This window comes from Bacillus taeanensis (assembly GCF_003318295.1).
Taxonomy (GTDB): Bacteria; Bacillota; Bacilli; order Bacillales; family UBA6769; genus Maribacillus; species Maribacillus taeanensis.
Genome location: NZ_QOCW01000001.1, coordinates 346,030 through 403,700, shown reverse-complemented (window position 1 = coordinate 403,700; position 57,671 = coordinate 346,030). Strand labels below are relative to the sequence as shown.

The following is a 57,671-nucleotide window of genomic DNA, read 5'->3' as shown; positions in this document are numbered from 1 at the left end:
GTTCCTTTAAAGAAGAAATACGAGACAGCAGAAGCAATAATGACACCTGTAATCGCTCCCCAGCCTTCTAGGGCTTTCCCGATATCTCCTCCGGTAATAGCGGCAAAGAAAAAGACTGTTTCAATCCCTTCACGCAATACGACGAGAAAAGAATGAATCACCATTCCAATAATATTACCAGTTGAAATAAACTGATTCATTTTTCCTTCCATATTACCTTTCATATCTTTGCTATGTTTGGCCATCCAAAATACCATTTGGGTTAAAAGGATAGATGAAACAAGCATAATACCTATTTTTAAATAGATTTCACTTCCCATTGCCGCAAAACCTGTAAATACAATTTGAAAGAGCATGGCTGCTCCAACACTCGCAAGAACCGCAAGCCCTGCACCTAACCATACATACTTTGTATATTTAGAATTTTTTGTTCGCTTTAAATAGGTTGTGATAATCCCTACAATAAGCAATGCTTCTAATACTTCACGAAATGTAATTAACAACGCTTGTATTTCCATCCTCAATCCCCTTTCTTAACGAAGGCCTTTTACTTAAATGTTTCTATCTGTTTTTCCGCTTTACATACATGACAACTGCTGCAATTGCCCCTAACAGCAAGACAAGCGGAATCCAATTTTTTAAGTTAGAAAAATCGGTCCATGTTTCATTTTTATAGGTTTCTGATGCTTCAAAATCCTCTTCTGTAAAATGGCCAACTTCTACACTTTTCATATTAAAGAGATCTTTTAATGTTGTTAATATAAGATCTTTGTTTTCCATAAAACCATTATAATTTGATTCTTTTTCTCCTACACCAAACAATCCAGGATTCCCTAGTGATTCAAGCGCTGTTTCAAAGGCATCATTTATTTTTTGGTTAGCATCTGAACTTTTCTCTTCTACAACAGGGGATAAAGCTTTATATGTAGCAAAGGCTTTTGCTAAAAGTTTTTTACTTGTATCATATTCTTCAAAGTTTTTATCAATGTTTTCTAAACGGCGTGAAATGTTCAGAACTAAAATCTTTTCCATATCACGAATAACCGCTTCTTTATCTTCATTTTCTAAATGAGTAATTACCGCTTTGGCAGGTTCTGTACCCATATGCATATCAAGTTCTTCTTTAATCGTATCAAAAATGGCTCCAGCATCTTTATAATTTGGTGGTGTTTCATTTAATTTTATAAGCATTTCTTTGTAAACTTCAGCTGCTTCCTCTTCATTTGGATCTCCATAAGAGTAAGCATAAACTTGCTCTTGTAAACATGTAACACTAATCACTAGTGTAATAATAGCTAGGATGAACTTTCTCATTTGCCTGCCTCCTTATTGATAATGATAATGATTATCAAATTGATTGTCAATAAAAGATGAACAACTAATCTGCTGTTCATCTCAAATTGTCATAATTTTTTAAGAAGATTTTCGTTCATCGTTTCTTTTTTCTACTAAATGAGCAGCTGGATCAATTTCCACTTTCTCAATACGGCGTGTCATTTCTCTCATAATAGCTGGAAAGACTGATGTTAAATATGCTTTAAATTTAATAAACGATTGACCTTTTGTACGAACGTGATATTCAATCGGAATTTCTTTTACTCGAAAGCCTTTACGAACTAAATTTAATGTGAGCACTTGGGCATAGTTATAATCATGAATAATGTCAGCATGCTGCATTGCTTGTTTTGAAAAAGCACGCATACCTGATTGTCCATCATAAATCCATTTTTTTAGAAGCAGAGACTGGATACAGGTAAAAAAGTAATTTCCTAAACGGCGATGGAGTTTCATTCCTTTGATCGTTCCTAAAAATCGAGAGCCCATTGTATAATCAGCTTGACCATTAAAAATCGGCGCAAGAAGATCAGGAATTTGCCATGCCGGGTACTCATTATCCGCATCAATCATAACGGCAATATCAGCACCCAGTTTATCGCATTGATGAAGTCCTTCCCGCACTGCTGCACCAAGCCCTTGGTTTTCTGGTAAAGAAATTACATAATCTGCCCCTGCTTTTTTCGCGACCATAACAGTCTCATCAGTTGAACCGTCATCAATTACAAGAACTTCAACAATGACAAGAGGATGAATCTTTCGAGGTATTTTTTTTATCACTTCAGCAATCGATTCTTCCTCATTATGAGCAGGCAAAAATACAATTACTTTCTGGCTTTTCATGAAGCTTCTTCCTTTCCCTGCTTTTTAATCGCTTCTGTTAAGACCGGACCGCGGCTGTGACTTGGAAATGGAGCCCCCAATAAATAAGTAATCGTTGGCGCAAGAGATACGAGACTATGCTTTTCTTCGACGATTTTCCCTTTTTCAATGGTTGGGCCGTGCATAAAAAATGGTACAAATCGCTCTCCCTCATCTAAATGACCATGCCCGCCAATTCCATCTGCTTGTCCATGATCCGCACAAATAATTAATGTCGTGTTTTCCATATAGCCATTTTCCTCAAGCCACTTTACAAAATCCTCAACTAAGCGGTCAGCTTCAGCAATTTTTTCTAAATATTCATCATACAATACACCGCGGCTGTGACCGGTTTGGTCAGTTCCAATTAACTGAACTTTAAAGAAATCCGGATTTTTCTCTTTCATAATGACTTTCGCTCGTTCAATAATATTATAATCCGCGACATCGTTATTCATAACAGCTGTCACTGTGTCAACATCATCACCCATCGAATCTACTAAATGAGCAATTCCTAACAAACGGCCGCTTTTTCCGACTTTTCTTAACGAATCAAAAACAGTCTCCACTTTTGTGCCAAGCTTCCAAACCATATTTGATTTTATCCCGTGTTCATACGGATACGTGCCTGTCATCATCGATGTAAAACAAACGACAGTTCTTGCCGGATAGACTGTTTCCATTTGTGTATATTCTGTGCCGTTTTTTCTTAAAGTATCTAAAAACGGTGTATCGGCTGCTTGAAAACGATCTTTACGCATTCCGTCAATCACAATTGTAATGACGCGTTTGTTCATCGCTTTAGAGTTCATTGGGATATTATTTGTAAAGGTTGTATATTGTTTCGGCTTCCAATCAAATAAATTACGGTGAAGAATGACACTGTAAAGAAGGACTCCTCCGATAAATAAAAGATAAGACTGCCAATTGATTGCTGCTGCCGATTGCACTGCAAACTGCTCGTAAAACAACTGCCATAAGGAAAGCAGTAATAAAAATTTTGGCATTTGCTCCTGCGCATTTCCACTTGTTGAATCACTATTTTTTAACACGAGCTTCCAAAACCTTGTAAAATTTAACCATGACGTTCCAATGCGAAGATGATAATAAAACGTCCCCCAAAACCAGACTGTAAAAAAGAAATACAATCCTAACGCAAATAAAAGTAAGCTTAACTGAAATGTATTAAAAATCATTAAATACGCGACAAATGGCAGCCATAAGTAATTTCGAAGCAGCAGTGGAAAGTCATATATATAATACATCGCGACCATCGGTAAGATGACGGTAAAGGATAGCAAAATATTCTGCCAAAATAATAAATCTCCCCATGAAGAAATATGGTAAAGAAGCATTGTTCCAACGATAAAAATCGGCGTAAAGGGCTTTCCTTCATTTAACATATTCCAGCAGCGAGCTGCGATCTTTTCAAAACCTGAAGCTTGTTTCATAATTTTTCTCCTTTCTTTTTTCTCCATAACGAGACAGATGATAGTGAAATAGGATGAAATAAAAATGCGGCTCCACCTGCAATAAAAGAAAATAAAAATTTATAGCCATGAGTCAAAATGGCTAGATGATAAGCATTCTGCCATTCTACCTTAACTTGAACTAACGAAAAGCTCATGACACTTTCGTATGTAGCAAGACCACCTGGAGCAAATTGAAACACTTGTGAGGCGACTGTTAAACTATTTACCCAAATTGTTTTTAAAAAGGATAAATCCAACTGAATAGCTTGTATAACACCATACAATACAGCAGCCTCAAGAACCCAACTAAATGCTACTAAGCCGATCATTGCAATTGATTTTTTATGAAAAAACGCCTCTTTCAAAATGGCTGCATGCTTTTTATAAAATTGAAGCCATTTCTTTTTAACAAATAAAATAAATGCTATTCCAAGAAGGCCTAATACAAGCATGACATTTAAAAAATAAGTAATACTTAATGAGACTCCACTAAAAAAGGCACCGGTAAAGGCGAACAATCCTAAGCATAATAAATCGAGCACTCGCATTGCTGCAGCTGAATGCATCGCTGTATCCCATGATTCATTTTTTTCCTTCGCAAGCACTCCAATACGAACAACTTCACCTACTTTAACAGGAAACAAATGATTAAAAAATAGACTATAGAAAAGCGCCAATAAATAGACATTAAATGCTGCCTTTTCTTTTCCATACATCCTCCAAGCAATTGCTCGACAGATAAACGCCAATAGGTAGCATATTGTCATCAACAAAAGCCAATTGTAATGAATAAACAATTGATATAATTGATTCGATAATAAGGCTAAATCAAAAAAGTTCCAACTTAGCAGTAAAAACACAGCAAATAACAGCAAGCTGCCGATTCGAATTAATTTTTGAAATATTGTTTTGCCCATGAGATAGTGCGATCCAATCCTTCTTCAATATTTACATGAGGTGTATAGCCTAATTGGTTTTTTGCTTTTTCAATATTACTCCACGTCATTTTCACATCGCCTTGACGTGTTTGTCGTTGGATCGTTTTCATTTCTGGAAACCTCTTTTTAAGATGACTAAGAAGGGTTTCCATATAGATCGGTTCTCCAAAACCTAGGTTATACGTTTCATTTCCTTTTGAATATAAAAGAGCTTTTTCAATTCCATTAACAATGTCATCAATGTACGTATAATCTCTAGCAGACTGTATACCGTATATCTCAATTGGTTCACCATAAAGCAGCTTTTTAATGAATTTAGGAATCGCCATATCAGGTCTTCCCCACGGACCGTAAACTGTAAAAAAGCGCAGAATCGTTAGCTGAAAGCCATATAATGATTGATAAGCATGACAAAATGATTCTGCTCCATACTTTGCAGCCGCATACGGGGAAACAACTTGACCATTTGCCATTCCTTCTGTAAGCGCCCCCCCGGCCTGATCTCCATAAACAGAAGAAGAGGAAGCAAACAATACATGCTTTACATTTGCCTCACCTGCATGTTTTAAAATATTCACAACCGCTTTAATATCAAGATCAATATATTGATGCGGCTGTTGAATAGAATAAGGCACGCCCGGAAGAGCTGCTAAGTGAATAACTGCATCAAAGGAATTTGCTTCAAATATCTTTTGACAGCTGCTTTCATTAATAAGATCTGTCTCAATAAATTGAAATGGTAAGCCGAGCTTTCGGATTGCATTTAAATGTGCTTGTTTTTGAAGCGGGTCATAGTAAGCATGAAGATTATCAACAATTGTTAACTGATAATCTTTTAGCAGCTTCCTTGCTAAATGGCTGCCTATAAAGCCTGCTCCGCCCGTGACTAATATGTTCATAGCGTACACCTCAACTGTATTCTTACAAGTTTATCTTTTCTTCACAACAATAAAAAAGCCGCATTTGCGGCTTTTTTATTGTACTACACCTTTAAGCACAGGTACAATTGCTTCACTATGTGATGCTGCTTCTTCAGCATTTTCATTTGCTACTGCTTCATACCATTTTGCAGCATGATCAAGCAGTTCGGCCGTTTGTTCTTCACCAAGCTTTTTCGCTAATGCAAGCTCAATGTCTTTTGTAAATACGTTCGCTTCCATTGCTTCAACGCGTGCTTCTGCTGCTTCACCTGCTTCTAAAGCTGCGGCTACTTTTTCATGATAGCCAGTAATTTTACCGATAAATGCTTTTAAGAATAAATCAGATACTTCTTCAGCATTTAATGTTTTAGCATCTGTTACAGCAGCGTTAAATAATTCATCTAACTTATTTGCCGCTTCTTCATCTCCACCAGAAAGTGAACCTTTAATGGCTTGATAGAACCCATATGCTTCTGCCTGCATAATTTTTAATTCTGCTTCATCAGCATTGCCTTCATTTACTGCTGCTGCAATCTTTTCAGCATAAGAATTTGCTGCTAAATAATAGCTGCGGTAAACAGATTTATCTGTCATTTGTTTATAAACAGAGAAATCATCTGCATTTCCTGCTGCTAATGCTTCTTCTTGAAGCGATAGACCGTTATTAATATTTTCAACCATGCTGTCTTCACCAGTTAACTCGTAATAACCGTCACGCTTTTCAGCTGTTGGAATAATAACTTCTTCTACAAGATGCTTTAATTCTGCAAATGCTGCTTCAGCTTTTGCTTGATCTCCTGCTGCCAGTGCATCTCCTGCTTCACCATGTAATGATTTTTGTTTTGAATAGAAGTAAGATTGTATTCCTTTATCAATTAATTGGCGTGCAACATTTTGGTCGCCTTCACCATCTTTACCAGCATTAATACCAGCTGTAATAAGATTATCAAAATCTCCTGTTTCAGCTTTTAATTCATTTTGATATGTAGACTTCACAACGCTCCAGTCAACTTCTTTATCTTCTTTCATTTTGTTTAACTCATCCATTATTGCTTTATAAGCCGCAACTTGTTTTGCAGTTGCCGTTTCTTCAAGAGCAACTTCTTCGCTTTGAGCATTTTCTTCTTGATCAGCAGCTTCTTCCTGCACTGTTTCTTCTTTTGGTTCTTCTGCTTCTTGATTTCCGCACGCTGCAAGCAGTGAACCGGCAAGTGTAATTGATGCAAATAATAACATTGACTTCTTCATAAATGGACTCCCCTTACTGATAATGATTTTCATTATTGGATGTTTCTTATTATATCGAGAACGATTTTCAATGTCAATACTGATTTTTCAAACAAATAAAAAAAGAGGATAACTCAGATGAGTTATCCTCTTAAAAACATGTTAAGCATGCTTTTGAATTGCTTGTGCTAGCGCTTCTTTTGGTTGAAAACCAACGATTTGTTCAACAACTTCTCCATCTTTCATGACGAAAAGAGTTGGAATGCTCATTACACCGTATTTGCTTGCTGTTTCTTGGTTTTCATCCACATCAAGCTTTACGATTTTTACTTTATCGCCCATTTCTGCATCTAATTCTTCAAGAACAGGTGCAATCATTTTACAAGGTCCGCACCATGGTGCCCAAAAATCAGCAAGAACTAATCCTTCGCTTGTTTCTGAACCGAAATTTTGGTCTGTTACATTTGTTATTGCCATTTCGACATTTCCTCCTCTTAATACGGGTTAATTCATACAAAGTATATCATTTGTATGTGTAAATTCGCTAATTTTATGCTTTACATTTTAAAGTGTACCCGTATCTCTATAAAAAAACAAGCGAGTTGCTTTCTGCTTATCGATTACGAATTAGTGGTCCTGAAAATTCGGTTTTCTTTTTTCAATAAATGCTTTAATACCTTCTTTCGCATCATATGTTTCATACATTTCTCCAAAGCGAAGCGACTCCTGCTTCATTCCCTCCCACTTTTGATCTAAAGCAGTATATGTAAGCAGTTCTAAAACCGTTTTAATGGAAGGAGCGCTTTTGTCTGCTATTTTGTATGCAATGTTAAGAACACTTTCTAAAAGATGTTCGTTTTCAAAGCTTGCATTTGCTAAACCAAGCGTTACTGCTTCCTGTCCTGTTATTGGCTCACTTGTCAGCATTAGCTCTGCTGCTTTTGCTTTTCCAATATATGATGCTAAGCGCTGGGTTCCTCCAAACCCTGGAATAAGTCCAAGCTGCAGCTCTGGCAGACCAAGCTTTGCATCAGCGGTTACAAAGCGCATATGACAAGCCATCGCAAGTTCTAAACCTCCCCCTAATGCTGCCCCATGAATGGCAGCAAGCACAGGCTTTGGAAAATTCTCAATTTTATTAAATACTTCCTGGCCGCGACTGCTCATTTTAGAAAAAGCTTTTCCGTCTGTAACGCTTGTAAATTCTTTAATATCTGCTCCTGCAGAAAAGAAACGGCCGTCCCCATGAATAACAACTACTTTTACATCTTTATCATTTTTTATACGATCAAGAGCCTGTGAAATTTCCTCAATAAGCTTGGAAGACAAAGCATTTGCAGGCGGGCTTTTTAATGTAATCACAACGGATGCCCTCTGTTTTGAAACAGCTAATAACGCCATTTTAACCTCTCCTTTTAAAGTTTAAGATGTATTTATTAAAGAACATAAATATTCAAAGCTCGTCCACTTATTAATACGCACTGAACAAAGGATAAATGTTCAACTACATCCTTTTATTGATTAAATTATGATAACTTATTGTATAAAATAATCTCAAGAAAGTGGACTCTCTTGAGGCTGTATGAAATCTTATACAAAAAACAACAAATAAATAATACCTGATATAAAAAATAAACCACAACACACTAATAAAACTTTCCATAATGTTTCCATACATTAAACTCCCTATTTACATGCTTAATGAATGCTTGATCCAATGACAAAAGATAGCCCAATAGAAATCATCATTGAAATAAACCCAACGGCCCGGTTATCTTTTGCAATTTCATGATCAATTTTAAATTTTGGTGTTAAAAATTCAAAGATAAAATAACCAATGAGGAGGAGTGAAAAACCAAATACACCCCAACCCATCATTGTAACAAGCGAATCATTATGTTGAATTGAAAAACGGAAAATATTTGCAATCCCGAAAATTTTTCCACCTGTAGCTAAAGCAACTGAAACATTTCCTTTTTTAATTTCCTCCCAGTTGCGATAACTCGTTACTAATTCAAAAACGGCTAAAAATACAATCATACATAGCACAACAACACTGTAATGTCCTGCCGTTTGAATAAATTCATTTTGAAAAAGATTATCCATTGCAAAGTACTCCTTTTGTTTATTTCAACTCAACTACTGTTACACCAGTCCCGCCTTCTCCTGCTCCTCCCATTCTTGTCCTTTTAACATGAGAATGAGATTTCAAAAGATCCTGCACTCCTTTTCTTAACGCGCCTGTTCCTTTTCCGTGAATAATAGAAACTTGAGAATATCCGGCAAGAATTGCATCATCTAAATAACGCTCGACTTCAAGCTGTGCATCTTCATAACGTTTCCCTCTTAAATCAAGTACTGTTTTCACATGATAATCGCGGCCTTTGACCGCTACAAAAGATTTTGTTGGGGTTTGCTTTTGTTCTTTTATTCTTTGCAAGTTGGCACTGTTCATTTTCATTTTCATAATCCCAACTTGGACAATAAATTCCTTTTCGTTTACTTTCTCAACAATATGACCTTTCTGCTCAATGCTTAACACTTTCACTTCATCGCCTGGTTTTAAGTTTTCTTCCACTGCCTTTGCTGTTTGAGCTGTTTTCTTACTTTTTCTAAGCTTTGGACTCGCTTCTTCAAGTCGCTTTTTCGCATCTATAAGCTGATGTTCTTTAACCGTTGTACGCTTATAATTTCGCAGTTCTTTCATAATTTTTTCAGCTTCTGCTTTTGCCTTTTTCAGCTCTTGGGCTGCTGTTCTTTCTGCTTCTTCAAAAAGGCGATCACGTTCATCCTCAAGTTTATGAAGCTGCTGCTGTAAATCTTTATGGAGCTCTTCCGCTTCAGCACGAATCTCCTTTGCATAAAGCATATCTTGTTCCGCTTGTTTTTGCGTATCTTCTAATGAAGCGATCATTTTGTTTACTTTGCTCGTATCACTTGAAATTTGCGCTTTTGCATGATCAATAATATTTTCATTTAGGCCAAGGCGCCGCGAGATCTCAAAAGCATTACTCCGACCTGGTACCCCAATTAATAAGCGATAAGTAGGTCTAAGTGTTTCAACATCAAATTCAACGCTGGCATTAATAACACCTTCTCGATTATAAGCATAAGCTTTCAGTTCACTGTAGTGCGTCGTTGCAACAATTCGAGCCCCGCGCTTATATACATCATCTAAAATTGAAATAGCAAGGGCTGCCCCTTCTTGCGGGTCTGTTCCTGCCCCTAGTTCATCAAATAATACAAGACTTTCATGATCAACTTTTTCTAAAATATCAACAATGTTTGTCATATGAGATGAAAATGTACTTAAATTTTGCTCAATTGATTGTTCATCACCAATATCAGCAAATACCGACTTAAAAACAGCCATTTCACAATCATCTTCAGCAGGAACTTGTAATCCAGATTGGGCCATCAATGTTAATAAACCAATTGTTTTTAATGTAACGGTTTTACCGCCCGTATTGGGACCTGTAATCACAATTGATGTATAGTTGTTACCCAGTTCAATACTAATTGGAACAACTTCCTCTTTTGCAATAAGCGGATGTCTTGAATGCTTTAAATGAATATAACCATCATTGTTCATTTTAGGCTTAGCAGCTGATAATTCTTTACTGTAATGTGCTTTAGCAAATGTAAAATCAAGCTCTGAAAGCATTTTTACATTATGAAGCAGTTCTTGTGCTTCTTCTGCCACCTGTTCTGTTAAATATTTTAAAATTTTTTCAATTTCACGCACTTCTTTTGCTTTTGCTTCACGAAGCTGATTATTAATTGTTACGATCGACTGCGGCTCCATAAATAATGTCGCCCCTGAAGAAGATTGATCGTGAACAATCCCCCCAAAAGCGCTGCGATACTCCTGTTTAACAGGAATAACGTAACGGTCATTTCGAATCGTTACAATGGCATCAGAAAGCATTTTTTGATAGCTTGAAGATCTTACAATGCTTTCTAGTTTTTCACGGATTCTTGACTCATAGGTTCGAAGCTGCTGGCGCACTGTTCGAAGCGCGTCACTTGCAGAATCTAGAATCCGACCATCTTCATCAATACAGCGGTTAATTTCCCTTTCAATCTCTACTGCTGGTACGATTTGTTCAGTTAATATGGTTAAAAGAGGAAGTTCTGTACCATCTTCATTCATTTCTTCAATAAATTTTTTTAAACGCCTTCCACCATAAATAGTATTAGAAATATCCCGAAGTTCTTCTTCATTTAGCATACCGCCAATTTCTGAACGCTTTAAGCTAGGACGAATATCGTAAATTCCTCCAAGAGGTACATGGCCTTTCAAACGAAGTACAACGGCTCCCTCATCTGTTATGTCCTGCAGCTGTCTAATTTCTTCAATATCAATAGAAGGAAGGAGCTGAGTAACTTTTTCTTTTCCTAACGATGATGCTGCATGCTTGCTTAATTGTTCTTTTATTTTCTCATATTCTAAAAGTCGTAACACACGTTTTAGCAATGACAAAAGCCTCCTATAAAATCTTTAAATTAGTTTTCTTGATGACGATTTAAAAAAATGCGAAACTCCTCTGTATTTTTTGTGTTTAATACGGTTTCTTTTCGAATCCAACCTTTGCGAGCGGAAGCCACTCCTATTGGCATATCATCAAGCATCTCAAAATTATGGGCATCTGTATTAATCATAATCTTCACACCCACTTCTTGTGCTTTTTCAAGCCAATATGGCGATAAATCTAAACGATTTGGATTAGCATTTAATTCAAGCGCTGTATTTGTCTCTTTCGCTGCTTCAATTAACAATTCTAGATCCACATCATATCCTTCTCGTTTTCCAATTAACCTTCCAGTCGGATGAGCAATTAAGTCAACATGATGATTTTTTAACGCTGTTGTTAAGCGTTCCATAATGGTTTCTCGATCTTGCGAAAAGCTTGAGTGAATCGACGCAATCACAAAATCCATTTCTCCAAGAAGTTCATCATCATAATCAAGTGTTCCATCAGGTAAAATATCCATCTCCACCCCAGAAAAAATCGTGAAATCGGTATACTTTTCATTTAACCTTTTAATTTCTTCACGCTGCTCTTTTAAGCGTTTAGGTGTTAAACCATTGGCAACCTTCAAATATTGAGAATGATCGGTAATTGCCATATAGGAGTACCCTTTCTTTCTTACAGCTTGGACCATTTCTTCAATTGTGTAGGCACCATCGCTCCAAGTTGAGTGCATATGAACATCGCCTTTTATATCTTCTAGTGTAATTAATTCTACCTCTTCTTTAAAGGACTCTATTTCCCTGGTGCCTTCTCTAAGTTCAGGGGGGATAAAATGTAGGCCGAAATGATTGTAAAATGCTTCTTCATTTTCAAATGTGATTACTTCTCCTGTTTCCAGCTGTTCGACCCCATATTCACTAATTTTTTCATTTCGTTTTTTAGCAAGCTGACGCATTTTTACATTGTGTGCTTCTGATCCTGTAAAATGATGAAGCGTTGTTGCAAATTCTGCAGGTTTTACTAAACGAAAATCAACAGAAACAGGATAATCATAAGAAAGTTCAACAGAAATTTTTGTATCTCCTTTAGCGATTACTTTATTAATCCCTTCAAGCGCGAGCAGCTGCTCTTTCACCACTTCTACTTCTTCGGTTGCAATAATAAAATCTAAATCTTTAATCGTTTCTCGAAATCGACGAATACTTCCGGCACGCGAGAAACGTTTAATTCCTTTCATGGCACTAAGCTTCTGCTCAATTTCACCAGCTATCGGCAGCATAAATGCTAACGGAAGCCGCTCAGGTCTTGCACCCATTTCATCAATCGCTTGTAAAATCTTCTCTTCTGTTTTTTTACCAAAACCAGCAAGTTCTTGAATTTTATTTTCTTCACATGCTTTTTTTAAGGACGCTAAATCAAGGACTTGTAATTCTTGGTAAAGCTTTGCAATTTTTTTACCACCAAGCCCTGGAAGCTTTAAAAGTGGAATTAATCCTTTTGGAACTTCTTCTTTCAAATCTTCAAATACTTCTGCTTTCCCTGTTTCAAGAAGTTCTTTAATTACACCGGCTGTACCTTTGCCAATTCCTTTTAAGGCGGCGGGATCTTCAATTTGTTCCATGCTTCGCGGGTCTGTTTCAAGCGCTCCAGCCGCCTTTCGATAAGCTGAAATTTTAAAAGGGTTATCACCTTTTAATTCCATATATATAGCAATTATTTCTAACGTTTTTATCACTTCTTTTTTGTTCATTACCGTTCCACCTTTCAAGGGACAATTCCTCTCTACTAGTATCCTACCGATTTTTTTACAAAAATCCAACTTTCTTAACTCTTTAACTAAAAAAACTTCCCCACAAGGAGAAGTTTACGCAAGATGATTCATCCATAACTCTTGCAGTTTATCTGAAAATATAGGTGTATGCTTTACAATATTCGAGGCGATAACAGACTCTTCAAACGCTTGCTGCAGCGGTGCAGCAGGTACAATAGCTGCAATATAAAGCACTAAAAAAATCACTAAGTAAATCTCCAAAAAACCAAGCGCTCCACCAAGCCATGCGTTGATTGTACGCAAAATTGGTAAATCGGCTAAAAAGTCAAGCATTGAACCAATGATTTGCATCACAAGCTTTGTTCCAAAAAACAACATCGCAAAGGCAATTCCCCTGTAGTACACTGATTCAACATTTAATGTTTCTAACACAGTACCTACCCCTTCTTCACCAGCCATTGGATACGGTATCCAAAGCTTTAAATGCGGTGCGAGTTGGTCAAAGTAAAGGTAAGCAACTAAAAAAGCAACGATAAATCCTGTTAAATGAAACACCTGCAAGATTAATCCTCTTTTTAAACCAAGAAAAAACCCTCCAAGCAAGAGAATAAATAAAATTAAATCAATCATAAATGCCCCTCATCTTTCTGTTTTTCCTCCAATTTTTCAAGCTTATTTTTTGCTTTTAAATATTCATTCACAATGTTAACCGCAGTTAAAACGGCAAGTTTTTTCGTATCAAGATAAGGATTTTTTGCTTTAATTTCCCTCATCTTATCATCAACAATACTTGCAACCATCCGAACATGGCTTGTGCTTTCATAGCCAACAATGTTATATTGCTCATCATATATATCAACCGTTGTACGTGTTTTTTCCAATTCTTCTGCCACCAATAAGCCTCCTATCGTTCAAAACAATCCTTTTTTTATCATAACACGAAGGGATTGGAAAGAAAATATTCACGTTTTTCCCTTTAATAAAGCGAAATTTATTATAAATCTCGTTTTGATTGCTAACTTTATTCTGTATAATAGATGAAGCGAGCACTTTGAATCCAAGAGAGGATGAAAGCCGATGGCAAATGTCGTTTTAAAAGTATCCGAAACCATTATGCAAGAAATTAAAAATAATTACAAGGAACATTTGCAAGCCAAACTCCCCCCTGGAAGTACATTCACCGTAAAAACGCCCTTTTGTACGATAACTGCTTATAAGTCTGGCAAAATCATGTTCCAAGGAAAAAGCGCTGAACAAGAAGCTGCGAAATGGATAAGCTATGACCTTACAGCTGGCAGTAATCCTAAAAAACCGAAAAAAACAACCGCCTACTCCATTCCAAACAATATTGAACAGCTTTCTTTTATTGGTTCAGATGAAGTAGGCACAGGCGATTATTTTGGCCCTATCACAGTCGCTGCAGCCTTTTGTGAGACCAATAAGTTAGCACTTCTTAAAGAGCTTGGCGTTCAGGATTCCAAAAATTTAAAAGATAAAGCTATTATTGAAATTGCTAAAAATATTTTATCTGTTATCCCTTACAGTCTGTTAATTCTTGATAATAAAAAATATAACAACTTACAAAAACAAGGGATGAATCAAGGGAAAATGAAAGCCCTGCTTCATAATAAAGCGCTGCTTCACTTATTAAAGAAGCTTGAAGGACAAGAATATGATGGCATTTTAATTGACCAATTTGTCCAACCAGACGCTTATTTTAAATATATTGCTGACCAACATGAACAGGTAAAAGACAAGGTTTACTTTGAAACAAAAGCAGAGCAAGTTCATTTATCAGTTGCAGCAGCTTCCATTATTGCTCGCTATGCCTTTTTAAAAGAAATGGATAAGTTAAGTCAAACGGTTGGTACTACGCTTCCAAAAGGGGCAGGAGCACATGTTGACTTAGTAGCAGCACAGCTTATTGACACAAAAGGGGAAGGAATACTTTATCATACTACAAAACTTCACTTTGCAAATACAGACAAAGCAAAAACACTTTATAAAAGAAAGCAGCTCTAACAATAAGAGCTGCTTTCTGTTTATTACACACTATTAAAATTTATAACTTGGCAGCGTACTTTAACCGCGTAAAACGGCACCAAGTTTTTCTTCTGCTTGCTGCAGAACATGATTATGTGTTTTGACAACTTCTTCTTCCGTTAATGTGCGTTCAGGATCAAAATAGCGAAGTGAAAATGCAAGTGACTTCTTACCTGATTCTAAATGCTCGCCTTCATATACATCAAACAATTTAACCTCTTTTAAAAGTTCTCCTCCAGCTTTAGTAAGAACTTCTTTTACATCTCCTGCTGACACTTCAGCGTTTAACACAAGAGCAATATCACGTGATACCGATGGGAAGCGCGGCAGTTTTTCATAGCGTACTTCATTTTCTTCTATACCTAAAAGCTTTTCAAGCGCTAATTCAAACACATATGTTTCATTAATATCAAGCTCTTTTTGAAGGATTGGGTGAACTTGACCAATAAAACCAACTTCCTTTTCATTGAGCATCACTACAGCTGATCGCCCTGGATGAAGATTGTCTTTCTTCGATTGTACGTATGTGATCTTATCACTAATTCCAAGTAATTCAAATAACCCTTCAAGCAGTCCTTTTACAACAAAGAAATCAACTACTTTTTTCTCCTGCTGCCATGGCTGCGACTGCCATACTCCTGTAAAAGCTCCAGCAAGATGCTCCACTTCTTTTGGCAGAGTCGTTAATGTATCTTCTTGCGTTAAAAACACAGATGCTGTTTCAAAAATAGCAAGATCATCTAACTGACGATTGTGATTATAGCTAATAACATCTAATAAATGCGGAACAAGACTCGTACGAAGTGTACTGCGCTCTTCACTCATCGGCATCGAAAGTGCGATTGCTTTATAACTGCCTTTCACATCAAAATATTGATTTTTTTCAGGCGTTGTTAATGAATACGTAAGCGCTTGGTAAACACCAGCACCTTCAAGATAGCGGCGAATTGTGCGGCGCTTCTTCTGATAATCTGATAACAATCCTGGAATACTTTCCCCAATCGGTAATGTTGTTGGGATATGATCATAACCAAAAAGACGAGCTACTTCCTCAATTAAATCTTCTTCAATTGTAATATCAGGTCGTCTTGATGGAATCGTTACAGTAAATGTTTCATTATCTACTGTATAATCAAATCCAAGTCTTCGGAAAATATCTCCGATTGTCTCTGCTGAGATTTCTGTACCAAGCACTCCATTAATACGCTGTGCTGTAATCGAAACCGTTTGAAGTGCAGCTTCCCGTTCTCCTGCTTCTACAATTCCTTCAAGCACCTCGCCACCTGCAAGCTCTGCCATTAATGAAGCGGCTCTTTGCGCGGCTTCATAAACACGATTACGAGCAATTCCTTTTTCAAAGCGCGCGCTTGATTCACTGCGCAATCCTAAATCTTTTGATGCTCTCCTAATGGTTTGACCGTTAAAATAAGCGGCTTCTAACAATACTGTTGTTGTATCATTTTGAACTTCAGATTCAGCCCCACCCATTACGCCTGCAGCTGCCATAGGGACAGTACCATTTGTAATCACAAGATGATTTTCGCTTAATGTACGCTTTTCATCATCAAGTGTGACAATTTCTTCGTCTTTTTTCGCACGGCGCACAAGCACTTCTTTTGATCCAAAACGATCATAATCAAACGCATGAAGCGGTTGACCGTATTCAATCAGCACATAATTTGTAATATCAACAATATTATTTATTGGGCGAATTCCTGCAGCAACAAGGCAATTTACAAGCCATCTCGGTGATGGACCTACTTTGATATTTTTAATCACCATTGCACCGTAATAAGGATTATCCTCTTTTGCTTCAATTGAAACAGAAATATAGTCAGAAGCTTTTTCATTAGCTGGAGTTATCATAACTTCTGGCTTTTTCACTGTTGTATCTAGAATCGCTGCAACTTCTTGGGCAACTCCAATCATGCTTAAGCAGTCTGCACGATTTGGCGTTAAACCAAGTTCAAGCACTTGATCATTTAAATTTAATTCGTCTAACGCGTCACTTCCAACCGTTACATCATCTGCAAATACAAAAATGCCTTCCGCATATTCTTTTGGTACGAGTTTTTGCTCCACACCAAGTTCTTGCAAAGAACAAATCATCCCATGAGATGCTTCACCGCGAAGTTTAGCTTTTTTTATTTTAAAGTTTCCAGGAAGAACCGCACCTACTTTTGCAACAGCTACTTTTTGTCCTTTCGCAACATTAGGCGCACCACAAATAATTTGTACCGGTTCACCTTCACCGATATCTACTTTACAAACGTTTAACTTATCTGCATTTGGATGCTGTTCACATTCTAAAACATGACCAATTACAACACCAGATATGCCTTTATTTAAATTTTCAACCGTTTCGACTTCAATTCCGCTTCGTGTTATTTTTTCAGCTAATTCTTCAGCTGACACGTTTCCAATATCTACATAACTCTGCAACCAGCGATATGAAACTAGCACAGCAAAACTCCTCCTTTATTTAAGAAACATTTTATACGCGCTTAAATTGTTTTAAAAAACGAATATCATTTTGATAGAAATGACGAATATCATCAATTCCGTACTTTAACATTGCAATACGTTCAGGTCCCATTCCAAATGCAAAACCAGTATATTTTTTAGAATCAAATCCTGACATTTCAAGTACGTTTGGATGAACCATTCCTGCTCCTAAAATCTCAATCCATCCTGTTCCTTTACAAACATTACAGCCATGTCCACCGCATTTAAAGCAGGAAATATCCATTTCAACAGATGGCTCTGTAAATGGAAAGAAACTCGGACGCAAACGGATTTCGCGGTCTTCTCCAAACATCTTTTTCGCAAATGTTTGAAGCGTTCCTTTTAAATCACTCATTCGAATATTTTCATCAACAACAAGGCCTTCAATTTGGGTAAATTGATGGGAATGTGTCGCATCATCTGTATCTCTTCTATATACTCTTCCTGGACAAATAACTTTTACAGGTCCCTTACCTTCGTGTGCTTCCATCGTACGCGCCTGCACAGGAGATGTATGGGTACGAAGAAGAATTTCTTCTGTTATGTAGAAGGAATCCTGCATATCACGCGCTGGGTGATTTTTCGGAAGATTTAACGCTTCAAAGTTATAATAATCCTGTTCTACTTCAGGTCCTTCGGCAATGGAATAGCCCATTCCTAAAAATAAATCTTCAATTTCTTCAATGACTGCTGTAAGCGGATGACGATTTCCTTGGTTTACAGCACGACCTGGTAATGTCACATCAATTGCTTCTGCTGCAAGCTTTTCTTCAACCGCTGCTCTTTCTACTATTTCTTGCTTTTTCTCAAGCTCTTCTGTAATCGCAGCACGAACATCGTTTGCTAATTGACCTACAATAGGACGCTCTTCTGCTGAAAGTTTCCCCATGCCTCGAAGTACCTCAGTAATAGGTCCTTTCTTACCTAAGTAAGCGACTTTAACATCTTGTAATTCTTTCAGCGTAGATGCTGCTTCTACTTTGCTTAACGCTTCTTGTTTTAATTCTTCTAAGCGCTCCTGCATTTTGTTTTTCCTCCTTTATGATAGAACATTTCTTTTTTCACTTTAAGAAAGTTTAACTTTTTTAAAGGATTAAAGTATAAGAAAAACTAAAGCTTTCGCTAAAAGAATTTGGCGACAAGCTAAGTTTTTCGAACCATAAAAAAAGATCTTCCATCCCCCATAAAGGGACGAAAGATCGCGTTACCACCCTAATTAACAATAGAAAAACTATTGTTCACTTCATTAATCATAACGGTTTTTAACCGATCCGCCCTTTACCTTTTGGTATTCAAGCGGCGACTCCAGAGTGAATTCCATTACATCGTCTATAGAAATGCTTTCAGTCTTAGGCACTTCCTCCCTAAATAGCGATTGGTAATGTACTATGTTCCTTCAATGTCTTTTCCAATGTTTAATTTGCACCTATTATTATAGATAAAAAAAGGTTTATAAGCAACCTTATCTCTGATTTTGAATGCCGTATAGTAAAATACCTGCTGCTACGGCAACATTTAATGATTCTGCTTTTCCATAGATCGGGATATAAAGAGCTTGATCACACTGTTCTAATAACGCTTTGTCCATTCCTTTTCCTTCATTTCCTACAATTAATGCAAACTCACTAAGTCCTTGATTGTTTAAAAAACTTTCTCCACCTTCTAAAGCAGTTCCAATTACAGGGACATTTATTTCTTTAAAACGCTCTATATAAGAAGTAAGATCTCCTTTTAGAATTGGCAAATGAAAAACTGAGCCCTGCGTAGAGCGAAGGACTTTACTATTATAAAGGTCTGCTGTTCCTTTTCCTAAAATAACGCCGTCAAGCCCTGCACTATCTGCCGTACGAATCATTGTTCCAACATTTCCTGGATCTTGGACGCCATCAATTAATAAGTATTTCCCTTTTTGAACTTCTACTTCTGAATCGTTTATCATTTCGCAAACAGCCGCAATGCCTTGTGGTGTTTCTGTATCACTTATACCTTCCATTACTTTCCTTGGAACATAGTACCACTCCGCTGCCTCAATTGTCCAAGCGGAAGGAACTTGATATTCTTCTTCTACAATTACCTCTATAATTGATACGTTATTTTTAATTGCTTCTTCCACTAAATGAGGACCTTCAATTATAAAAGCATTTGCTTGCTCTCTTCCTTTTTTCGTATATAATTTCTTCCATTGTTTAACGCGAGGATTTTTAGCAGATTCAATTCTTTTCAATACGTACACCTCTTTTTTCTTTTCAATGTCTTCTATTATAATAACGATTTTCCTATCGAACAAGCGGAGTCTACATAAAAGATTGTTTTTTGTACAAAACTAGAAGAAGAAGCCATTTGTGCTTTTTATTATGACAAGATAGGAGACATCATCATGAACTTTAATTTACGACAAGCTGTTTTAGCAAATGTACAGGGAAATAACGAACAAGAAATCCAGCATACAATTACAGATGCGATTCAAAGTGGTGAAGAAAAAATGCTGCCTGGCTTAGGAGTACTATTTGAAGTATTATGGCAAAATTCTGATCCATCCACAAAAGAGGAAGTATTATCAGCCATTGCCCAAGGATTACAAAAATAGACCGGCATTTTGCCGGTCTATTTTTGTCTTAATTAAATATAATTTCTTTTACTTTTTCTTTATCAAGACGCTTAATAACTTCAACAATTAGCTTTACAGCATTTTCAAAATCATCACGATGTAAAATGGCCGCATGTGTATGAATATAACGAGTTGCAATTGTAATTGATAATGCCGGCACACCATTTGCTGTTAAATGGATACTTCCTGAATCTGTACCGCCGCCAGGTACCGCATCGAACTGATATGGAATTTCTGCCTCATCTGCAGTATCAGTTACAAAGTTACGTAATCCTTTATGAGAAACCATAGAAGCATCGTACATAATAATTTGTGGACCTTTTCCCATTTTTGCTAATGCATCTTTTTCGGTTACCCCCGGTGTATCTCCCGCAATCCCTACATCAACCGCAAATCCAATGTCAGGTTGAATAAAGTTTGTTGCTGTTTTTGCACCGCGCAGCCCTACCTCTTCCTGCACAGTACCAACACCATACACAATGTTTGGATGTTCCATACCTTTTAACTGGCGGAGCACTTCAATCGCGATCGCACAGCCAATTCGATTATCCCATGCTTTTGCCATCAATAATTTCTCATTTTTCATTACTGTAAAGTCACAAATAGGGACAACTGCATCACCAGGACGTACTCCAAACGATTCTGCTTCTTCACGACTTGTCGCACCAATATCAATAAACATATCTTTTTTATCAACAGGCTTTTTACGTGCTTCAGCAGGTAAAATATGAGGAGGCTTCGATCCAATTACACCCGGAATATCACCTTTTCGAGTCATAATGGTAACACGCTGTGCAAGCATAACCTGCTCCCACCAACCGCCTACTGTTTGAAAGCGAAGGAAACCTTTCTCATCAATTTGGGTAACCATAAATCCAATTTCATCGAGGTGACCGGCAACCATAATTTTCGGACCATCTGGGTGACCTGTTTTTTTAGCAATAATACTTCCTAAGTTATCCATTAAAATTTCATCAGCAAAAGGTTCTATGTACTTTTTCATTACTTCTCTCGGCTCACGTTCATTTCCTGGAATACCGTTTGCATCTGTTAAATCTTTAAGCATTTGAAGGGTTTCATCTAACTTTGTCATTTTTTCTCCTCCTTTTCTTCATCTTCTCTTTATTATAACGATAAAATTTCCAATGCACAATTTTTCCAATCCCTTTCATATTATAAAGCTTTAAGAGTTAATAGCCAGTATCTTGTCTTGTATGATTTACTTTATTTTTTTCTTCATACGCTTCTTGAATTTCTCGTTCATTAAATCCTAATAAGTTCCCTAACGTAAGATACTCATTAAATAAATTTAAGTATGTTTCTTTTGTAGGATACTTTCTAAGCGCTGAAATTGTATCATATACTGTTTGAAATTGCTGAACTAATGAACCTTCTTTTTGAATTGTTTCAGGCTTAATTTGTTCATATCCATATGATAAGCCAAGCGATAAAATAAAATGCACTCCGTCTACATATTCCTCAAGAATAACTTCTCGAGGTGAAGAGCTCTTTAAACTCCAAAACTTAAAACAGCGTGTTTCATTCGCGAGTTCACCAAGTTCCACTTGAAGGGCAAGCGTTCTTTCTGCAATTAAATCTCCTTTTAGATCATGTTCTTCCGCAATTCTTCCATCTAATTTACGCTGCATAGAAAACAGCTTTTCTAACTGTAATGACATGTTTACACCTCATCTTTACAAATTTCTTTCTTCATTATAACAAAATGTATGAAACCTTTTATTTCTTTCATCGTAAAAGTAAATAAGAAATAAATTTGTGTTTCTCATGTTAACCTATTAACGTAAACGGGGTGATTGAATTGGTTGGATTTTTATTTCGTTTCTTTATTCTACTTGCGATTACCGCTATTATATACAGCACCTTTAAATACATGTTTGATCCAAAGAGAAAACTACAAGAAGCAGCCAAACAGAAAAGGTTTTATATTTATGATGAAAAAAATAATGTTCGAAAAAACTTTTTATTAACATACAAAGGAGTATTATTTGAAGGTGAAAAATATTTAGGTACTACTGAAAAATCATTTGAAGTAGTTTCCATAAAAATATGGACAAAAGAACCGAACTCCCTTCAAGGATTTGAAAAAGATGACTTTTATTTTATTGAACGCGAAATAAAAACCTCTTATCCTCATGCGTCAATTGAATGGAAAAATCCGATTAATGAATTAGTAAAATAAAAAACTAGCACCAGCGCATTAATTAGAGCTGGTGCTAGTTTTTTATTTTACGGAGTTGTTTGAAAAAACTCCGTCCACTTTATAACCCATTCTCTTCGACGCATCACGTAAAATAGGCCAGCTAAAAAAAGGAATAGTAAAACGATAAATTCAATTGAAAGATTTCGAGCCCAATTCCCAAAAGCCGTATAAATAACTACAAGGGGAAGAATCGATAAAAATGATATTTTTGTATATTCTTTAAATGAAGAAGTTAAATCAATTAGATAAAATGAAAGCAAGTGGAAGTGCACAAACGGAATTAACCTAAGAATCATAATTTGAGCGTAAGATAGGGGCCTTCTTTTTCCAAACCACTTCTTCTTCATGTTTTCCATTCGTTTTAACAATGTAGGCAGACGTTTAATAATTAAATAAAACAGCATACAAGCAATCGTAATTCCAATTACTGAATAAAAAATCCCCAAAAATGGACCGAACATCACCCCTCCCATCATGCATAATACACCAACAGGCACAAAGAAGAACTGCCGCAGAACATGAAATAATATAAAACAAAAAGGAGCAAACATACCCGTTTGTTTTATAACTTCGAGAGAAAGCATGAAAGTATTGTCCATTACAATCCCTCCCTTTTCCATTTTATGACGCTCTTCTTCTCTCTAGTACTTCGTAAACTTTCCAAAATGAATAAATTCTACCTCTTTTTGAAAAGTTAATAAAAGCAAAGAGTTGACTTATTTTTGAAAGGATGACTTCTGTGGATCAAGTTGTTTTAGCAAGAGCATTGTTCGGTACCTCTCTTGGATTTCATATTATTTTTGCAAGTCTTGGTGTTGGGATTCCGCTTATGATCGTCATTGCAGAAATTGCTTCAATTATTACAAAAAATAAAGATTATCATATTATGGCGGCAAGATGGACAAAAGCTTTTGCGGTTCTTTTAGGCGTGGCCATTCCATCAGGTACAATTGTCGGTGTCCAGTTAGCTCTTCTTTGGCCCGGCTTCATGGAAATTGTTGGACAAGTGATTTCACTGCCATTTCAAATTGAAATTTATGCTTTTTTTCTTGAAGCCTTGTTCATGTCTATCTATGTATACGCTGCTGATCGTCTTTCAAATATCGCCCGACTTATTAGTGTAATTCTAGTTGCTTTTGGGGCAAGCGCTTCTGCTGTCTTAATTACAGACGCCAGCGCTTGGATGAATACACCTGCTGGATTTCGCCTTGAGAATGGACAAGTTGTGGATGTTGATCCATGGGCAGCTGTTTTCAATCCAAGTTTTTTTACAGCTGCAACTCATGTACTCTTATCTGCTTATGCAACAGGTGCATTCGCAATCGGAGCGGTTGCAGCATATAAACTTCTCCGTAATCAAGCTTCAAAACTAGAAAAAGCTTTTCATCAAAAAGCTTTAACATTAGCACTGATTGTCGGATTTTTAGCATCTTTTTTAACTGCTTTAAACGGACATGAAGCTGCTCAAGAACTTCATGAATATCAGCCATTAAAGCTTGCTGCTGCAGAAGGACTTTTTGAAACAATGGATTATGCTCCACTTGCCATTGGCGGGTTTGTTGACCCTGAAACAGAAGAGGTGAAATACGGGATTGAAATACCTTATATGTTAAGCTGGCTTGCAGAAGGACGTTTTGATGCTGAAGTAAAGGGACTGAATGAATTTCCTCGTGAATATTGGCCGCCTGCTTATACTCATACATTATTTAACCTTATGGTCGGAATTGGCTCTCTACTAATTGTTATTTCGGCAATTGGGCTGTTCATGTTCTTCTTTATGAAAAAACCTTTTCCAAAATGGATGCTTTGGTTATTTGTTTTGTGCGGTCCGCTTGCAATGGTTGGTATTGAAACAGGGTGGATTTTTAGCTGCAGCGGCCGTCAGCCATGGACGATTTACTTTATGCAAACAACAGATGAAGCTGCTACAACTGCGACTGGACTTGGCCTTGTGATGGTCGGCTTTGTATCGCTTTATATCGTACTAGGAATTGCAGTGATCCTTATCTTATTATCATTTTTTAAACGGAGACCTCTTCTTAAAGACCTTTCAACAAAGGGGGAGATACAATGAGTGATTCAACCATTGCAGTACTGCTGTTGTGGAGTTTTATTTTTATTTATTCTATTGCAGGATCAGTTGATTTCGGAGCAGGTTTTTGGTCAATGGTTTATTCAAATGACCGCTATACAAGAGCAGGAAAAATAGCGAATCGTTATTTATCTCCTTCTTGGGAAGTGACAAATGTTTTTCTTGTTTTATTAGTTGTCACGTTGTACAGTTTTTTTCCATATGCTGCATTTTCACTCGGGACAGTGCTGTTAATTCCAGCAAGTTTCATTTTAATTTTACTGGCTATTCGAAGCGCCTTTATGGTGTTTGCTTATGCTGCTTCAAAGTATTTCAAAGTGTTAAGATGGGTTTCAGGAATTACTGGATTGTTAATTCCAGGCCTATTAGTAAGTGTGATTCCTATTACGTTAGGAGGATTTATTGGTGGAGGGGAAGAAGGGCATTACCTGCTTCTTGAAAAGTTTCTTATGAGTCCGATGGTTTATGCCTATATTGCGTTTGGTCTCGCTAGTGAACTTTTTCTCTCCGCTCTGCTGCTCGGTGATTATGCCCTAGAAGCAGGAGAAGAAGCGACCTATCAAATTTATAGAAGAAATGCAATTTTTTTAGGACCCATGGCATTAGTGGCAGCCATTTTCACAACGCTTACAATGCAGTATGAGGCCCAATGGATATTTGAAAATATTCAAAAAGAATGGAGTTTATTTGTTTTTTCACTTGTATTCTTTCTTATTGGCTACAGTGCATTATGGTGGCCGAAAAAAGGAAACAAAGAACTGCTCGGTTATCCTCGAATTGCTGTAGTAAGTGTTGTTATACAGTATGGATTTGCTACATTTGCATTTGGACGTGCTCATTTGCCATACCTTATCTATCCAAATCGCACCATCGAGAACAGCATTACAAACAGTACATTATTTCATGAACTGCTTATTTCTTATATTGTAGGAACTTTGATTTTACTGCCTGGATTTGTATATTTTTGGTTTTTATTTATGAAAGATCGAAATTATTTAAGACAAGATTAATCTATAAACCAAGGTCCGTCAACAGTTTATATAAAAGCAGGTTCATAATACAAACAAAAGGAACACCATATTTAAAAAGATGATGCTTTGTTTTATGACGATAGTATTTCATTCCAACATAAATACCAAACGCTCCCCCCATAAAGGCAGCAAACCATAAACGAGATTCCGGAATACGCCACTCATTTTTTCTTGCTTTATATTTATCTGCTCGCATTAGTAAAAAGCTGAAACTATTTAATATTAAGAAATAGATTAACAAATAGCCCATTTTTTCTCTCCCTTTCAAAATAGAAAGAGGTTGACCCTTAATGAGTCAACCTCTACTTTGCAATTTATTATTTAAGGTTTGCTTTTGCTGTTTCAGCTAATTGAGCAAATCCTTTTTCATCATTAATTGCAAGGTCAGCAAGCATTTTACGGTTAATATCAATACCTGCATTTTTTAAACCGTGCATTAAACGGCTGTATGAAAGACCGTTTAAACGTGCAGCTGCATTAATACGTGTAATCCATAATTTACGGAAATCACGTTTCTTTTGACGACGATCACGGTATGCATATTGTAAAGATTTCATTACTTGCTGTTTCGCAGTTTTAAATAACGCATGTTTCGAACCATAATAACCTTTTGCTAATTTTAAAACGCGATTACGACGACGGCGTGTAACAATGCCACCTTTTACTCTTGCCATTATATTTCCCTCCTAGTTAACTCTCTCGTTCAATTATTTTTTCTTGTATGTTAACATTTGACGAATACGTTTGAAATCACCTGTAGATACAATCGCAGCTTTGCGTAATTTACGCTTTTGCTTTGTAGATTTGTTAGCAAATAAGTGACTTGTGAAAGCACGGCTTCGTTTTAACTTGCCAGATCCTGTTTTCTTAAAGCGCTTCGCAGCACCTCTGTGAGTTTTCATTTTAGGCATGGGGTTCTTCCTCCTTTAACATAATACAATAAAATAAAAGCAATTATTTATCATTTTTAGGCGCTAATATTAAGAACATGCTGCGCCCTTCCATTTTCGGCTTCGCTTCTACTGTTGCAATCTCCTCACACTCTTTTGCTAAGCGTTCTAATACAGTCTTACCAATTTCAGAGTGAGTAATTGCACGGCCTCTAAAACGAATGCTCGCTTTTACTTTATCGCCTTTTTCTAAGAACTTTTTCGCACTATTTAACTTTGTGTTAAAATCATGTGCTTCAATTGTAGGACTTAAGCGTACTTCTTTAAGCTTAATAATCTTTTGATTTTTGCGAGCTTCTTTGTCTTTTTTCTGCTGCTCATAGCGGTACTTTCCGTAGTCCATAATACGACATACCGGTGGTTTGGCATTTGGTGCAACCATCACTAAATCAAGGTTTGCATTTTGAGCCATTTCTAACGCTTCATTGCGTGGTTTCACACCGATTTGATCTCCATTAGCACCAATTAGTCGTACTTCACGGGCACGAATACCCTCATTGACCATCATGTCCTTACTAATAGCAAGCCACCTCCAAATTTTTTTAAAAAACTTGCTCTAAAAAGACTAGAAAACGAATTCTTCTTTTTGAACACCTTTCGAAGCAAAGCAGTAAGGAAGCCTAAACACTGCAATGAATGACAATAAAAAAAGCGTCGGCGCAAACTACACCCACACTTATACATTCAAAAGGTTTAATATAAACCTGTCGTCAACCTGTCAACAACCAATGGCGTCAACCAGGTGAGAAGCGGGTGCTTCTTCTTGCTTTGTTTCGATTATTTAATTACCTAAGTTAATATATCATTTAAAAGTGGTGCTTGTCAAATGTTTTTAAGCTCTTTTTGCTACTCATGTATCATAACGTAATGAGGATCTTTTTGCAATACTTTTATTCATAGTAAATTAAGGGATATAGTGCTTCGTTTATTTTCACAATACGAATACAATTAACCGCTGCATCATAGTATACAGCGGTTGTTAAAAGTTTAAGCGCGATTAGCAATTTGCTCTTTCATGGATTGAACAAATTCAGTTAAGGAAATCGTCTCTGAACTTTGCTCCCCATATTTTCGAACATTAACTGCTTCATTTTCCATTTCTTTATCGCCAACAACAAGCATATAAGGAATTTTTTGCATTTGCGCTTCACGAATTTTATAGCCCATTTTCTCATTACGTGTATCTAATTCCACACGAACTCCTGCTTTTTGAAGAACTTCCTCAACCTTTTTCGCATAGTTAAGGTGTACATCTTCAGAAACTGGAATGACTTGAACTTGGACCGGCGCAAGCCAAGTTGGAAATGCTCCTTTATACTCTTCAATAAGAAATGCAACAAAGCGTTCCATTGTTGAAACAACACCACGATGAATAACAACCGGACGATGTTCCTTTCCATCTTCACCGATATAATTAAGATCAAAACGCTCAGGTAAATGGAAATCAAGCTGAACAGTTGATAATGTCTCGTCTTTCCCTAAAGCGGTTCTTACCTGTACATCAAGCTTTGGTCCATAAAATGCTGCTTCACCTTCAGCCTCAACATACTCAACTCCAAGATCATCCATCGCTTCTTTTAACATGCCTTGAGCTTTTTCCCACATTTCATCGTTATCTACATACTTTTCTTTGTCTTCTGGATCACGATAAGATAGACGGAAGAAATACTTATTAAGTCCAAAGTCTTTGTATACTTCCTGAATAAGTTCCACCACACGAATAAATTCTTCTTTAATTTGATCTGGGCGGCAGAAAATATGGGCATCATTCAACGTCATTGAACGTACACGCTGCAGCCCTGCTAACGCTCCAGACATTTCATAGCGGTGCATTGTTCCAAGTTCTGCAACACGATACGGAAGATTTCGATAGCTTTTTAGATCATTTTTATAAATCATCATATGATGCGGACAGTTCATTGGGCGAAGCACAAGTTCTTCTGTTTCATCCATTCTCATTGGCGGATACATATCTTCATGATAGTGATCCCAGTGTCCGCTTGTTTTGTATAATTCTACATTTGCTAAATGCGGTGTATATACATGATTATAGCCAAGTTTTTCCTCAAGATCTACAATATAGCGCTCAATTGTGCGGCGAATTGCTGCACCTTTTGGAAGCCAAATAGGCAAACCTTGTCCAACTTCTTGAGAAATCGTAAACAGTTTTAATTCTTTGCCAAGTTTACGGTGATCTCTTTCTTTTGCTTCTTCTAGAAGTTTTAAATATTCATCAACTTGTGCTTGTTTAGGAAAAGCCGTTCCATAAATACGCTGCAGCATTTTATTATTGCTGTCACCACGCCAATACGCACCAGCTAGACTTAATAATTTAAATGCTTTTAACTTAGATGTCGATGGTACATGCGGACCGCGGCATAAGTCAAAAAACTCGCCTTGACGATAAATTGTAACTGTATCATCTTCTGGAATATCTTCTAACAATTCAAGTTTTAAGTTATCATCAATTTCTTTATAAATGTTATATGCTTCCTGACGGCTTACCACTTCACGTTCCACCGCTAAATTCTCGTTTACAATCTTTTGCATTTCTTTTTCGATTTTAGGAAGATCATCTGCTGTAATAGGCTCGGGAGAATCAATATCATAGTAAAAACCATTTTCAATGACAGGTCCTATACCAAGCTTAACATCCTTAAAGAGACGTTTAATTGCTTGTGCCATTAAATGAGCCGTACTGTGACGAAGCACTTCAAGGCCATCTTCTGTTTCAGGCATCACAATTTCAATTTCTCCGTCTTCTTCTAAGCCGCGGCGCAAATCAACAACTTTACCATTCACTTTTCCAGCAATCGCTTTTTTCTTTAAGCCCGGGCTAATAGAGGCTGCAATTTCTTCTGTTGTGATTCCTTTTGAAAACTCTTTTACTGTTCCATCCGGAAATGTAATATGAATGTTTTCTGACAATGTTTGTCACTCCTTATTTTAATATAAATAACCTACTAGAAAAATAAAAACACCCATCCCTCATGGTAAGGGACGCGTGTTAATCTCGTGGTTCCACCCTTGTTCCGTTAAAAATATTCTTTAACGGCACTCAGTGTGCTGTAACGGGCATGCCCGTCAACGGATACTTTTTTCCCCGTTGAAGCTAAGAGGTGGTAAGTTAGTTTTTCGGTTAGGAAGTTTGCAGCCAAAAGACTTCCCTCTCTGTAAACACTCCAAAAAAACTCATGTCCTCATTCATAACGTTTATTATCGACTTGTCTATGTAGGTATTATAAGCAAAATATTTAATAAAAATCAAGTCGTCTTTTATAAAAATCAAAAGGCGATGCAAGATGAAGACGTTCTTGAAAAATGTTTTGCATTGTATGAATAATACTAAGGTCTTCATGAGACGTGTAAAAGTAAATATGTTTTGGCGCTAAAGCTAATAACGGCTGTAAGAGAATAGAATCAACTTCAACTGAATGAAGTGCCGCGCTGTGCTCCTCAACAATGGAATGTAATGAGTCACTCGTTAGTTCTACTAATGTTTCATTATAAAAGACAGGCTGGTCTTCATACATCACATGCACAGTTTCTACTAATGGTACTCGATGGGTTAAAAAACAGCGTAAACTTTGGATGAAGTTTTGATAATCATGCTCTAGCTTGTATTCATCAATCGCTAACTCTACATAAGACTCAAGCAGTTCACGGTAATATTTTAAGCGAAACTTTACAAATGAATCAAAACAAAAGGAAAAAGGCTGTACTAAAAAGTTTTTTATTGTCTCTTCAAGCAGTTTTTTTCGATCAGCTAACTTTTTTATTTTTGGAATATCCTGCTTTTCTCCGTCCATGATTGCCTTTGCTATACTAATAATTTCCTTGATTTCTTCATCATCTTTATAATAATAATGATTTCGAAGCAGGTAAAACAAATAATTTTTTTCATATTTCGCGATAATATACTGTGTAAAAACTTGAACAAGCAGCGGCTGTATATATGTAAGATAAAAAGACATATCTTTATTATAATCAATTACTAAACAATCCTGTGAATCCCATCGAAGCATAACCTTTTGGCCGTCTTTATTTAAAGTTTTTAAATAATATTGAGCAGTATGGTAAATACTGTGACATTCATAACTATCTGTAAATTGAATAGTAATCACAAGGAACGCCTCCCCTTATAAACAGACTTGCTTGTACAAATATATGAAACAAAAATAAAAAAATGACTTACCATTCATGGTAAGTCATTTTTGATAGGTAACAATTTATTACTTGTCTCCCTAAACTATTTAGAAATGCCTTTTCGAGTCATTTTTCCCCATTGGTTATTTTTCTGAAGAACCTGTATTAGTCCCTCTACACGCCATATAACAGTTAATGGACGATACCAAAATGATTCTGTTAATGACCAAAAGAAAAGTTTTATAATTTGACTAACGTTCGGATAGCGTCGTATACTCCATTCCTCTAGAAGAACGGCACTCATTGAAAGCAATGAACCGTATAAAAGTAAAAGTAAAAATAACAAAAGAGCACCTTTTACATATACGCCGCTCATAAAAGGACTTAAAATAATTAATAAATAACCGAACAATTCAACGATAGGTCCTAATAATTCCACAATAAAATAGGAAGGCATGGAAATGATTCCAATCGTCCCGTACTTTGGATTAAAGAGCATTTTTTTATGCAGCCACAAACTTTGAAACAATCCGCGATGCCACCTGCTTCTTTGCCTTCTCAATATTCGTAAAGACTCTGGAGCTTCAGTCCATACAACCGGCTCGGGAATATACTCGATACGCTTGTTTTCACCTTTCTCTCGAATCAGCCTATGCAGATGAACGACTAATTCCATATCTTCTCCAACGGTATCCGTACGATAGCCATTGGCTTCAACAACCCATTCCTTATTAAAAATACCAAACGCCCCTGAAACAATTAACAATAAGTTATGACGACTTAAGCCTACTCTTCCCATTAAAAAAGCCCGTAAATATTCAACAACTTGCAAAATGATAAGCGGATTTTTTGATAACCCCACCTGCATTAGTTCGCCACGCTCTATATGACAATTGTTTGCAATTCGAACACTTCCCCCTGCTGCAATCACTTCTCCATCAGAATCGACAATGGGTTTCATAACCTTTAAAAAAGCATCACGCTCAATAATTGAATCACCATCTAATGAACAAATATAAGGAAATAATGACAAGTTAATTCCAGCATTTAACGCATCAGACTTTCCGCCGTTTTCTTTATCAATCATATATAAATTTTCATATAAGGTAGACCTGTACACCCCTTTTACTTCTTTTGTCTCCAGCCTTCTGCGAATAACCTTTCTTCCGACTTTCACCATAGAAAAAGCAGCAGTCATTGTTTCTAACGTCTTATCTGTAGAGCCGTCATTAATGACAATTACTTCAAAATCAGGGTAGTTAATACTTAGTAATGAGCGAACACTTCCTATAATTCCCGCCTCTTCATTAAAAGCAGGAACTAAAATAGAAACTGGTTTTGTAAAACTAGACGTTAAAAGTTCTTCATACGGCTCATTTTCATCCAAACGATAATGACTTCTTAACTGAACAGAGGAAAAAATAAAAAATAGTAAATAAAAAGAAGCAACAATCACTAAGTAAAATGCTGCTAAATAAGTAAATATCCTTAATAAAATTAAACCAATCTCAGCTATCATGTACAAGTTCTCTTCTTTCTAACCATTCTTTCGCCATATCACGGGCATATTGATCTTCATGATGATTAGAGATTTCAGATAAGATTTTTCTTCCATCTGCAAATTCCAACACCGATTGGGCAGCAGCCGAACGAACCCACCACGAAGAATCACTCATCATTGTTTTTAAAAAAGACAAACTGTCCTTCGTCTGAACTTTTGCTAAAATTCGGGCACACATTAAACGTTCCTGCCAAGAATTAGATTGAGCTAACTGAAAGACAATGTCATATCGTTGGATATACCCTAATTTACTAATTGCTTTTAATGCACGAATTCGTATTTCTATACTGCTATGTAAAAGCATTTGTTCTACAAAAGACAAATATGTTATATCCCTCTTTTCCCCAACTGCATCAAGTAACCCTTCTAATAACGGAAGTGAATACTCTTTAGAACGTTCAATAAATTTCGCAAAAAAGGCTTCATCCAACCTTAATAGTATATCCCGGTAATAAAAATTAGGTAGGCCTTCTCCTTGACCACCAAGCATGTAAAACAAATTTTCATGCTGCAGTGTCGCAAAAATCCTCATAATTTGATACTTTTCAAGTTTCGTTGTTTCCGAAGAACGATAAAGTTTCATTAGTTCTTTATGTAGTGTAGTCATTTGAAAATCATCGATTCGATATAAAGTATTCATCCGAATACTCCAGCTGCGATGTGATAAAAGTCTTCGGTAATAAGGAGTAAAATTCTTTTCAACATATTCTCGAATATAACGCGATGTTTCAACGTCCCGAACAAAACTACCATATTCAGCTAGTGCCTCTTCCACACCATGAAACACTAATGAATCTTCTAAGTTATATTCCTTAGGAAATTCACTTTGTTGAATATAACGATTTAATTTGCTAAGGAGATCTCTTTTTACGGTTTGTTGTTTTGTTTCCTGCTTATTTCGATAATATTTCCAAACAATTAAAAAGAGAAATAATGAAATTAACATAATAAAAAAGAGAATAATAAATTGGGTTACAATAACAAGCATACTTAACAGCTAAACCTCTTTTCTATAAGCACAGCTCTATTACCACTGTTTATATTTTAACATGTACACTTTGTTATGTATTTATGGTTATTTATTGAATTTAGTGCTATTAACATAAAAAACAAATACCGAGGTTTCCCTCGGTATTTGTTTATGCAGCATCATCATAGTTTTCATCAACTTTAATGTTCTTTTTCATTTGTTTTTTTGCAGTTCTTGCAAAGAGAAAGATCACAAGCCCTGTTCCTATCGCTGCTGCTGTATAGGAAGCAGGAAGTGGTAAATTAAAACCTATTTGTGCATTTGCTATATAGGTAAAAGTTGCCATAGTCATAAATACAGCTGGAATCGAAGCAATCCAATGCGGCTTATTTTTTAGCAGCAAGTACATTGCCCCAACCCACAATGCAATCATCGCCGTCGATTGATTTGCCCATGAAAAATATCTCCATAATAGTGAAAAATCAATTTTAGTAAGAGCAAAGGATAGAACAAACAACGGAACTGCAATCCATAAACGATTTATTACTTTTTTCTGAGCAATATTAAAATAATCAGCTATAATCATACGAGCACTTCTAAATGATGTATCACCTGATGTAATCGGAAGAATAATCACACCAATGACAGCTAATGTACCACCAAATGCGCCAAGCATACGAATCGATACTTCACTAACTACAGCTGCTGGTCCGCCTGCTGCAAGAATTTCATTTAACTCATTACCGCTGAATAAGCTCATAGCTGCAGCTGCCCAAATCATGGCGATAATAGCTTCTGCAATCATCATACCGTAAAAAATTTGACGACCTTGCTTTTCGGTTTGTGTTGTACGTGAAATAATTGGTGATTGTGTAGCATGAAAACCAGACAGTGCCCCACAAGAAATAGTTAAAAACAACAAAGGGAAAATCGGTAAGTGATCTGGATGCATATTTGTAAACGATAATTCAGGAATTGGTGCCCCTGTTACTATAAGCCCTCCCCCAATTCCAATTGCACTAAGTACAAGAAGCGCTCCAAAAATTGGATAGATGCGTCCAATAATTTTATCAATTGGCATTAAGGTAGCAATCACATAATAAATAAAAATAGCACTAACAATTATTCCTAATGACAGCCAATTTGATGTTAAATTATGAATAAGAGCAGCTGGTGCACTTACAAATACTGTACCAACTAATAACAACAGCAAAACAGCAAAAGCGTTTACAATGTGCTTCATACTTTTACCTAAAAACTTCCCTGCAAGCTCTGGAAGGTGAGCACCTCTATTTCGAATTGAAATCATGCCTGTTAAATAATCGTGAACAGCCCCTGCAAAAATTGCTCCTAATACAATCCATAAAAATGCTACCGGACCATATAACGCGCCTAAAATAGGACCAAAGATAGGACCAACCCCAGCAATGTTTAGAAGCTGAATCAATGAATTTCTTTTTGAGCCCATTGGTAAATAATCGACCCCATCATTCATAACTAAAGCAGGAGTTTTCCGACTTTCACTTGCTCCAAATACTTTTTCAATGAACTTACCATACGTAAAATACCCAATGATTAAAATGACAATTGACACTAAAAAAGTTATCATCTATTTTCCTCCCTTTTTTGTATCCGCTTTCAATATAAACTTATTGTAAAAGATAGAAGGCAATTTGTGATAAAAATGTGTCTAACATGTCATAATAGAATCTTTACATGTATGATTTGATATCTATAATGCATGAATTAAAGTTCAAGATGTTCTCTTAATGCTTTTACATAATTTCTACTTACAGGTATCTCTTCTGTGCTTCCGAATAACTTTATTTGATAAGCGCCATTAAACCACGGTATTAATTCTTTTACTGAATTTAAATTAACAAAATAGCTTTTATGGGTGCGAAAGAATGAAAAAGAAACAAGCTTTTGTTCGAGCTCTTTTAAACTAGTTTTCATTCGATAGCTTTTATCCTTTGTACAAACAATTGTCTCACGTTCTTCGCGATAAAAATAAATAATTTCCTCTGGGATAAGGTACACTATTTTGCCTTCATCTTCTACTGCTAATTTTCCTATCGTTGGTTCTTTAAAAGTTGGCGTTAATGTCTTTTTTGTTAACTCCTGATGAATTCGTTCCATTGTATCTTCCAATTGTTCTTCATCAAACGGTTTTAATAAATAATCTAGCGCCTGATAACGAAAGGCTTTGGCAGCATAATCTGGATACGCTGTAGCAAAAATGACAAGTGGAGGTTTTTTTATTTTTTGGATGGCACTTACAAGTTCAAGGCCTGACATGTCACCCATTTCAATATCAACAAAAATAACATCAGGCTCTTCCGTTATTATTTTTTCTAAGCCCTTTTCTCCTGAGTCTGCTTCTGCTGCAATATGAATATCCTTATATCTTTTTAAGAGGTGGATAAGTTCATCTCTGCTTAACGCCTCATCATCGATCACAACAATTCGAATATGCTTCCCCATCGTATTTAATCTCCTTGTATTATATGAATTTAGATGTTGGCACAAATCACGCTTATACTTTTCAAATTTTAAATGATATGGATGCTCCTTTACCTTGTTCGCTTTTAATGATCAATCTTCCTTTTTCGCCAAGCATCATTATTAAACGGCGATTCACATTGTATAGTCCAATACCAGTGCCTGTTGTGGAGGAAAGTTGTTCATTAAGAAGTTTATTTAATCGCAGCGCAGGTATTCCCACACCATTATCTTCTACTTTAACAAGCACGTGTTCATCATTATTTTTAACTGTAATAATAATACTACTTCCTTGTTTCATTCCTTTCAGTCCATGTTTAACTGCATTTTCCACTAATGGCTGCAGTGTTAATGGCGGCAGTTGAGAGGCTAATGCTTCTTGATCTATGTGATAATATACGTTTAATTTATCAGAAAATCGCGCTTGTTCAATTGCTAAATAAGCTTTTACATGCCGCAATTCTTCTTCTAATGAGATCCACATTTTAGTAGTACCAGACAAATTTTGGCGAAAGTATTGAGAAAGAGAAATTAATAACTTTCTAGCTTTTAGAGGGTCTGTCCGAATAAGCGATACAATTGTATTTAAAGCATTAAATAAAAAGTGCGGGCTTACTTGGGCTTGCAGTGCTTTAATCTCTGCCTGCTGTGCCAGTGCCCGGTGTCGATCAGCTTCTGCAAGTTCAAGCTGTTGACTCAGCAAGGAAGAAAGTCCTTTTATTAACTCAATAACCACATGTGTAATATCTTTATGAGAATGAAAGTAAAACTTCAACGTTCCTACCACATTATCCTTTTGTTTTAATGGAGCAATAATCGCTGCTTTTAAAGGACAATTTTTTTCTACACATTGTATTTTGTCTGAGCTTGCTATAAGTAGCTGTCCCGTCATTAATACTTCTTTTGTAGCAGAGGTTTGGATTTCTATATTCTTATGGTGGTGGTCAGAAGCCCTGCCTTTATGAGCTAAAATATGGGTCTCATTTGTAATTGATACGGCTATTGCTTGTACTTCTTTTAATAAAATATCACATGTAGCTGATGCAGTTTTCTCATTTAATCCTCTTCTTAAATGTTTGGAAGTTAATTCAGCAAGCCGCAATGCTTTTTGTGCTTGCAGTGCCCCCATCTTTTCTTCCTCACTTATTACATTGCGAATAATTAAAATAAAAAGTGCTGCCCCTATGCCATTGGCTATAATCATCGGCATCCCAATCTTTTCAACAAGAAAAACAGCTTGTTGAAAAGGCTGTGCAGTAAATAAAATAATTAACATCTGTAACGCTTCAGCTAGAGCACCAACAATAAAGGATGTTGAAAGCACTGTTAAACGATTTTGTAATTTATGATGAAAAAAACCAGAAAGGAGGCCAGCTGCGATGGCAGATATCCCACATGAAAACGCTGTAAATCCGCCTAATAAATAGCGATGAAATCCTGCAATAATTCCCGCTCCAAGTCCAACCTTCCAGCCCCCTAATAACCCTGCCACGACGATACCGATTACCCGAGAATTAGCAATCGCTTCACTATGTTCAAGAGAGAACATCCATTTTGTATAGGTAAGCGTTTCTGTATTAAGTGTAAGTCCTGTATAGGTCCCGATAATACCAAAACAGCCAAACATAATAATAACCCTCGTCTTCTGCAAACGAGTAATCTCGCTACCAGCAACCATGCTCCGAAAAAAGCGAAAGCGTGTCATAATAAAAGCTACCGTTACAATAATTGCCAACCTCTCAAACATCGAAAAAAGCAGGTCCCACATCACTCTTCCTCCTTTCAAACATGCTTCAAACAATGATCATCTCTACTCCAGCAAACAGATAAAACGCGCTCTAAATAATAGAGCGCATTAACATATACCTATTATAATGTTCGTCGATTTGTCCCACCAATATAAACTGGCATTGTATAATGGCGGATTCGTTCCATAATACGCTTTGCCTTTAACTGCTCCACTCCGCCCTTTTGTGAATAGGCTAAATGGTTTTCAAGTTCATCATAATCATAATTTGATGAATATAGTGTCACTAGATTTTCCATCATGCGGTATTGTAGAATCCCGCCCAAAATATCATCCCTCACCCAACTTGACATATTTTCAGCACCAATATCATCTAAAATTAAAAGAGGAACTTTTTTAATATAGTCTAATTTTTGATCAATCGACTGATCACTAATCGAACTTTTCATTTCCCTAAAAAAATCTGGTGTATAAACAATCATGGATTGAACTTGTTTTTGTTTTGCTAATTCGTTTGCAATCGCACACATCATATAAGTTTTACCTACACCGAAATCTCCGTAGAAGTATAAACCTTGCTTTGTTTCACCAGGCACAAACTGCTCAACAAAATTTTCTGCCAATCGAATTGCTTCAAAACGATCTTTATCTATTTCAATGTTTTCAAATCGGGCGTTCAATACTTCTTTTGGAATATACATGCTTTGAAATAACGTTCTTTGTTTCTTTTTTTCCTCGTCTTGTGTTTTTAATGAACAGCGCTCATATCTTAAATCAATGGACTGTTGATTTAAAAACAGATGTGGTTGAAATCCCTGCATCATATTTGGACACTTCTCTAGCCCAGGACAGTGATCACAATTTCTCCACTGCTCAGTAAACTCATATAATTTCGACATCCCGCGATTTGTTATATTTTCTTGAATATCGTGGTTACTATAAAAAGATTGGACACGCTCGTCTTTGAGCACCTTTTCTTTTAATTGCTGAAAGTGCTGCTGAAATTTCTTTCCCCCAGTAATAGCTTTTAACGATTGATCAATACGCTCCACATGTTTCCCCCCTTAATTATGACTTGTTTTGTTTATATTTTTTTAGTCGTTCTTCCAACTGTCGTTTTTGTTCTTCAAAGTCGTCCTCTTCTTTTGGAGAAGCCAATTTTTCAGTTTTCTTTTCTGTCATCCATTTTGGAAGCTGTTCTCTTCGTTCATTGCGTTTCGGATAAACCTTTTCTTTAGACTGCTGCTTTTTACTAACCCAATCTTGATATTTTTTATGTTCTGCCTTTGCAAGAATCATTGCATCACGAACCGTTTTCACTTTCTTCCGAGCCCAATGTGCGGCTATTTTCTCTACATAGGACTTAATTAATTTCATATCGTTTGTTCTCATCACATACTCAATCAATACATTTACAACACCAGGCTGCAGGTGTTGATCAAACATCAAACTTTCTACAAGCTTTATGTCACTTGGAGCAGGTTTTGCTCCTCCCCCGATACGCTCCAGCTGTTCAAATGGTGTCATTGCTTCAAATAAAGCAATTGCTTTTTCTTCTTCTGTTTCAGGATTTTTATTTTGAAATTCTTGATAAATTGGCGGTTGTGTGCGGTGACTTAATGATGGCAATCTATGATCATGTTCAAATACATACCAATCCTGCACAGCTTTGCGAAGTGTTTCAACTTCAAGCGCTTCACGATTAATAAAGGCAGATTCTACAATTTCTTTCATTTGAATAGGTTCAATTTTATAAACATATGCAAGCTTTATAATGGCACCCTTTAGTTCTGAGGTAATTGATTCTTTTGGAACAATAAAGGTTGACAATCCCTGTAAAAACAAGTCAAAATCAAATACTTCCTCTACAAATAACGGACCACGCGGTGATGTCTCTCCAATATATTCTTCTGTGTCTTCTACATCCATTGCCTGATGAATTTCTGAAGAACTCATTGTCATCAATTCTGAAGGATGAAGCGATATAAAGACATCATTAAAAGAAGCTGTCACATCATCATATATTTCCTCATCAACTGCAGGACGGATAAACCTCTGCTTTACTTGATGAAATTTATGGCTTCCCAGCCGGTTATATAAGTATACATTTAATGCCCCATCATTATAAAATTGCTCTGGTGTAAACGGTGCTTCAAGTTCATAAACATACAGTTTAGCATCCTGTTCTTTTTTGACATAAGTTTTCAATAACCCAACTGCCTCTAATTTCTTCCTTGCTTCTAAAAGCTGCTGTAAATTAAGCTGGGTTAAATTCATTAAACTCCGATGTGTTGACATCTCTGACCAACTCTTCGCATCATCTAATTCGCTCCAAAACGTCATGTACAAACTGTACGCCAATGCCCCAATCAACGGTTGGTAAAGAGATGTAATAACTTGACGATAATAGTCATGCAGAATACCTCTTGACCGCACTTGAAAACGATCAACAGGCAGCAGTTCTTTCCAATGTGTACTCATTGTTTCTCACCTATTTGCTTAGTATAGACGCTGTAAATTCAATTTAACTTGCAGACACCGTATTAACATACTGAGATGCTATGTCCAATCTTACATAGTTTAACCATCTTCATTATACTTTTTCCTTCATATGAATGAAACATGTTAAAACGTACAAAAAAAGAGCTTTAAGCCTTTTTCGTCTTAAGCTCTAATTGGAGGCTGTTATCATTCAGCCTTATTTGCACGTTTAATTAATTCTTTTAATTCTTGTATAAAAACATTAATGTCTTTAAACTGCCTGTAAACAGATGCAAACCTTACGTAAGCAACATCATCTACTAACGCTAATTGGTCCATAACGATTTCCCCGACATCTTCGCTGCTTACTTCAGAATTCCCACGATTGCGCAATTCTTTTTCAATATCTGTTACAATTTTTTCAAGTGTTTCAAGGGGAACAGGCCTTTTTTCACAGGCTTTAATAAGCCCTCTCAAAATTTTATCACGACTAAACTCTTCACGAGTCCCCTCTTTTTTTACGACGATGAGCGGAGTTTCATCAACAGTTTCAAAGGTTGTAAATCGATAGTTACATGATTCGCATTCTCTTCTACGTCGAATTGAACGTCCCTCATGAACAGGCCGTGAATCTAAAACTTTCGTACCGTTATATTGACAATTTGGACACCGCATTCCACCATCTCCACTCATTAAGCCATTCTAATTTATAACTAAAATCAAATTTTCATGTTCTTCTCTATCTTGAGTTAACTAAAGGCAGAGCTTTTTCCAACTTCTCATACATTCCCTCAATAACTTTACTGCTGTATTGAAAATCTGTAGGAAGTTTTGTTTCAGTTGAAACAGAAAAATCAATCGCTGTGCGAAAAGGCTGTACCGTAATGACTGTCATAACCATTAAAGCCTTTTTAGGACTCTTAATCTGAACACTAATCTCTCCACGCTCTTCATAGACAGATAAAATTTCAAAATTATTATTTTGTTTTACAATATTTAAGCACTCTTGAAGAGCTTTCTCTTTTGAAGTTTTAAAATAACGTGTTTTTAAAGTTTCATTTCCATGCTGTTCACTTGTTTCAGAATGACTGCTAAAAATAGTTTGGAATTTCTCTTTAAAAGACAATGTCTGCACCTACCTATTTTTCTATAGAATAGCAATAAATAGCTTAAAATTCAATGTATAATCTTTATTGTTGAATTAAGTTTCAAAAATTTATGCAAATAAAAAAGAGGTGCACTCTTTCAGCACCTCTTGTAACAATCTGTCCTTATAAAACAGAGACTTTTGATTTTTCTACTTTAACGGGCCCCATTCCTCGAGGAAACTCAAGATTTTCACGGACCTTTGCTCCAAGTGATTCTGCAATATAATCTGCCGCAACATTTGGATCAATACGATCTCCACAAGTATAAACATCAATACTTGCATAACCATGCTCTGGAAAACTGTGAATTGTTAAATGTGATTCAGAAATAATTACAACGCCGCTTACACCATGGGGAGCAAACTTATGAAATGCTACTTCACGAACTTCAGCTCCTGCTTTTAATGCAGCCTCTACAAAAATCTTTTCAATTTGTTTCATATCATTCAATGTATCAGTATTACAATCCCATAACTCTGCAATTACATGGCGTCCCATTGTATCCATAGCAAAGTCCCCCTTTTAAAAATATTCATGCCTTCTTCAGCATGCGGAGTTGAACAGCTACCACGGGGGAAAGTTAGTCCAAAGAGGTCCTAACCCTTTAAGTAGTATCCAATCCTTAAGTGCTATATTGAAGTTCACGAAACATAGTATACTTTGTTTAAATACGATTTGCAATAACTTTTTTCGAATTTTGTTACCAAAAAGAATACTTGTCAAGGGGAGTTCTATAAATACAATGTTAAGCTTACCGTTATAACGCCATTTTATACAATTTAAAGGATATGCTTACCGCTGAAAGGTGATCACTTTGCCTTTTAAGTACACGTTTTCCTTTATAACACGCCTACCTTTTCATGCTTTCGCAATTGTTTCGCTACATAATTCATTAAATCGACAACACGGCAGGAATAACCCCATTCATTGTCATACCATGCAAGTACCTTTACTTTCGTATCTCCAATAACCATTGTTGATAAACTGTCTACAATCGAAGAATTTTCATTTCCATTAAAATCAATTGAAACAAGCGGTTCTTTACAATACCCTAAAATCCCTTTTAAAGAATCATCTGCTGCTTCTTTTAATGCTTCATTAATTTCCTCTATCGTTACTTTTCTCTTTACATCAACAACAAGGTCAACTAAAGAAACATTTGGAGTAGGAACTCTTAACGCCATACCATGAAGCTTTCCTTTTAGCTCTGGCATTACTTTCGCAATCGCTTTCGCAGCTCCTGTTGAAGTTGGAATAATTGATTGTCCGCATGCCCGGGCACGGCGTAAATCTTTGTGTGGATTATCAATATTTTTTTGGTCATTTGTATAGGCATGAACAGTTGTCATCATCCCTGATTCAATACCAAACTTTTCATGCAGCACTTTTGCAACAGGTGCTAAACAGTTTGTTGTACATGAAGCATTGGAGATAACATGATGCGCTTCATGTTTGTAATCCTTTTCATTCACACCCATTACAATTGTAATGTCTTCATCTTTCCCAGGTGCAGTAATCAGAACCTTTTTAGCTCCTGCTTCTAAGTGATAACCTGCTGTTTCCTTTGTTTTAAATTTACCAGTGGCTTCAATTACAATATCTACTTTAAGCTCCTTCCACGGAAGAGCTTTTGGATCGCGATTATTTAATAACTTTATCTTTTTACCATTTATTATTAATGCATCCTCCTCAGCACCAACCTCCCCTTTAAAAGTTCCATGGATGCTGTCATATTTAATTAAATGTGCTAACGTTTGAGAAGGATAACTCGCATTTATTGCAATAATGTCTATATTTTCTTGCTCTATTGCTTTACGAAAAACCATACGACCAATACGGCCAAAACCGTTAATTGCTACCCTTATGTTCATTAGGATACCCCTTTCGATATATATGTTATACTTTTTTATGATTAGTATAACATATAAATATGAATTGAAAAGATATAATTGCACAAAAAAATAAAAATATCCTAAATTAGGCTTATTCAATTGATTTTTTTCACAATTAAACATACACAAACTAAAAAAGACCTATAACTAGGTCTTTTCATTAATTGGGATATTCCACGCTCTTAAAATATTTACAAGCTGTTCTTTTGTTTTACTTAATGAGCCGTTATTATCAATAACACCATCAGCGAGCAGCACTTTATCTTTTAACGGCATTTGTGAAGAAATCCTTCTTTCAGCATCCTCTTTTCCAGCATGATCCCTCATTATAAGCCGTTCTAACTGCTTCTTTTCATCAACATATATGAGTAAAGTTTTTTCAACCATATGTGTTAATTTACTCTCAAACAACAGTGGAATATCGAGTACAATATGATGATATCCTTGTTGTAAGTATGTATCTTTTTGTTCAATCATTTTTTTTCGAACAGCTGGATGAACAATATTATTTAATACTTCACGTTCTTTAGGATCAGAAAAGATAAGAGTGCCTAATTGTTTTCGATTCAAATTACCATGAGAATCAAGAATTTCCGTTCCAAAGTATTTGACGATCTCTTTGTATGCAGGTTCTCCTTGTTCAACGACCTGCCTGGCAATTTTATCAGCGTCTACAACCGGCAAACCAAGTTTGGTAAGTATAATTGAAACTGTACTTTTTCCACTTGCAATCCCGCCTGTTAATCCTATAATCATCTCGTTCCCCGCTTTCTGCTTAATATGGAAAGGTGCCCGCAGCAGTACGAGCACATTACATTTTCCATATCCCTAATAAAATTAATAAAAAACCTGGAATAAAAGACATTTTTTCCACCCATTTAATATGGGAGAAAAGATAGCCGCTTTTCATTCCAAACAATACAAATATAGAGCTCATGCAGGCAACGACAAATGCTGTAGGCAAAGCCGAAAAGCCAACCAACGCCGCACCTATTCCAGCCCCAAATGCATCCAAAGAAAGTGCTGCTCCTAAAAGAATCGCTTCTATTCCAGTAATTGTTCCGGAATCATCCATATCGGCAGTTGTTGGTTTTTCTAAAATTTGAATAACAACACCAAGTGATTTAATTTCAAAATTTAAAAGCAAGTTCTCTCCTTGTTTCACTTTTTCCTCATGCTTTGGCCGCAGCACTTGATAAAGCACCCAAACACCAATAAGTATGAGGACAAAACCACCAATTCTCTCGGCAAGGTGAGGAGAAACCCAATACGCAATCACCGTGCCTATTCCCATTGAAATAAGCAATGTTACTGCAGAGCAGCAAGCAATTATGAGGATTGATCGCAATGGGATTTTCATTTTTCGTAATCCATACGTAAAACCTACACCAAAACTGTCTAAACTAACTGCAATTGCTAATAGAAGTACCGAAAGCCACTGCATCTTATGTTCTCCTTCCATTCACTGTTACCTACGATAGTATATGGAAGGAGCCTATCCAACGTACTAGACTTCTATATTTTTTGACAATTTGGACAGAAGTGTGTGCCTCGTCCTCCTACAACTGACTTCTCAATCATTGTCCTGCACTTTTTACAAGCCTCTCCTTTTCTTCCGTATACGAACAGCTGCTGTTGAAACATCCCAATTTGACCTTGACTGTTAACGTAAGAACGAATTGTACTGCCTCCTTGTTCAACTGCTTCAGACAATGTCTTAATAATTTCTTGATGAAGTTTTGCTGCTTCTTCAGCCCCTATATCTTTGGCAAGACGCTCCGGATGTATATTCGCGCGATACAACGCTTCATCTACATAAATATTTCCTAAACCAACAACCGTAGTTTGGTCAAGTAAAGCAACTTTTACTTTTCGTGTTGTCCTTGACAAGGCTTCATTTAAAACATCTAACGTAAATTCTTCTGAAAAAGGTTCATATCCGAGCTGACTTAAAGGCAGCCTTGTTTCTTCCGTACCTTTTTCAAACAGATGCATTGTACCAAACTTTCGAACATCACGATATCGCAGTTCTGTTCCATCTTCAAAAACAAAAAAAACGTGTGTATGCTTATCTGCAGGCTCCTCTTGCTGATACAGCCCGTATTTCCCCTCCATACGCAGATGCGAAACAAGCACATAATCATCTAATAGAAATTTAAGAAATTTCCCTCTTCGTTCCATGTTATGAATGGTTTGACCGATGCATTTTACTTTAAACTCTTCCACATCATCTGGGTGTTTAATAATTTTAGGCCACATTACTTTGACATCTTTAATTTTCTTTCCAATTACAAGCTGCTGAAGAGTACGTTTGACTGTTTCTACTTCAGGTAGTTCAGGCATGTTATTCTTCTCCTTTTATGTTAAACATTAATTATGGGGTAATAAATAACAAATGGAAACAACGTACACATTGCACGTTGTTTCTCTCATTATACTTTTTTATTTTGCATCATACCATGTAGAGCCATAAGAGTAGTCAACCCTTAACGGCACATCTAACGATAACGCACTTTCCATCACTTCCGGTACAATTTTCTTCAATACATCAACTTCACACTTAGGTACTTCAAAAATAAGCTCATCATGAACTTGAAGAAGCATTTTCGTTTCTAATCCCTCTGACTCAAGACGCTTTGCCATCTCCACCATTGCCAGTTTTATAATATCAGCAGCTGTTCCTTGTATTGGTGTATTCATTGCTGTACGTTCAGCAAAGCTGCGCAGATTAAAATTACGACTGTTGATTTCCGGTAAATAGCGTCTTCGATTTAGCAGCGTGGTAACAAATCCGTCTCGTTTAGCCTGTTGTATAATGTCATCCATATAAGCTTTCACACCTGGAAAACTTTCTAAATAGCGCTCAATAAACGCTGCCGCTTCTTTTCTCGTGATTCCGAGACTTTGTGATAGTCCGTAATCACTAATACCGTATACAATCCCAAAGTTTACCGCTTTAGCATGACGGCGCATATCAGCTGTTACTTCCTCTTCTTTTGCGCCAAATACATCCATTGCCGTCTTCGTATGAATATCCATCCCTTCATTAAAAGCATCGATTAATTTCTCATCTTTTGCAATATGGGCGAGGACTCTTAACTCAATTTGTGAATAGTCAGCAGCGAAAATAACCCAGTCATCTTGAGCAGGGATAAAAGCTTGACGAATTTTTCTTCCTTCCTCCAAACGAATAGGAATGTTTTGCAAATTAGGATCAGTAGAGCTTAACCGACCTGTTTGTGTAATTGCTTGGTTAAAGCGCGTATGAATTTTATTGCTTTCTTTGTTAACAACTTTTAATAACCCTTCAATATAAGTAGAGTAAAGCTTTCCTAATTGACGATAATCAAGGATCTTAGGAATAATCTCGTGTTTATCGGCTAACTTTTCTAACACATCAGCAGAAGTGGAATAACCTGTTTTCGTCTTTTTAACAACTGGAAGCTGGAGCTTTTCAAATAAAATTTCTCCAAGCTGCTTTGGTGAATTCACATTAAATTCTACACCTGCAAGTTCGTGAATTTCTTTTCCTAATCTTTGCAGCTTTTCATCAACCTCTTTACCCATATTTTCAAGTCGGTTGACGTCTACTTCTACTCCTTGTCTTTCCATTTTCCCTAATACAACAGAAAGAGGCATCTCAAGCTCTGAAAACAATTCATATTGGCTGTTTTCTTTTAATTCTTCTGACACCTGCTCATATAAACGAAAAAGTGCATCAGCTTTACGAATAAGGTGTTCACTTAGGACATCCTCTTCAGGAATTTTTCGCTTTGCTCCTTTACCGTATACTACTTCGTCATGCTGCACATTTGCATAGCCTCTTCGGTTTGCGATATCTGCTACATCATGACTTGATTCAGCTGGATTTAGCAAATAAGAAGCAATTAATAAATCAAAATTAACGCCTTCAAGATCGACTTCATGCCACCCTAATGAAACAATCGCACGTTTTGCATCAAACGTTAGCTTTTCTTGCCCTGGATCTTTTGCCCATTGTTTAAAGTAATCTGATGTTAATGCTTTTTCTGTTGATAAATAAAATCGACCTTTTTCATTAACAAACCCAATCCCTTGAATAGGAGCATTATGATAATTTTCATCATTTACTTCTACTACGAGTGCTGTCGGAGAAACAAACATCTCTGGTGTAATTTCTTCAACAATTTCATAGTTCATTTCTTCATCCAACATTTCCTGTTCTTCTAGTGAATCATCACTAAATTTTCCAAGCAATGACTTAAATTCAAGCTCTTTAAACAGATCACTAATTTTTTGTTTATTATACTCACTTAATTGAAGATCGCTAATCGAAATTTCTACTGGTGTTTCTCTTAAAATTGTAACAAGTTCTTTGCTCATTAAAGCTTGATCACGATTTTCCTCAAGTCTTTCTTTCATTTTCTTTCCAGAAATTTGATCAATTGATTCTAAAACTTTATCGACTGTTCCGAATTCATGCAGCAGTTTTAAAGCTGTTTTTTCTCCTACTCCAGGCACACCGGGAATGTTATCAGATTTATCACCCATAAGGGCCTTCATGTCAATAATTTGATCAGGGGAAAGCCCATACTTTTCATGAAGTGCTTCGATGTTATATGTATCAACATCTGTAATCCCTTTTTTCGTAACGGCAACCGTTACATGATCACTGACAAGCTGAAGCAAATCTTTATCACCTGAAAATACCTTCACTTCCCAATCTTCTTCTTCTGCCTTTTTAGACAGAGTACCGATAATATCATCTGCTTCATATTGGTCAAGCTCATACCGAGGAATATTAAATGCGTCTAATAATTCACGAATAAATGGAAACTGCTCTGAGAGTTCAGAAGGTGTTTTTTGTCTGCCGCCTTTATATTCTTGATAGTTTTTATGACGAAACGTTGTTTTCCCAGCATCAAACGCAACAAGCATGTGTGTTGGCTTTTCCTCTTCTAATACTTTTAAAAGCATTGTTGTAAATCCGTACACAGCATTTGTATAAATCCCTTTATTCGTACTGAGTAATGGAAGTGCGAAAAAAGCGCGATAAGCAATACTATTTCCATCTATTAATACTAATTTATTTTTCAATGAAGAAGCCTCCCTATTCCATTATGTAAAAAATACCGCTGCATCCTTTTCTATTTTATCATGACGATAAACAGAATGAAAAATACAGCGGTAGAAGTTTACTTACTGTGTATCACCTAATAATAATTTTGCATATGGAGAGTTTGCTGGAATCATAATTACTGTTTCACCATTAATTGTTTTTTTATACGATTCAAGCGTGCGATAAAGTTCATAAAAAGCAGGATCTTGACTAAACGCTTCATTGTAAATTTTTGCAGCTTCTGATTCACCTGCTGCAATAATTTCCTCAGCATCCGCATTCGCTGTAGCTAAGATTGTTGTTACATTTTTATCTGCTTCGGCTTTCATTCGATTTGATGCAGCATCACCTTGCGATAAATATTCCTGTGCTTTTGATTCACGCTCTGAAATCATTCGTTTAAAAACAGATTGTTCATTCGCATCTGGTAAATCAGTTCGCTTCATACGAACATCTGTTAAAGCAATGCCGTACCCGTCCCGTTCAAGAAGTTCATTCACGCGATCACGAACACGATCATTTAAACTTCCTCTTGATGATTTTTCATCATTAATAATTTCATCATAATTTAATTGCCCAAGCTCTGTCCGAATAACAGAGAAAATAAATTCTCCCATCTTTGCTTCTGCATTCTCAATGGATCTTGCATTTTTGATCATTTGTTGAGGGTTTGCAACATACCAAACAGCATAATTATCGACGATCATTCTTTTTTTATCTTTAGTTGTTATTTCTTCAGGGGTTACGTCATAAAGCATCTGGTATTTTGGAAGTGTTGTCATCGATTGAACAAACGGAATTTTAAAGTAAATACCAGGTTGGTTTTCAATGCGTACAACTTCTCCAAACTGACGAATAACTTTGTATTCTCCTTCTTTCACAATAAAAACACTGCTTAATAATGCGCCAATCACAAGTAAAAGAAGGAGAAAAAACATTCCTGACTTAAACCACGTTCTCCAGTTTCCACCTTTTAAACGCTTCTGCATATCGATTACACTGCTGCTGTTATTACTCATTGCCCCGCACTCCCTTCCTGTTGTTTTTGTTGTTTTAGTGTTTCAATCGGCAAATATTTCACAGTACTTCCATCTTCTTCTGTAATATAGATTTTGGCATTTGGAAGCACTTGATCTAATGTTTCAAGCACTAAACGTTCTCGCGTCACATCTGGGTGTTTTTTATACTCATTAAACAAGGCATTAAATTTTGCTGTATCCCCACGCGCGTTTTCAATTCTTTTTGCTTTTTCTGCTTCTGCTTTTGAAATAATGGCATCTTTTTGGCCTTCTACTTCATTTTCTTTTTGGTTTGCATATTTTTCTGCTTCATAGATTTTTGTATTCATTTCTTCACGTGCATCAACAACATTTGTAAAAGCTTTTCTCACCTCTTGATTTGGAAGTTCTACATCCTGAAGCTTTACATCTAAAATCGATACACCAATTTCATAACGATTCATTAATTTCATTAATAATTCTCTTACATCTGCTTCAATTTGGGCTTTTCCAGATGTAAGGGCATCATCAATTTTCGAACTTCCAATAACACCTCTTAACGAAGCAGAAGTAGCATTATATAAAATTTGTTTTGGTTCATCCGAGTAGTATAAATACTTCTTTGGATCGGTAATACGCCATTGTACGACAAGGTCAACAAGCACAATATTCTCATCACCTGTTACCATTTTGGTCTCTTCTGGATAATCGACAACTTCTCCATTCTCCTCATCATAACCAAATGTCAAACTAAAGGTTTCTCGAGATAAAACTTCAACCGATTGAATTGGCCAAGGCAGCTTAAAGTGCAGGCCAGGCTCACTAATTCCTTCTTCTACTTTTCCAAAAGTCATAATTACTGCCTGTTCGGATTCATCGACAGTAAACCAACTTGTAATTAAAACAATACTTAATAAAATAATAGAAAAAATCGCACTAGTAATGACAACGATACGCTTTGTATTCATTGTGCTTCCCCCTTTTTTGCCTATTAGTAGTATTTACGCTTATCTAGGAAAAAGGTTTCATTTCCCATTGAAACAATCGTTAAATCTTACATATATATGTTTTTACGGCATAAAAAAGGACGAGAGAATGATTTCTCTCGTCTACACATGGATATGTTTATCCGTGATGAAGGGGTTCTCATTAAATATAACGGATAAATGTAAAGCTTGTTTAAAGATAATGTGTGTTTTTTGTAAAGATTGTTAAATTTTCCGTTTGTTAAAGATAATCGTAAACGTAGTGCCGTTCCCCAACTCACTTTCCACCGTTATTTTCCCTTCATGTGCCTCTACAATATGCTTCACAATTGCAAGTCCAAGTCCGGTTCCTCCAGAGTTTCGACTTCTTGCACGATCCACCCGGTAAAAACGTTCAAAAATACGCGGAATGTCTTCTTGCGGTATCCCAATTCCTGTGTCTGAAATTTTAAATATAACTGTATCCTCTGCTTCAGTTAAATCAATATGAATGCTTCTTCCCTTTAACGTATAAGTAATACTATTATTAATTAGATTAATAAAAACTTGCTTTAAACGGTACATATCTCCTAAGATGACAGGGTTTCCTGTCACATTAAACGTCACTGTAAGCTCTTTATTATCAGCTTTTTCTTTTAAGATTACTAATACATCCTCAATATTCTGTTTTAAATCGACTACATCCCAATTCAAGACAATTCCCTTTTGCTCTATTTTAGATAAGTCCAATAAATCTTGAATTAAACGTTGAAGCCGTTCACTTTCTTCCAACATAATCATTAAAAATTGTTTTCTTAATGTTTCATCTTCCATTGCACCATCGAGTAACGTCTCGGCAAAGCCTTTTAAAGAAGTAACAGGTGTGCGTAATTCATGAGAGACATTTGCAACAAAATCTTTTCGCATTTGCTCTAAATTTTTCAATTCTGTAATATCATGAAAAACAAGCACAACCCCTTTAAGTCGTCCCTCATTATCAATAATTGGTGTACTGTTGATGTCAAAATGTTTCCGTTCAATGTTTACAGTAATTAAAATTTGTTTATGAACTTGCGCTTCTGTCATAAAAGTTTCTTCAATCACTTTAATAATTTCTTTTTGAGACAATACATGGTAATAAATCTTGTTCAGCCATTCACTTGTATTCACTTTAAACATCTCTTTATACGTACGGTTAACAAGATTAATATAACCTTTAGAGTCAATAAGAATAAGGGCGCTTCCCATGTTTTCAATAAGGGTAGATAAACGGTTCTGTTGAGCTTTATAAGAGTTTGTCATTTCCTGCAAGTTCCTTGCTAACACATTAATAGACTCACTCAATTGTCCTGTTTCATCTAATTGATCATCATATGTGCGTGCATTAAAATTACCATGTGCAAGCTCATTTGCAACACGCGTCACATCAGCAAGCGGCATTGTTAAACGATGCATAATACGCACACTCATAATAACAATAATGATAAAGCCAATTGATAAACATGTAAAAATAACAATCCTTAGCTTATAATAACTATTTTGTACCGTTTCTTTTGATAAACTAAACTGAAGAAAAGCTGGTTCCCCTTCCACTGTAAAAGGAATTGTATACTGCATATTATTAAGATGCTTCTCCAAAGTTTTTTGATTTGACAAACGTTCAAGCTCCCCTAATTCCACAGGAGCTTTTTGCTGCTTCCCTTCTTCATTAATCATTGTCTCATCATTCAAAAAAATACGGACCATTCCTACCTGATTGTTATTTAAAGTACGGACTAGAACCGGTAAATGCGACGTCGTCCATTCTTTTTCATGCAAAAGCGTCTCTACAAAAGCGGCTTCTCGTTTCAACTGCTCGATATAATCATTTACATATAAGCTTTTTAATAAATTTTCAAGAAGTAATGCTACACCAATAAATGTAATGACCATCACAATTAAAAGGGCATTTAACATTCGAAATCGAAATTTATTCATGTGGATGAGGTGCCTCTAATTTATAGCCTAAGCCACGAATTGTCTTAATGTAGCGCGGCTTTCTTGTATTCCTTTCCATCTTATCTCTTAAATGACTAACATGAACATCTACAATCCTTGTGCCACCCGAATAAGAATAGTCCCAAATCGCCCCAAGAAGCTGCTCACGAGTTAATACCCTGCCTCTATGCTTTGCTAAATAATGAAGCATTTCAAATTCTTTAGGTGTTAAGTCTAACATCCTCTCTTTAAAGAGCGCCTCAAAACGTTCTGGGAAAATTTCTAATTCACCAATAACAATTTTGTGAAATTCTTCTTTCGGTTCTATAGTTTGATTTGAAATCCGCCGTAAAATTGCTTTCACTTTTGCTACAACTTCACGCGGGCTAAACGGCTTAGTCATATAATCATCTGCCCCAATTTCAAGGCCAAGCACTTTATCAAATTCATCATCTTTTGCTGTAAGCATTAAAATCGGAGTAAGGATTTGCTTTTGACGAAGCAATTTGCATACTTCTAACCCATCTAACTTCGGCAGCATAAGATCAAGAACGATTAAGTTAGGATGATAGGTCTCCACTAAATAAACAGCTTCTTGACCATCTAACGCTGTAATAACGTCATAACCCGCTTTTTCTAAATTAAACTTTAATAAGGTGACAATAGATATTTCATCATCGACAACTAATACTTTTTGAGTCATCTTATTTCTCCCCCTAAAACATTTTACCCTTCATTACTAATTATCTTTTTCTAATTCTCATCATACTATTTTTTTTCATAATTCAAAAGCGGTGTGAACATTCTCTCTAAAAAGAGTGCCATATTCTAATATGGCACTCTTTTTAGAGAGAATTTAAAAGTTTTCAAAAGTACTCGATGTAATTGGTTTTGGAGGATAAGGAGGACTCACTTTTAACATCCCTTCAATTACCTTTTCTTGCCCTTCATCAAATGCATCTATTTTTATTTCAATAAGATGGGCTTCCTGCTGTTTGCCAACTACCTCAAATTGAAATAAAACAGTTCCATAGTGATAAACAGGTTTTAAAAAGGCTAATTCCTGCTTCATAATGGCACTTCCTGGTCCTGGTAAATACTTCGAAACAGCTGCATTAACAATACCAGTAAGCATTAAATGCGGAACAATTGGTTTTTTAAAAGGTGTCATTGAGGCATAGTCATGCTGAATAAACAACGGATTATTATCGTCTGATAACCCTAAATAGAGCAGAAGATCTTTATCCTCAATCTTCTCCGTAATTTCCAACTTCTCCCCTACAGTAATTTCTTCAATTTGACGCCCTAGCTTTCGTTTCTTACCTAAAACCATAACCTCGTCCTCCTCTTTTGGAAACATGGTATCGATTATAAGCTAAAAAGAGATTCGGAAATTTTCCAAACCTCTTCTTAGAAAAGCCTCAACTACGCTAATACGTTCATTACATTACGAACTGATTCAGCTGATTTATCAAGTGCTGCCTTTTCTTCTTCTGTTAAATCAAGCTCAATAATTTGTTCAAGGCCATTACCGCCTAGAATTGTTGGAACCCCTAAATAAATTCCATCATAACCATACTCACCTTCAAGGTAAGCAATTGCTGGAATAACACGGCGTTGATCTTTCAAAATAGCTTCTGTCATTTGTACTAATGAAGCAGCAGGTGCATAGTAAGCACTGCCGTTTCCTAGAAGATTCACAATCTCTCCACCGCCTGTACGCGTACGCTGAACAATTTCTTCAAGACGCTCAGGTTTAATCAATTTTTCAAGCGGAATACCACCAGCATAAGAGTAACGTACAAGCGGAACCATATCATCACCATGACCGCCTAATACAAAACCAGTTACATCTTTCACTGATAGGTTAAGCTCTTGTGCAACAAATGTACGGAAACGCGCTGTATCAAGGACTCCTGATTGTCCAATAACACGTTCTTTCGGGAAACCAGATTCTTTAAACACTGAATATGTCATTGCATCAACTGGATTTGTTAGCACAACAATAATTGCTTCAGGAGAATGTTTTACAAGCTCTTTTGTAATAGACTTCATAATCTTTGCATTTGTATTTACAAGGTCATCACGACTCATACCAGGTTTACGCGCAATACCGGCTGTAATAATGATTACATCCGAATTTGCTGTGTCTGCATAATCAGAGGTCCCAATAATATCAGCATCAAATCCTTGAACAGGACTTGCTTCAAGCATGTCTAACGCTTTTCCTTTTGTTGGGTTTTCTAAATTAGGAATATCAACCAGCACAACATCCCCAAGCTCTTTTTGCGCAAGCATTAAAGCCGTGGTTGCTCCTGTAAAACCTGCTCCGATTACTGAAACTCTTTTTCGTTTAATCGCCATGTTAATCACCCTCCATTTTAACTAATGGTTAGTTCATGTTTTTAATTAAGGCGTCCGCAAATTCAGAAGTTTTAACTTCTGTTGCACCATCCATTAGACGTGCAAAGTCATAAGTTACAACTTTACTTGCAATTGTTTTTTCAATTGAATCCATTACTAATTTTGCCGCTTCATGCCAACCAAGGTGCTCAAGCATAAGTACACCAGATAAAAGAACAGATGATGGATTTACTTTATCAAGTCCTGCATATTTTGGAGCTGTTCCGTGTGTTGCTTCAAAAATAGCATGTCCTGTTTCATAATTGATGTTTGCTCCAGGAGCAATTCCAATTCCGCCAACTTGTGCTGCAAGAGCATCAGAAATATAATCTCCGTTTAAATTCATTGTAGCCACAACATCAAATTCAGCTGGGCGAGTTAAAATTTGCTGTAAGAAAATATCTGCAATTGCGTCTTTTACAATAATTTTACCTGCTGCTTCTGCATCAGCTTGTGCTTTATTAGCTGCATCACGACCTTCACTCTCAACAATACGGTCATATTCAGCCCATGTAAATACTTTATCTCCAAATTCTTGCTCTGCTACTTCATAACCCCAGTTTTTAAAAGCACCTTCTGTAAACTTCATAATATTACCTTTATGAACTAATGTTACACTTTTACGATTTTCAGTAATTGCATACTGAATTGCTGCACGCGTTAAACGTTTTGTACCTTCTTCAGATACTGGTTTAATCCCAATTCCTGATGTTTCTGGGAAACGAATTTTATTAACACCTAGTTCATTTTTCAAGAAATCAATTAACTTTTTAACTTCATCAGAGCCTTTTTGATATTCTACACCTGCGTAAATATCTTCAGTATTTTCACGGAAGATTACCATATCTGTATCTTCAGGACGCTTTACTGGTGATGGTACTCCTGTAAAGTGACGAACTGGACGTACGCAAGCAAATAAATCAAGCTCTTGACGTAATGCTACGTTTAATGAGCGAATTCCGCCTCCGATTGGCGTTGTTAATGGCCCTTTAATTGCAATTATGTATTCGCGAATTGCTTCAAGTGTTTCATCTGGCAGCCATTCACCTGTTTGGTTGTATGCTTTCTCACCTGCTAATACTTCTTTCCATACAATGTCTTTCTCACCGTTATATGCTTTTTCTACTGATGCTTCTAAAACACGTGAAGCAGCTGCCCAAATATCCGGGCCAATTCCATCACCTTCAATAAATGGAATAATTGGATTGTTTGGTACTTGTAATTGTCCATTGCTAGTTACTGTAATTTTTTCACCGTTTGCCACTGCAAAAACCTCCTATGATGTAATAAATCTTTGTTTTAAATTTAGATTTAGCATCACACAGCAAGCCTATGTGATGCTGTTTTATTTTATCGTTCTTCGATTGGCACGTAAGTTTGATTTGTTTTACCTACATAATCCGCACGAGGACGAATTAAACGATTGTTGCTGTACTGCTCTAAAATATGTGCAAGCCATCCTGAAACGCGGCTAATTGCAAAGATTGGAGTAAAAATATCGTGTTTAATGCCTAAACTGTGATACACAGATGCCGAGAAAAAGTCAACATTTGGAAGAAGCCCTTTTTCGTTTTGAATCATTTGTTCAATTTTAACGGACATCTCATACCATTTAGATTCCCCTGTAATAGAAGTCAGCTGCCTAGACATTTCACGTAAATGTTTTGCACGAGGATCTCCATTTTTATATACACGATGGCCAAATCCCATAATTTTTTCTTTATTTGCAAATGCTTTTTGCAAATATGGTTTAATATTATCAACTTCACCAATTTCATGAAGCATTTTCATTACACGTTCATTTGCGCCACCATGCAGAGGTCCTTTTAAAGCGCCAATTGCAGCCGTAACACCCGAATAAATATCTGATAATGTGGCCACACATACTCGCCCTGTAAAAGTAGACGCGTTTAACTCATGATCTGCATGTAAAACCAGCGCTTTATTGAAAGCCTTTTCAGATATATTGTCTGGTTCTTTACCTGTTAACATATATAAGAAGTTTGCTGCAAAACTTAATTTCCCATGAGGATTAACAGGTTCTTTCCCATCACGGATACGCGTAAATGCTGCTACAATTGTTGGAATCTTCGCCTGTAAACGCACCGCTTTGCGGTAATTTGCTTCTTGATCAAGATTATCTGCTTCTTCATCAAAAAGCCCTAACGTAGAGACCGCAGTTCTTAGCGCAGCCATTGGATGAACTTTATCAACTGAATAAGACTTCATTTGCTCAATAATTTGCTTAGGAATTTCGGCATTTTCCGCTAAATCTTTCTTCAGTTCATCAAGCTCTGCTGCATTTGGAAGCTTTCCATACCAAAGTAAATAAATGACTTCTTCAAAGCTAGCATTATCTGCTAAATCATCAATATTATACCCTCTATATGTTAAGACATCGTCAACAATAGAGCTAATCCCTGAAGTCGTTGCTACTACTCCTTCTAAACCACGAGCTGTTGTCATGCCCATCTCTCCTTTTCTTTATTTTATCTGCTGATTTTTATTTTAATTGCTGCAACTAGAGAAATTTAAAAGTTTTAACTACGATGAGTTAAATAAAATATGTAATGCATACCGACTATTTAATTATAAACAATTCTCTGACTTTTTTGTAATAAAGTGATCGTATTTTATTTTTCCTCTATATTTTATGATAGCGGTTTTTGATCTATAAGTATATTACAAGAAAGTTATCATAGTTGATAAGTAAAACTTATTGTATTGCTGTTATCCTAACATTCTTTCCTACTGTTACCCCGTGAAAGAATTAAAATACGAAACAATTTTCATCGCTAAGTAAGCAATTCCTGCTCCAATTACCGGACCAACTGCAATTCCTTTAAAAACGGCAACAGCTAAGATTGTTCCAAAAACAAGTGCCGTTGTAATATGCGGGTCTTGCTGAAGCAGTTCAATTCCTCTTGAAGCAATCACAGCAACAAAAATCCCCGATCCTAAAGCAATCCAAGCATAAGAAGATTGTACGGCTTCTTTTAATTGAACAAACCCGATTTCACCGGCAGCAATTGGCACAAGCACAGCAATGGTAATAATAACAACGCCCCAATAAATTCCTTTTGCCTGCATATAAGGAAATACCTTTCCTCCTAGACCCATCCATTTAATCAACAAAAGGAACACTACCGCAATAATTAGTGGTTGATTCTTAGCAATCAAACCAATAAGAAGTAAAATAAGTAAAAATAATGTTGGTTGTGAAAACACAGTGCCATCCTTTCTAACTACATTCTCCCAAAAATATCGTATCATATCTCTTTTTAATTTGCTACATTTTCCCTTTAATTATGAACGATAGGACGAACTCGTCTTT

55 protein-coding genes and 3 other annotated features (1 of these 58 running past the window's edge) are annotated in these 57,671 nt (G+C 36.3%); of the genes, 5 read left to right on the top strand and 50 right to left on the bottom strand.

The features are described 5' to 3' along the window. From DS031_RS01975 to zapA, 14 genes are all read right to left on the bottom strand, one after another. Nucleotides 1-518 carry the 5' portion of an FTR1 family iron permease gene (locus tag DS031_RS01975; RefSeq protein ID WP_113804242.1) on the bottom strand. The gene continues 418 nt to the left of window position 1, outside the view, so only the first 518 of its 936 coding nucleotides appear in the window; the start codon lies at nucleotides 516-518; its stop codon lies beyond the left edge, outside the window. 43 nt (nucleotides 519-561) lie between these two features. Next, nucleotides 562-1,314, bottom strand: a complete 753-nt coding sequence (locus tag DS031_RS01970; RefSeq protein ID WP_113804241.1) for a hypothetical protein — start codon at nucleotides 1,312-1,314, stop codon at nucleotides 562-564. A 99-nt stretch (nucleotides 1,315-1,413) separates the two neighbouring features. After that, nucleotides 1,414-2,178, bottom strand: a complete 765-nt coding sequence (locus DS031_RS01965) for a glycosyltransferase family 2 protein (protein ID WP_113804240.1) — start codon at nucleotides 2,176-2,178, stop codon at nucleotides 1,414-1,416. Continuing rightward, nucleotides 2,175-3,647, bottom strand: a complete 1,473-nt coding sequence (locus DS031_RS01960) for an alkaline phosphatase family protein (RefSeq protein ID WP_113804239.1) — start codon at nucleotides 3,645-3,647, stop codon at nucleotides 2,175-2,177. Before DS031_RS01960 ends, DS031_RS01965 begins: the two co-directional genes overlap by 4 nt. Beyond that, nucleotides 3,644-4,585: a lysylphosphatidylglycerol synthase transmembrane domain-containing protein gene (locus tag DS031_RS01955; protein ID WP_113804238.1), complete on the bottom strand. Its 942-nt coding sequence runs from the start codon at nucleotides 4,583-4,585 to the stop codon at nucleotides 3,644-3,646. Before DS031_RS01955 ends, DS031_RS01960 begins: the two co-directional genes overlap by 4 nt. After that, nucleotides 4,558-5,505: an NAD-dependent epimerase/dehydratase family protein gene (locus tag DS031_RS01950; protein ID WP_113804237.1), complete on the bottom strand. Its 948-nt coding sequence runs from the start codon at nucleotides 5,503-5,505 to the stop codon at nucleotides 4,558-4,560. The genes DS031_RS01955 and DS031_RS01950 overlap by 28 nt, the downstream gene beginning before the upstream one ends. Nucleotides 5,506-5,580: 75 nt before the next feature. Next, a complete protein-coding gene (locus DS031_RS01945) occupies nucleotides 5,581-6,774 on the bottom strand; it encodes a hypothetical protein (RefSeq protein WP_113804236.1) in 1,194 nt (397 codons plus the stop codon). 141 nt (nucleotides 6,775-6,915) lie between these two features. Further along, on the bottom strand, nucleotides 6,916-7,230 hold the full coding sequence (gene trxA / locus DS031_RS01940; protein WP_113804235.1) for a thioredoxin: 315 nt from the start codon (nucleotides 7,228-7,230) through the stop codon (nucleotides 6,916-6,918). A gap of 150 nt (nucleotides 7,231-7,380) precedes the next feature. Continuing rightward, nucleotides 7,381-8,154, bottom strand: coding sequence for an enoyl-CoA hydratase (locus DS031_RS01935; protein ID WP_113804234.1), 774 nt, complete (start codon nucleotides 8,152-8,154; stop codon nucleotides 7,381-7,383). 297 nt (nucleotides 8,155-8,451) lie between these two features. Next, nucleotides 8,452-8,859, bottom strand: a complete 408-nt coding sequence (locus DS031_RS01930) for a DUF350 domain-containing protein (RefSeq protein WP_113804233.1) — start codon at nucleotides 8,857-8,859, stop codon at nucleotides 8,452-8,454. A gap of 19 nt (nucleotides 8,860-8,878) precedes the next feature. Beyond that, a complete protein-coding gene (locus DS031_RS01925) occupies nucleotides 8,879-11,230 on the bottom strand; it encodes an endonuclease MutS2 (protein ID WP_113804232.1) in 2,352 nt (783 codons plus the stop codon). Nucleotides 11,231-11,259: 29 nt separating this feature from the next. Further along, complete coding sequence (polX, locus tag DS031_RS01920; RefSeq protein ID WP_113804231.1) at nucleotides 11,260-12,978, bottom strand: DNA polymerase/3'-5' exonuclease PolX; 1,719 nt, start codon at nucleotides 12,976-12,978, stop codon at nucleotides 11,260-11,262. Nucleotides 12,979-13,092: 114 nt separating this feature from the next. Further along, nucleotides 13,093-13,629 (bottom strand): CvpA family protein, encoded by a 537-nt coding sequence (locus DS031_RS01915; RefSeq protein ID WP_113804230.1) that lies wholly within the window; start codon nucleotides 13,627-13,629, stop codon nucleotides 13,093-13,095. Then, nucleotides 13,626-13,892, bottom strand: a complete 267-nt coding sequence (gene zapA / locus DS031_RS01910; RefSeq protein WP_113804229.1) for a cell division protein ZapA — start codon at nucleotides 13,890-13,892, stop codon at nucleotides 13,626-13,628. The genes DS031_RS01915 and zapA overlap by 4 nt, the downstream gene beginning before the upstream one ends. A 184-nt stretch (nucleotides 13,893-14,076) precedes the next feature. Between zapA and rnhC the strand changes: the two genes are divergently transcribed. Continuing rightward, a complete protein-coding gene (rnhC, locus tag DS031_RS01905; protein WP_113804228.1) occupies nucleotides 14,077-15,021 on the top strand; it encodes a ribonuclease HIII in 945 nt (314 codons plus the stop codon). Nucleotides 15,022-15,081: 60 nt separating this feature from the next. Here the strand turns inward: rnhC and pheT are convergent, their stop codons facing one another. From pheT to DS031_RS01890, 3 genes are all read right to left on the bottom strand, one after another. After that, nucleotides 15,082-17,505: a phenylalanine--tRNA ligase subunit beta gene (pheT, locus tag DS031_RS01900; protein ID WP_113804227.1), complete on the bottom strand. Its 2,424-nt coding sequence runs from the start codon at nucleotides 17,503-17,505 to the stop codon at nucleotides 15,082-15,084. A gap of 31 nt (nucleotides 17,506-17,536) precedes the next feature. Further along, complete coding sequence (pheS, locus tag DS031_RS01895) at nucleotides 17,537-18,571, bottom strand: phenylalanine--tRNA ligase subunit alpha (RefSeq protein WP_113804226.1); 1,035 nt, start codon at nucleotides 18,569-18,571, stop codon at nucleotides 17,537-17,539. A gap of 160 nt (nucleotides 18,572-18,731) precedes the next feature. Further along, nucleotides 18,732-18,956: a binding site (T-box leader), on the bottom strand. A gap of 53 nt (nucleotides 18,957-19,009) precedes the next feature. Then, on the bottom strand, nucleotides 19,010-19,771 hold the full coding sequence (locus DS031_RS01890) for a TrmH family RNA methyltransferase (protein WP_113804225.1): 762 nt from the start codon (nucleotides 19,769-19,771) through the stop codon (nucleotides 19,010-19,012). A gap of 153 nt (nucleotides 19,772-19,924) precedes the next feature. Here DS031_RS01890 and sspI point away from each other — a divergent pair, with 153 nt between their 5' ends. Continuing rightward, a complete protein-coding gene (sspI, locus tag DS031_RS01885) occupies nucleotides 19,925-20,134 on the top strand; it encodes a small acid-soluble spore protein SspI (protein WP_113804224.1) in 210 nt (69 codons plus the stop codon). A 28-nt stretch (nucleotides 20,135-20,162) separates the two neighbouring features. Here sspI and DS031_RS01880 read toward each other — a convergent pair whose 3' ends face one another. Both DS031_RS01880 and DS031_RS01875 read right to left on the bottom strand, forming a co-directional pair. Beyond that, the gene (locus tag DS031_RS01880; protein WP_113804223.1) at nucleotides 20,163-21,248 is read right to left on the bottom strand and encodes a M42 family metallopeptidase; all 1,086 of its coding nucleotides are present in this window, start codon (nucleotides 21,246-21,248) and stop codon (nucleotides 20,163-20,165) included. A gap of 97 nt (nucleotides 21,249-21,345) precedes the next feature. Beyond that, on the bottom strand, nucleotides 21,346-21,834 hold the full coding sequence (locus DS031_RS01875) for a dUTP diphosphatase (protein WP_113804222.1): 489 nt from the start codon (nucleotides 21,832-21,834) through the stop codon (nucleotides 21,346-21,348). 140 nt (nucleotides 21,835-21,974) lie between these two features. Here DS031_RS01875 and DS031_RS01870 point away from each other — a divergent pair, with 140 nt between their 5' ends. Beyond that, nucleotides 21,975-22,355, top strand: coding sequence for a sigma-w pathway protein ysdB (locus tag DS031_RS01870; RefSeq protein WP_113804221.1), 381 nt, complete (start codon nucleotides 21,975-21,977; stop codon nucleotides 22,353-22,355). A gap of 47 nt (nucleotides 22,356-22,402) precedes the next feature. On the opposite strand, the gene DS031_RS01865 is transcribed toward DS031_RS01870, so the two are convergent. Beyond that, complete coding sequence (locus DS031_RS01865) at nucleotides 22,403-22,975, bottom strand: TVP38/TMEM64 family protein (protein WP_181832961.1); 573 nt, start codon at nucleotides 22,973-22,975, stop codon at nucleotides 22,403-22,405. Between the two features lie 140 nt (nucleotides 22,976-23,115). Between DS031_RS01865 and DS031_RS01860 the strand changes: the two genes are divergently transcribed. After that, the gene (locus tag DS031_RS01860; protein ID WP_142675738.1) at nucleotides 23,116-24,450 is read left to right on the top strand and encodes a cytochrome ubiquinol oxidase subunit I; all 1,335 of its coding nucleotides are present in this window, start codon (nucleotides 23,116-23,118) and stop codon (nucleotides 24,448-24,450) included. Further along, entirely contained in the window at nucleotides 24,447-25,478 is a 1,032-nt protein-coding gene (locus DS031_RS01855) for a cytochrome d ubiquinol oxidase subunit II (protein WP_113804218.1), read from the top strand. Before DS031_RS01860 ends, DS031_RS01855 begins: the two co-directional genes overlap by 4 nt. A gap of 1 nt (nucleotide 25,479) precedes the next feature. On the opposite strand, the gene DS031_RS01850 is transcribed toward DS031_RS01855, so the two are convergent. The 30 genes from DS031_RS01850 to DS031_RS01705 form a co-directional block, all read right to left on the bottom strand. After that, nucleotides 25,480-25,749, bottom strand: coding sequence for a DUF1294 domain-containing protein (locus DS031_RS01850; protein ID WP_181832960.1), 270 nt, complete (start codon nucleotides 25,747-25,749; stop codon nucleotides 25,480-25,482). Nucleotides 25,750-25,816: 67 nt separating this feature from the next. Next, nucleotides 25,817-26,173: a 50S ribosomal protein L20 gene (gene rplT / locus DS031_RS01845; protein ID WP_113804217.1), complete on the bottom strand. Its 357-nt coding sequence runs from the start codon at nucleotides 26,171-26,173 to the stop codon at nucleotides 25,817-25,819. A 33-nt stretch (nucleotides 26,174-26,206) separates the two neighbouring features. Continuing rightward, on the bottom strand, nucleotides 26,207-26,410 hold the full coding sequence (gene rpmI / locus DS031_RS01840) for a 50S ribosomal protein L35 (protein WP_113804216.1): 204 nt from the start codon (nucleotides 26,408-26,410) through the stop codon (nucleotides 26,207-26,209). Between the two features lie 43 nt (nucleotides 26,411-26,453). Next, nucleotides 26,454-26,957 carry a translation initiation factor IF-3 gene (infC, locus tag DS031_RS01835; protein WP_113804215.1) on the bottom strand — a complete coding sequence of 168 codons (504 nt, stop codon included), beginning with the start codon at nucleotides 26,955-26,957 and terminating at the stop codon, nucleotides 26,454-26,456. 131 nt (nucleotides 26,958-27,088) lie between these two features. Beyond that, nucleotides 27,089-27,220 (bottom strand) — a sequence feature (ribosomal protein L20 leader region). 216 nt (nucleotides 27,221-27,436) lie between these two features. After that, a complete protein-coding gene (thrS, locus tag DS031_RS01830; RefSeq protein ID WP_113804214.1) occupies nucleotides 27,437-29,377 on the bottom strand; it encodes a threonine--tRNA ligase in 1,941 nt (646 codons plus the stop codon). A 65-nt stretch (nucleotides 29,378-29,442) separates the two neighbouring features. After that, nucleotides 29,443-29,666, bottom strand: a binding site (T-box leader). A gap of 37 nt (nucleotides 29,667-29,703) precedes the next feature. Then, on the bottom strand, nucleotides 29,704-30,573 hold the full coding sequence (gene ytxC, locus DS031_RS01825; protein ID WP_113804213.1) for a sporulation protein YtxC: 870 nt from the start codon (nucleotides 30,571-30,573) through the stop codon (nucleotides 29,704-29,706). Between the two features lie 125 nt (nucleotides 30,574-30,698). Further along, nucleotides 30,699-32,114 (bottom strand): glycosyltransferase family 2 protein, encoded by a 1,416-nt coding sequence (locus DS031_RS01820; protein ID WP_113804212.1) that lies wholly within the window; start codon nucleotides 32,112-32,114, stop codon nucleotides 30,699-30,701. Next, nucleotides 32,104-33,144: a HEAT repeat domain-containing protein gene (locus DS031_RS01815; protein WP_113804211.1), complete on the bottom strand. Its 1,041-nt coding sequence runs from the start codon at nucleotides 33,142-33,144 to the stop codon at nucleotides 32,104-32,106. The genes DS031_RS01820 and DS031_RS01815 overlap by 11 nt, the downstream gene beginning before the upstream one ends. Nucleotides 33,145-33,295: 151 nt before the next feature. Next, the gene (locus DS031_RS01810; RefSeq protein ID WP_113804210.1) at nucleotides 33,296-34,735 is read right to left on the bottom strand and encodes a carbon starvation CstA family protein; all 1,440 of its coding nucleotides are present in this window, start codon (nucleotides 34,733-34,735) and stop codon (nucleotides 33,296-33,298) included. A gap of 137 nt (nucleotides 34,736-34,872) precedes the next feature. Then, complete coding sequence (locus DS031_RS01805) at nucleotides 34,873-35,610, bottom strand: LytR/AlgR family response regulator transcription factor (RefSeq protein WP_113804209.1); 738 nt, start codon at nucleotides 35,608-35,610, stop codon at nucleotides 34,873-34,875. A gap of 61 nt (nucleotides 35,611-35,671) precedes the next feature. Beyond that, nucleotides 35,672-37,396 carry a sensor histidine kinase gene (locus DS031_RS01800; protein ID WP_113804208.1) on the bottom strand — a complete coding sequence of 575 codons (1,725 nt, stop codon included), beginning with the start codon at nucleotides 37,394-37,396 and terminating at the stop codon, nucleotides 35,672-35,674. Nucleotides 37,397-37,497: 101 nt separating this feature from the next. Beyond that, the gene (gene dnaI, locus DS031_RS01795; protein ID WP_113804207.1) at nucleotides 37,498-38,427 is read right to left on the bottom strand and encodes a primosomal protein DnaI; all 930 of its coding nucleotides are present in this window, start codon (nucleotides 38,425-38,427) and stop codon (nucleotides 37,498-37,500) included. A gap of 16 nt (nucleotides 38,428-38,443) precedes the next feature. Beyond that, entirely contained in the window at nucleotides 38,444-39,856 is a 1,413-nt protein-coding gene (locus DS031_RS01790) for a replication initiation and membrane attachment family protein (protein WP_113804206.1), read from the bottom strand. Nucleotides 39,857-40,063: 207 nt separating this feature from the next. After that, the gene (gene nrdR / locus DS031_RS01785; RefSeq protein WP_113804205.1) at nucleotides 40,064-40,531 is read right to left on the bottom strand and encodes a transcriptional regulator NrdR; all 468 of its coding nucleotides are present in this window, start codon (nucleotides 40,529-40,531) and stop codon (nucleotides 40,064-40,066) included. A 64-nt stretch (nucleotides 40,532-40,595) separates the two neighbouring features. Continuing rightward, nucleotides 40,596-40,982 (bottom strand): cytosolic protein, encoded by a 387-nt coding sequence (locus DS031_RS01780; RefSeq protein ID WP_113804204.1) that lies wholly within the window; start codon nucleotides 40,980-40,982, stop codon nucleotides 40,596-40,598. 145 nt (nucleotides 40,983-41,127) lie between these two features. Beyond that, nucleotides 41,128-41,511: an adenosylmethionine decarboxylase gene (gene speD, locus DS031_RS01775; protein ID WP_113804203.1), complete on the bottom strand. Its 384-nt coding sequence runs from the start codon at nucleotides 41,509-41,511 to the stop codon at nucleotides 41,128-41,130. Nucleotides 41,512-41,843: 332 nt separating this feature from the next. After that, the gene (locus DS031_RS01770) at nucleotides 41,844-42,875 is read right to left on the bottom strand and encodes an ArsJ-associated glyceraldehyde-3-phosphate dehydrogenase (RefSeq protein WP_113804202.1); all 1,032 of its coding nucleotides are present in this window, start codon (nucleotides 42,873-42,875) and stop codon (nucleotides 41,844-41,846) included. Nucleotides 42,876-43,043: 168 nt separating this feature from the next. Further along, nucleotides 43,044-43,652, bottom strand: a complete 609-nt coding sequence (gene coaE / locus DS031_RS01765) for a dephospho-CoA kinase (RefSeq protein WP_113804340.1) — start codon at nucleotides 43,650-43,652, stop codon at nucleotides 43,044-43,046. A 55-nt stretch (nucleotides 43,653-43,707) separates the two neighbouring features. Continuing rightward, nucleotides 43,708-44,340, bottom strand: a complete 633-nt coding sequence (gene ytaF, locus DS031_RS01760) for a sporulation membrane protein YtaF (RefSeq protein WP_113804201.1) — start codon at nucleotides 44,338-44,340, stop codon at nucleotides 43,708-43,710. A 71-nt stretch (nucleotides 44,341-44,411) separates the two neighbouring features. Then, nucleotides 44,412-45,239 carry a DNA-formamidopyrimidine glycosylase gene (mutM, locus tag DS031_RS01755; RefSeq protein WP_113804200.1) on the bottom strand — a complete coding sequence of 276 codons (828 nt, stop codon included), beginning with the start codon at nucleotides 45,237-45,239 and terminating at the stop codon, nucleotides 44,412-44,414. A gap of 99 nt (nucleotides 45,240-45,338) precedes the next feature. Further along, complete coding sequence (gene polA, locus DS031_RS01750) at nucleotides 45,339-47,972, bottom strand: DNA polymerase I (RefSeq protein ID WP_113804199.1); 2,634 nt, start codon at nucleotides 47,970-47,972, stop codon at nucleotides 45,339-45,341. Between the two features lie 102 nt (nucleotides 47,973-48,074). Next, the gene (gene hflC / locus DS031_RS01745; RefSeq protein ID WP_113804198.1) at nucleotides 48,075-49,013 is read right to left on the bottom strand and encodes a protease modulator HflC; all 939 of its coding nucleotides are present in this window, start codon (nucleotides 49,011-49,013) and stop codon (nucleotides 48,075-48,077) included. Next, nucleotides 49,010-49,960 (bottom strand): FtsH protease activity modulator HflK, encoded by a 951-nt coding sequence (gene hflK, locus DS031_RS01740; protein ID WP_113804197.1) that lies wholly within the window; start codon nucleotides 49,958-49,960, stop codon nucleotides 49,010-49,012. Before hflK ends, hflC begins: the two co-directional genes overlap by 4 nt. A gap of 243 nt (nucleotides 49,961-50,203) precedes the next feature. Further along, a complete protein-coding gene (pnpS, locus tag DS031_RS01735) occupies nucleotides 50,204-51,934 on the bottom strand; it encodes a two-component system histidine kinase PnpS (RefSeq protein WP_113804196.1) in 1,731 nt (576 codons plus the stop codon). Beyond that, nucleotides 51,927-52,637: a response regulator transcription factor gene (locus DS031_RS01730; RefSeq protein WP_113804195.1), complete on the bottom strand. Its 711-nt coding sequence runs from the start codon at nucleotides 52,635-52,637 to the stop codon at nucleotides 51,927-51,929. Before DS031_RS01730 ends, pnpS begins: the two co-directional genes overlap by 8 nt. Before the next feature lie 153 nt (nucleotides 52,638-52,790). Beyond that, entirely contained in the window at nucleotides 52,791-53,267 is a 477-nt protein-coding gene (locus DS031_RS01725; protein ID WP_113804194.1) for a MaoC/PaaZ C-terminal domain-containing protein, read from the bottom strand. A 92-nt stretch (nucleotides 53,268-53,359) separates the two neighbouring features. Continuing rightward, nucleotides 53,360-54,298 (bottom strand): malate dehydrogenase, encoded by a 939-nt coding sequence (mdh, locus tag DS031_RS01720; protein ID WP_113804193.1) that lies wholly within the window; start codon nucleotides 54,296-54,298, stop codon nucleotides 53,360-53,362. 28 nt (nucleotides 54,299-54,326) lie between these two features. Then, nucleotides 54,327-55,601, bottom strand: coding sequence for an NADP-dependent isocitrate dehydrogenase (gene icd / locus DS031_RS01715; RefSeq protein WP_113804192.1), 1,275 nt, complete (start codon nucleotides 55,599-55,601; stop codon nucleotides 54,327-54,329). 86 nt (nucleotides 55,602-55,687) lie between these two features. Continuing rightward, nucleotides 55,688-56,803, bottom strand: coding sequence for a citrate synthase (gene citZ / locus DS031_RS01710; RefSeq protein ID WP_113804191.1), 1,116 nt, complete (start codon nucleotides 56,801-56,803; stop codon nucleotides 55,688-55,690). A 288-nt stretch (nucleotides 56,804-57,091) separates the two neighbouring features. Continuing rightward, nucleotides 57,092-57,565 carry a DUF441 domain-containing protein gene (locus DS031_RS01705; protein ID WP_113804190.1) on the bottom strand — a complete coding sequence of 158 codons (474 nt, stop codon included), beginning with the start codon at nucleotides 57,563-57,565 and terminating at the stop codon, nucleotides 57,092-57,094. Nucleotides 57,566-57,671 lie beyond the last annotated feature (106 nt).

Coding starts and splice junctions, on each gene's coding strand:
- DS031_RS01970 (WP_113804241.1), bottom strand. CDS start 1,314: ATGAGAAAGTTCATCCTAGCTATTATTACACTAGTGATTAGTGTTACA.
- DS031_RS01965 (WP_113804240.1), bottom strand. CDS start 2,178: ATGAAAAGCCAGAAAGTAATTGTATTTTTGCCTGCTCATAATGAGGAA.
- DS031_RS01960 (WP_113804239.1), bottom strand. CDS start 3,647: ATGAAACAAGCTTCAGGTTTTGAAAAGATCGCAGCTCGCTGCTGGAAT.
- DS031_RS01955 (WP_113804238.1), bottom strand. CDS start 4,585: ATGGGCAAAACAATATTTCAAAAATTAATTCGAATCGGCAGCTTGCTG.
- DS031_RS01950 (WP_113804237.1), bottom strand. CDS start 5,505: ATGAACATATTAGTCACGGGCGGAGCAGGCTTTATAGGCAGCCATTTA.
- DS031_RS01945 (WP_113804236.1), bottom strand. CDS start 6,774: ATGAAGAAGTCAATGTTATTATTTGCATCAATTACACTTGCCGGTTCA.
- trxA (WP_113804235.1), bottom strand. CDS start 7,230: ATGGCAATAACAAATGTAACAGACCAAAATTTCGGTTCAGAAACAAGC.
- DS031_RS01935 (WP_113804234.1), bottom strand. CDS start 8,154: ATGGCGTTATTAGCTGTTTCAAAACAGAGGGCATCCGTTGTGATTACA.
- DS031_RS01930 (WP_113804233.1), bottom strand. CDS start 8,859: ATGGATAATCTTTTTCAAAATGAATTTATTCAAACGGCAGGACATTAC.
- polX (WP_113804231.1), bottom strand. CDS start 12,978: ATGAACAAAAAAGAAGTGATAAAAACGTTAGAAATAATTGCTATATAT.
- DS031_RS01915 (WP_113804230.1), bottom strand. CDS start 13,629: ATGATTGATTTAATTTTATTTATTCTCTTGCTTGGAGGGTTTTTTCTT.
- rnhC (WP_113804228.1), top strand. CDS start 14,077: ATGGCAAATGTCGTTTTAAAAGTATCCGAAACCATTATGCAAGAAATT.
- pheS (WP_113804226.1), bottom strand. CDS start 18,571: ATGCAGGAGCGCTTAGAAGAATTAAAACAAGAAGCGTTAAGCAAAGTA.
- sspI (WP_113804224.1), top strand. CDS start 19,925: ATGAACTTTAATTTACGACAAGCTGTTTTAGCAAATGTACAGGGAAAT.
- DS031_RS01880 (WP_113804223.1), bottom strand. CDS start 21,248: ATGACAAAGTTAGATGAAACCCTTCAAATGCTTAAAGATTTAACAGAT.
- DS031_RS01875 (WP_113804222.1), bottom strand. CDS start 21,834: ATGTCATTACAGTTAGAAAAGCTGTTTTCTATGCAGCGTAAATTAGAT.
- DS031_RS01865 (WP_181832961.1), bottom strand. CDS start 22,975: ATGGACAATACTTTCATGCTTTCTCTCGAAGTTATAAAACAAACGGGT.
- DS031_RS01855 (WP_113804218.1), top strand. CDS start 24,447: ATGAGTGATTCAACCATTGCAGTACTGCTGTTGTGGAGTTTTATTTTT.
- DS031_RS01850 (WP_181832960.1), bottom strand. CDS start 25,749: ATGGGCTATTTGTTAATCTATTTCTTAATATTAAATAGTTTCAGCTTT.
- rplT (WP_113804217.1), bottom strand. CDS start 26,173: ATGGCAAGAGTAAAAGGTGGCATTGTTACACGCCGTCGTCGTAATCGC.
- rpmI (WP_113804216.1), bottom strand. CDS start 26,410: ATGCCTAAAATGAAAACTCACAGAGGTGCTGCGAAGCGCTTTAAGAAA.
- infC (WP_113804215.1), bottom strand. CDS start 26,957: ATGATGGTCAATGAGGGTATTCGTGCCCGTGAAGTACGACTAATTGGT.
- DS031_RS01820 (WP_113804212.1), bottom strand. CDS start 32,114: ATGATAGCTGAGATTGGTTTAATTTTATTAAGGATATTTACTTATTTA.
- DS031_RS01815 (WP_113804211.1), bottom strand. CDS start 33,144: ATGCTTGTTATTGTAACCCAATTTATTATTCTCTTTTTTATTATGTTA.
- DS031_RS01810 (WP_113804210.1), bottom strand. CDS start 34,735: ATGATAACTTTTTTAGTGTCAATTGTCATTTTAATCATTGGGTATTTT.
- DS031_RS01805 (WP_113804209.1), bottom strand. CDS start 35,610: ATGGGGAAGCATATTCGAATTGTTGTGATCGATGATGAGGCGTTAAGC.
- DS031_RS01800 (WP_113804208.1), bottom strand. CDS start 37,396: ATGTGGGACCTGCTTTTTTCGATGTTTGAGAGGTTGGCAATTATTGTA.
- DS031_RS01790 (WP_113804206.1), bottom strand. CDS start 39,856: ATGAGTACACATTGGAAAGAACTGCTGCCTGTTGATCGTTTTCAAGTG.
- nrdR (WP_113804205.1), bottom strand. CDS start 40,531: ATGCGGTGTCCAAATTGTCAATATAACGGTACGAAAGTTTTAGATTCA.
- speD (WP_113804203.1), bottom strand. CDS start 41,511: ATGGATACAATGGGACGCCATGTAATTGCAGAGTTATGGGATTGTAAT.
- DS031_RS01770 (WP_113804202.1), bottom strand. CDS start 42,875: ATGAACATAAGGGTAGCAATTAACGGTTTTGGCCGTATTGGTCGTATG.
- coaE (WP_113804340.1), bottom strand. CDS start 43,652: ATGATTATAGGATTAACAGGCGGGATTGCAAGTGGAAAAAGTACAGTT.
- ytaF (WP_113804201.1), bottom strand. CDS start 44,340: ATGCAGTGGCTTTCGGTACTTCTATTAGCAATTGCAGTTAGTTTAGAC.
- mutM (WP_113804200.1), bottom strand. CDS start 45,239: ATGCCTGAACTACCTGAAGTAGAAACAGTCAAACGTACTCTTCAGCAG.
- hflC (WP_113804198.1), bottom strand. CDS start 49,013: ATGAGTAATAACAGCAGCAGTGTAATCGATATGCAGAAGCGTTTAAAA.
- hflK (WP_113804197.1), bottom strand. CDS start 49,960: ATGAATACAAAGCGTATCGTTGTCATTACTAGTGCGATTTTTTCTATT.
- pnpS (WP_113804196.1), bottom strand. CDS start 51,934: ATGAATAAATTTCGATTTCGAATGTTAAATGCCCTTTTAATTGTGATG.
- DS031_RS01730 (WP_113804195.1), bottom strand. CDS start 52,637: ATGACTCAAAAAGTATTAGTTGTCGATGATGAAATATCTATTGTCACC.
- DS031_RS01725 (WP_113804194.1), bottom strand. CDS start 53,267: ATGGTTTTAGGTAAGAAACGAAAGCTAGGGCGTCAAATTGAAGAAATT.
- mdh (WP_113804193.1), bottom strand. CDS start 54,298: ATGGCGATTAAACGAAAAAGAGTTTCAGTAATCGGAGCAGGTTTTACA.
- citZ (WP_113804191.1), bottom strand. CDS start 56,803: ATGACAACAGCTCGTGGTTTAGAAGGAGTAGTAGCAACGACTTCAGGG.